The 57,671-nt window shown below is 28.6% G+C and carries 62 protein-coding genes (1 of these 62 only partly in view); 1 reads left to right on the forward strand and 61 read right to left on the reverse strand.

The window, feature by feature from the left end; all coding sequences use genetic code 11:
- Positions 1–135 precede the first annotated feature (135 nt).
- The 42 genes from D2A34_RS16095 to dapF all read right to left on the reverse strand — a co-directional run bounded on the left by D2A34_RS16095 (position 136) and on the right by dapF (position 37,220).
- Positions 136–1,200, reverse strand: a complete 1,065-nt coding sequence (locus D2A34_RS16095) for a metallophosphoesterase (RefSeq protein ID WP_243128354.1) — start codon at positions 1,198–1,200, stop codon at positions 136–138.
- Between the two features lie 150 nt (positions 1,201–1,350).
- Positions 1,351–3,981: an AAA family ATPase gene (locus D2A34_RS16100; RefSeq protein ID WP_119367323.1), complete on the reverse strand. Its 2,631-nt coding sequence runs from the start codon at positions 3,979–3,981 to the stop codon at positions 1,351–1,353.
- A 328-nt stretch (positions 3,982–4,309) separates the two neighbouring features.
- Positions 4,310–4,540, reverse strand: coding sequence for a hypothetical protein (locus tag D2A34_RS16105; protein WP_079439506.1), 231 nt, complete (start codon positions 4,538–4,540; stop codon positions 4,310–4,312).
- A gap of 789 nt (positions 4,541–5,329) precedes the next feature.
- On the reverse strand, positions 5,330–5,800 hold the full coding sequence (locus D2A34_RS16115) for a GNAT family N-acetyltransferase (RefSeq protein WP_079439508.1): 471 nt from the start codon (positions 5,798–5,800) through the stop codon (positions 5,330–5,332).
- Positions 5,801–5,886: 86 nt separating this feature from the next.
- Positions 5,887–6,516 carry a histidine phosphatase family protein gene (locus D2A34_RS16120; protein WP_079439509.1) on the reverse strand — a complete coding sequence of 210 codons (630 nt, stop codon included), beginning with the start codon at positions 6,514–6,516 and terminating at the stop codon, positions 5,887–5,889.
- Positions 6,517–6,529: 13 nt separating this feature from the next.
- A complete protein-coding gene (locus tag D2A34_RS16125) occupies positions 6,530–7,540 on the reverse strand; it encodes a type II toxin-antitoxin system antitoxin SocA domain-containing protein (protein WP_119367324.1) in 1,011 nt (336 codons plus the stop codon).
- Positions 7,541–7,577: 37 nt separating this feature from the next.
- Complete coding sequence (locus tag D2A34_RS16130; protein ID WP_079439511.1) at positions 7,578–7,979, reverse strand: hypothetical protein; 402 nt, start codon at positions 7,977–7,979, stop codon at positions 7,578–7,580.
- 193 nt (positions 7,980–8,172) lie between these two features.
- On the reverse strand, positions 8,173–9,465 hold the full coding sequence (gene uraA / locus D2A34_RS16135; RefSeq protein WP_079439512.1) for a uracil permease: 1,293 nt from the start codon (positions 9,463–9,465) through the stop codon (positions 8,173–8,175).
- 465 nt (positions 9,466–9,930) lie between these two features.
- Complete coding sequence (spo0A, locus tag D2A34_RS16140) at positions 9,931–10,746, reverse strand: sporulation transcription factor Spo0A (protein WP_079439513.1); 816 nt, start codon at positions 10,744–10,746, stop codon at positions 9,931–9,933.
- Between the two features lie 596 nt (positions 10,747–11,342).
- The gene (gene spoIVB / locus D2A34_RS16145) at positions 11,343–12,533 is read right to left on the reverse strand and encodes a SpoIVB peptidase (protein ID WP_079439514.1); all 1,191 of its coding nucleotides are present in this window, start codon (positions 12,531–12,533) and stop codon (positions 11,343–11,345) included.
- Positions 12,534–12,765: 232 nt separating this feature from the next.
- The gene (gene recN, locus D2A34_RS16150; RefSeq protein WP_079439515.1) at positions 12,766–14,451 is read right to left on the reverse strand and encodes a DNA repair protein RecN; all 1,686 of its coding nucleotides are present in this window, start codon (positions 14,449–14,451) and stop codon (positions 12,766–12,768) included.
- A gap of 18 nt (positions 14,452–14,469) precedes the next feature.
- A complete protein-coding gene (locus D2A34_RS16155; protein WP_079439516.1) occupies positions 14,470–14,922 on the reverse strand; it encodes an arginine repressor in 453 nt (150 codons plus the stop codon).
- On the reverse strand, positions 14,919–15,773 hold the full coding sequence (locus D2A34_RS16160) for an NAD(+)/NADH kinase (protein WP_079439517.1): 855 nt from the start codon (positions 15,771–15,773) through the stop codon (positions 14,919–14,921). The genes D2A34_RS16155 and D2A34_RS16160 overlap by 4 nt, the downstream gene beginning before the upstream one ends.
- Positions 15,774–15,789: 16 nt before the next feature.
- Positions 15,790–16,599, reverse strand: coding sequence for a TlyA family RNA methyltransferase (locus tag D2A34_RS16165; protein ID WP_079439518.1), 810 nt, complete (start codon positions 16,597–16,599; stop codon positions 15,790–15,792).
- Between the two features lie 12 nt (positions 16,600–16,611).
- A complete protein-coding gene (gene dxs, locus D2A34_RS16170) occupies positions 16,612–18,468 on the reverse strand; it encodes a 1-deoxy-D-xylulose-5-phosphate synthase (RefSeq protein ID WP_079439519.1) in 1,857 nt (618 codons plus the stop codon).
- Positions 18,469–18,485: 17 nt separating this feature from the next.
- Positions 18,486–19,355, reverse strand: a complete 870-nt coding sequence (locus D2A34_RS16175) for a polyprenyl synthetase family protein (RefSeq protein ID WP_079439520.1) — start codon at positions 19,353–19,355, stop codon at positions 18,486–18,488.
- Positions 19,342–19,566, reverse strand: coding sequence for an exodeoxyribonuclease VII small subunit (locus D2A34_RS16180; protein ID WP_079439521.1), 225 nt, complete (start codon positions 19,564–19,566; stop codon positions 19,342–19,344). The genes D2A34_RS16175 and D2A34_RS16180 overlap by 14 nt, the downstream gene beginning before the upstream one ends.
- Positions 19,567–19,716: 150 nt before the next feature.
- Entirely contained in the window at positions 19,717–20,925 is a 1,209-nt protein-coding gene (gene xseA, locus D2A34_RS16185; RefSeq protein ID WP_119367325.1) for an exodeoxyribonuclease VII large subunit, read from the reverse strand.
- Entirely contained in the window at positions 20,915–21,763 is an 849-nt protein-coding gene (locus tag D2A34_RS16190; protein WP_079439523.1) for a bifunctional methylenetetrahydrofolate dehydrogenase/methenyltetrahydrofolate cyclohydrolase, read from the reverse strand. The genes xseA and D2A34_RS16190 overlap by 11 nt, the downstream gene beginning before the upstream one ends.
- A 19-nt stretch (positions 21,764–21,782) precedes the next feature.
- Positions 21,783–22,184, reverse strand: a complete 402-nt coding sequence (nusB, locus tag D2A34_RS16195; RefSeq protein ID WP_079439524.1) for a transcription antitermination factor NusB — start codon at positions 22,182–22,184, stop codon at positions 21,783–21,785.
- Positions 22,185–22,340: 156 nt separating this feature from the next.
- Complete coding sequence (locus D2A34_RS16200) at positions 22,341–22,721, reverse strand: Asp23/Gls24 family envelope stress response protein (protein ID WP_079439525.1); 381 nt, start codon at positions 22,719–22,721, stop codon at positions 22,341–22,343.
- A gap of 101 nt (positions 22,722–22,822) precedes the next feature.
- Entirely contained in the window at positions 22,823–23,332 is a 510-nt protein-coding gene (locus D2A34_RS16205) for a SpoIIIAH-like family protein (protein WP_079439526.1), read from the reverse strand.
- Between the two features lie 39 nt (positions 23,333–23,371).
- On the reverse strand, positions 23,372–23,989 hold the full coding sequence (gene spoIIIAG / locus D2A34_RS16210) for a stage III sporulation protein AG (protein WP_079439527.1): 618 nt from the start codon (positions 23,987–23,989) through the stop codon (positions 23,372–23,374).
- Positions 23,990–24,001: 12 nt separating this feature from the next.
- Positions 24,002–24,607: a stage III sporulation protein AF gene (spoIIIAF, locus tag D2A34_RS16215; protein ID WP_119367326.1), complete on the reverse strand. Its 606-nt coding sequence runs from the start codon at positions 24,605–24,607 to the stop codon at positions 24,002–24,004.
- 7 nt (positions 24,608–24,614) lie between these two features.
- A complete protein-coding gene (gene spoIIIAE / locus D2A34_RS16220) occupies positions 24,615–25,901 on the reverse strand; it encodes a stage III sporulation protein AE (protein WP_119367327.1) in 1,287 nt (428 codons plus the stop codon).
- Positions 25,902–25,910: 9 nt separating this feature from the next.
- A complete protein-coding gene (gene spoIIIAD, locus D2A34_RS16225; protein WP_079439530.1) occupies positions 25,911–26,294 on the reverse strand; it encodes a stage III sporulation protein AD in 384 nt (127 codons plus the stop codon).
- A gap of 11 nt (positions 26,295–26,305) precedes the next feature.
- Entirely contained in the window at positions 26,306–26,503 is a 198-nt protein-coding gene (gene spoIIIAC, locus D2A34_RS16230; protein WP_079439531.1) for a stage III sporulation protein AC, read from the reverse strand.
- 56 nt (positions 26,504–26,559) lie between these two features.
- A complete protein-coding gene (gene spoIIIAB / locus D2A34_RS16235; RefSeq protein ID WP_079439532.1) occupies positions 26,560–27,078 on the reverse strand; it encodes a stage III sporulation protein SpoIIIAB in 519 nt (172 codons plus the stop codon).
- Positions 27,066–27,986 carry a stage III sporulation protein AA gene (gene spoIIIAA, locus D2A34_RS16240; RefSeq protein WP_079439533.1) on the reverse strand — a complete coding sequence of 307 codons (921 nt, stop codon included), beginning with the start codon at positions 27,984–27,986 and terminating at the stop codon, positions 27,066–27,068. The genes spoIIIAB and spoIIIAA overlap by 13 nt, the downstream gene beginning before the upstream one ends.
- 260 nt (positions 27,987–28,246) lie before the next feature.
- Positions 28,247–28,615, reverse strand: coding sequence for a CD1247 N-terminal domain-containing protein (locus D2A34_RS16245; RefSeq protein WP_079439534.1), 369 nt, complete (start codon positions 28,613–28,615; stop codon positions 28,247–28,249).
- 93 nt (positions 28,616–28,708) lie between these two features.
- Positions 28,709–29,266, reverse strand: a complete 558-nt coding sequence (efp, locus tag D2A34_RS16250; RefSeq protein WP_079439535.1) for an elongation factor P — start codon at positions 29,264–29,266, stop codon at positions 28,709–28,711.
- 165 nt (positions 29,267–29,431) lie between these two features.
- Complete coding sequence (locus D2A34_RS16255) at positions 29,432–29,800, reverse strand: hypothetical protein (protein ID WP_079439536.1); 369 nt, start codon at positions 29,798–29,800, stop codon at positions 29,432–29,434.
- Positions 29,793–30,209 (reverse strand): hypothetical protein, encoded by a 417-nt coding sequence (locus tag D2A34_RS16260; protein ID WP_119367328.1) that lies wholly within the window; start codon positions 30,207–30,209, stop codon positions 29,793–29,795. The genes D2A34_RS16255 and D2A34_RS16260 overlap by 8 nt, the downstream gene beginning before the upstream one ends.
- Positions 30,172–30,831 (reverse strand): hypothetical protein, encoded by a 660-nt coding sequence (locus tag D2A34_RS16265; protein WP_119367329.1) that lies wholly within the window; start codon positions 30,829–30,831, stop codon positions 30,172–30,174. The genes D2A34_RS16260 and D2A34_RS16265 overlap by 38 nt, the downstream gene beginning before the upstream one ends.
- Positions 30,832–30,887: 56 nt before the next feature.
- Positions 30,888–31,331 (reverse strand): hypothetical protein, encoded by a 444-nt coding sequence (locus D2A34_RS16270; RefSeq protein ID WP_079440055.1) that lies wholly within the window; start codon positions 31,329–31,331, stop codon positions 30,888–30,890.
- Positions 31,322–31,837, reverse strand: a complete 516-nt coding sequence (locus D2A34_RS16275) for a ComGF family competence protein (protein ID WP_242966022.1) — start codon at positions 31,835–31,837, stop codon at positions 31,322–31,324. Before D2A34_RS16275 ends, D2A34_RS16270 begins: the two co-directional genes overlap by 10 nt.
- Complete coding sequence (locus D2A34_RS16280) at positions 31,770–32,204, reverse strand: hypothetical protein (RefSeq protein WP_079440057.1); 435 nt, start codon at positions 32,202–32,204, stop codon at positions 31,770–31,772. Before D2A34_RS16280 ends, D2A34_RS16275 begins: the two co-directional genes overlap by 68 nt.
- A complete protein-coding gene (locus D2A34_RS16285) occupies positions 32,204–32,647 on the reverse strand; it encodes a prepilin-type N-terminal cleavage/methylation domain-containing protein (protein ID WP_119367330.1) in 444 nt (147 codons plus the stop codon). The genes D2A34_RS16280 and D2A34_RS16285 overlap by 1 nt, the downstream gene beginning before the upstream one ends.
- Positions 32,647–33,789, reverse strand: a complete 1,143-nt coding sequence (locus D2A34_RS16290) for a type II secretion system F family protein (RefSeq protein ID WP_079440059.1) — start codon at positions 33,787–33,789, stop codon at positions 32,647–32,649. The genes D2A34_RS16285 and D2A34_RS16290 overlap by 1 nt, the downstream gene beginning before the upstream one ends.
- Positions 33,782–35,113, reverse strand: a complete 1,332-nt coding sequence (locus D2A34_RS16295; protein ID WP_119367331.1) for a GspE/PulE family protein — start codon at positions 35,111–35,113, stop codon at positions 33,782–33,784. The genes D2A34_RS16290 and D2A34_RS16295 overlap by 8 nt, the downstream gene beginning before the upstream one ends.
- Before the next feature lie 244 nt (positions 35,114–35,357).
- Positions 35,358–36,368 (reverse strand): hypothetical protein, encoded by a 1,011-nt coding sequence (locus tag D2A34_RS16300; RefSeq protein WP_079440060.1) that lies wholly within the window; start codon positions 36,366–36,368, stop codon positions 35,358–35,360.
- A gap of 24 nt (positions 36,369–36,392) precedes the next feature.
- Positions 36,393–37,220, reverse strand: a complete 828-nt coding sequence (gene dapF / locus D2A34_RS16305; RefSeq protein WP_119367332.1) for a diaminopimelate epimerase — start codon at positions 37,218–37,220, stop codon at positions 36,393–36,395.
- 349 nt (positions 37,221–37,569) lie between these two features.
- Here dapF and D2A34_RS16310 point away from each other — a divergent pair, with 349 nt between their 5' ends.
- Entirely contained in the window at positions 37,570–39,303 is a 1,734-nt protein-coding gene (locus D2A34_RS16310) for an Rqc2 family fibronectin-binding protein (protein ID WP_119367333.1), read from the forward strand.
- Positions 39,304–39,436: 133 nt separating this feature from the next.
- Here the strand turns inward: D2A34_RS16310 and D2A34_RS16315 are convergent, their stop codons facing one another.
- From D2A34_RS16315 to D2A34_RS16405, 19 genes are all read right to left on the reverse strand, one after another.
- The gene (locus D2A34_RS16315) at positions 39,437–40,282 is read right to left on the reverse strand and encodes a MurR/RpiR family transcriptional regulator (RefSeq protein WP_079440063.1); all 846 of its coding nucleotides are present in this window, start codon (positions 40,280–40,282) and stop codon (positions 39,437–39,439) included.
- A 357-nt stretch (positions 40,283–40,639) separates the two neighbouring features.
- On the reverse strand, positions 40,640–41,800 hold the full coding sequence (locus D2A34_RS16320) for a THUMP domain-containing class I SAM-dependent RNA methyltransferase (RefSeq protein ID WP_079440064.1): 1,161 nt from the start codon (positions 41,798–41,800) through the stop codon (positions 40,640–40,642).
- 23 nt (positions 41,801–41,823) lie between these two features.
- Positions 41,824–42,363: a bifunctional pyr operon transcriptional regulator/uracil phosphoribosyltransferase PyrR gene (pyrR, locus tag D2A34_RS16325; protein WP_079440065.1), complete on the reverse strand. Its 540-nt coding sequence runs from the start codon at positions 42,361–42,363 to the stop codon at positions 41,824–41,826.
- 20 nt (positions 42,364–42,383) lie between these two features.
- Positions 42,384–43,301 (reverse strand): RluA family pseudouridine synthase, encoded by a 918-nt coding sequence (locus D2A34_RS16330; protein ID WP_079440066.1) that lies wholly within the window; start codon positions 43,299–43,301, stop codon positions 42,384–42,386.
- Positions 43,302–43,481: 180 nt separating this feature from the next.
- The gene (locus D2A34_RS16335; protein WP_079440067.1) at positions 43,482–44,120 is read right to left on the reverse strand and encodes a DivIVA domain-containing protein; all 639 of its coding nucleotides are present in this window, start codon (positions 44,118–44,120) and stop codon (positions 43,482–43,484) included.
- A gap of 13 nt (positions 44,121–44,133) precedes the next feature.
- A complete protein-coding gene (locus tag D2A34_RS16340) occupies positions 44,134–44,895 on the reverse strand; it encodes a YlmH family RNA-binding protein (RefSeq protein ID WP_079440109.1) in 762 nt (253 codons plus the stop codon).
- A 2-nt stretch (positions 44,896–44,897) separates the two neighbouring features.
- A complete protein-coding gene (locus tag D2A34_RS16345; RefSeq protein WP_079440068.1) occupies positions 44,898–45,152 on the reverse strand; it encodes a YggT family protein in 255 nt (84 codons plus the stop codon).
- A gap of 12 nt (positions 45,153–45,164) precedes the next feature.
- A complete protein-coding gene (locus D2A34_RS16350) occupies positions 45,165–45,617 on the reverse strand; it encodes a cell division protein SepF (RefSeq protein WP_079440069.1) in 453 nt (150 codons plus the stop codon).
- Positions 45,610–46,290, reverse strand: a complete 681-nt coding sequence (locus tag D2A34_RS16355) for a YggS family pyridoxal phosphate-dependent enzyme (protein WP_079440070.1) — start codon at positions 46,288–46,290, stop codon at positions 45,610–45,612. The genes D2A34_RS16350 and D2A34_RS16355 overlap by 8 nt, the downstream gene beginning before the upstream one ends.
- An 87-nt stretch (positions 46,291–46,377) precedes the next feature.
- Positions 46,378–47,112 (reverse strand): DUF881 domain-containing protein, encoded by a 735-nt coding sequence (locus D2A34_RS16360; protein ID WP_079440071.1) that lies wholly within the window; start codon positions 47,110–47,112, stop codon positions 46,378–46,380.
- A gap of 12 nt (positions 47,113–47,124) precedes the next feature.
- Positions 47,125–47,514 carry a small basic family protein gene (locus D2A34_RS16365; protein ID WP_079440072.1) on the reverse strand — a complete coding sequence of 130 codons (390 nt, stop codon included), beginning with the start codon at positions 47,512–47,514 and terminating at the stop codon, positions 47,125–47,127.
- 12 nt (positions 47,515–47,526) lie between these two features.
- A complete protein-coding gene (locus D2A34_RS16370; RefSeq protein WP_079440073.1) occupies positions 47,527–48,255 on the reverse strand; it encodes a DUF881 domain-containing protein in 729 nt (242 codons plus the stop codon).
- Between the two features lie 7 nt (positions 48,256–48,262).
- Positions 48,263–49,021: a cell division protein FtsQ/DivIB gene (locus D2A34_RS16375; RefSeq protein WP_079440074.1), complete on the reverse strand. Its 759-nt coding sequence runs from the start codon at positions 49,019–49,021 to the stop codon at positions 48,263–48,265.
- Positions 49,022–49,283: 262 nt separating this feature from the next.
- Positions 49,284–50,423, reverse strand: coding sequence for a stage V sporulation protein E (gene spoVE, locus D2A34_RS16380; protein ID WP_079440075.1), 1,140 nt, complete (start codon positions 50,421–50,423; stop codon positions 49,284–49,286).
- Between the two features lie 25 nt (positions 50,424–50,448).
- Entirely contained in the window at positions 50,449–51,429 is a 981-nt protein-coding gene (mraY, locus tag D2A34_RS16385; RefSeq protein WP_079440076.1) for a phospho-N-acetylmuramoyl-pentapeptide-transferase, read from the reverse strand.
- Between the two features lie 64 nt (positions 51,430–51,493).
- Complete coding sequence (locus D2A34_RS16390) at positions 51,494–52,852, reverse strand: UDP-N-acetylmuramoyl-tripeptide--D-alanyl-D-alanine ligase (RefSeq protein WP_079440077.1); 1,359 nt, start codon at positions 52,850–52,852, stop codon at positions 51,494–51,496.
- Between the two features lie 54 nt (positions 52,853–52,906).
- Complete coding sequence (locus D2A34_RS16395) at positions 52,907–54,370, reverse strand: UDP-N-acetylmuramoyl-L-alanyl-D-glutamate--2,6-diaminopimelate ligase (protein ID WP_079440078.1); 1,464 nt, start codon at positions 54,368–54,370, stop codon at positions 52,907–52,909.
- Positions 54,371–54,668: 298 nt separating this feature from the next.
- Positions 54,669–56,924 (reverse strand): stage V sporulation protein D, encoded by a 2,256-nt coding sequence (locus tag D2A34_RS16400; RefSeq protein ID WP_079440079.1) that lies wholly within the window; start codon positions 56,922–56,924, stop codon positions 54,669–54,671.
- 246 nt (positions 56,925–57,170) lie between these two features.
- On the reverse strand, positions 57,171–57,671 hold the final stretch of the coding sequence (locus tag D2A34_RS16405) for a stage V sporulation protein D (RefSeq protein ID WP_079440080.1). The gene runs 1,761 nt beyond the window's last position; the window shows 501 of its 2,262 coding nt (coding positions 1,762–2,262); the start codon falls outside the window, past its right edge; it ends in the stop codon at positions 57,171–57,173.

Below are 57,671 nucleotides of genomic sequence, written 5' to 3' on the forward strand. Positions count from 1 at the left end.
TAAACATACTATAACCTCTATAAATCTCTTAATACCACACTATATTTATTGATTAATATCTATTTTATCTAGTCTTATATATCTGAAAATTAATTTATTCGCATTTGAAATATCATAATATAAAGATACATTATCTTATAGAAATTGAATTTCTATATCTACAATTTCACTTTTACTGCCAATACGTATAGGCGGCCCCCAAGTTCTTGCTCCACTTGAAACTATAATTTGGAAGTTACCTATCTTTAAATATCCATAATCCTTTTTAAAAACTCTTTTTGTAATCAAATTAAATGGAAAGAACTGCCCTTTATGCGTATGACCAGATAACTGTAAATCAACTCCTGCCTTGATAGGCTCTTCTAAATTAGAGGGTTGATGATCTAGTACGATTGTAGGCAGGTTTTTATCAATCCCAGCCATTATCTCAAGTAAATCTTTGCGTTTTGCTCCATTGATTCTTTCATAAAACTTATCCTCACGTCCTATTATGTAAAAGCTTTTATCAATATTGATAACACTATCCCTTAATATATTAATTCCGGCTTTTTCGAAATTATCAATTCTATTTGTAGAATCACCGTTATGATCATAATCATGATTTCCTAGTGATGCATAAATTCCATATTTGCTTTTGACATTTTTAAAATGATTTTGCATGCTATCAAAATCATATATAGCCATATCTCGGTTAGCATCAATAATATCTCCTGCAAATAATACAATGTCAGGTTTTATTCCATTAATCTTTTCAACTAGTTTTTTCATCCCCTTATCTTTTAAATCACTTAGATGAATATCAGATAAAAGAACAATATGCACTCTTTTTAAAGAACCTGCTTGTTTTTCTATATTTAGCTTATATGACGTAACTCTTAAATTCTTAGCATTTATAGTCCCATATACAAGTAAAATCGATACTGTAATTAAAACTAATAGCCCTATTCTAAAAGAATCATTTCCTTTACTTAAAATCTGCAATGGCATTAAGTGAAACCATACTCCTAGCATGTTAATTAAATTTAATGAAGTAATACAAATCGTAAAATAAGTTAAAGCAGCCAGCCAATAGGAAGCCAATAAATATATTCTATGTTGTAAGAACTTTGGTAAATAGTGATTCAATATAACTCCAACAAAACTAAACAAAACAATTATAAATAAAATACTCCAGTATACTTCAATATTCATAAATGACATTACATACCCCATGTTATCCCAAAACCATGAGCCTATATAATAATTCAAACTGAAATATAATAACAAAATGATGCTGATTATCATGTAAAACATATCTTCCCTCTTTCATCCATTGTGTATAATATAAAAGTTAAAATCTCACTTTTTTATCTATTCTTTTATATCATCTATAATGATTTCAAGTAATTCTTCTTTATCTCTAATATCATCTTTTATAATTCTGCCTGCTTGTTTCATTTTTATTTTCTCAAAGTATTTTCTTACTAATCTTCCGTTACCAAAATTTTTATCTTTATTATTATATTGAATTTCAAACTCAGATACTAGTTCTTGTTTAGCTTCTTCTGTAAGAACGTAACTTTCTCTTATACATAGTCCTTCAAAGATTTCCATTAGTTCACCGGCATCGTAATCTGAAAACTCTACTACTAATTTTATTCTGCTTTCCATGCCTGGATTTAAATTCACTAAATCTTTCATTTCTTTTGTATATCCAGCCATTATTACAACTAACTTATCTCTATTATCTTCCATTTCTTTAATTAATGTAGCTATAGCTTCTTTTCCAAAATCATTCCCACCACTACCATTTAGGCTGTAAGCTTCATCAATAAACAATATTCCACCATAAGCTTCTTTGATTTTATTTAAAGTTTTTGGGGCAGTCTGCCCAACATATTCTCCAACTAAATCTGCTCTAGTCACCTCAATCATATGACCTTTTTTTAGCACACCTATAGTTTTTAATATTTTTCCTAGAATTCTTGCTACTGTAGTTTTTCCAGTCCCCGGATTTCCTGTAAATATCATATTTAATGAAATATCTTCAGACTCTATGCCTAGTTCCTTTTTTCTATGTTGTAATTCTAATGTATTTATTATGCCTTTTACAATATTTTTAACCTCACTTAGTCCAACTAAACTATCCAATTCTTCTTGCAATTCTTTCATCTTATCTCGTGCATTAAATTCCAAATTCACCCCAAAATCTTCAGAAGATAAAGTTAATAATTCTTCTTTAGTAACTTCGCTATCCCCGATTCTATAAGCCTTTTCTCTTATAGCTGATTCCAGGATATTTCTCGCTACTCTAGCATTAGCGAAATTTTCATCAACCTTTTCTATTTTTATTTTCTCTAAAAAGGCTCTTTCTCCATCTTTATTTAGCTGATAGTAATTTTCATTTGCCATACTTTTAGCAATTTCAACTAATTCATGATCTTTATAATCTTCAAATTCAATCTCTAAATTAATCCTGCTTTTTAATCCAGGATTTAGTTTCATTAAATTTCTCATTTCCTTTGTGTATCCTGCTAGAATCACTGTGAACTTATCTCTTTTATCCTCCATTTCCTTAATTAAAACTTCTATTGCTTCAGCTCCATAATCGTTGCTTCCTTCTCCACCCTTTGCTAGAGAATACGCCTCGTCGATGAATAAGATACCACCCATTGCATTATCGATCGCTTTTTTTGTGAGTTTTGCGGTTTCACCTATAAAACGACCTACAATTGAACTTCTATCAACTTCTACCAATTGCCCTTTTTCCAAGATTCCCAGATAATAAAAAATATCTGTAATCAATCTCGCCACTGTCGTCTTTCCAGTTCCTGGATTACCCAAAAATAAAAAATGATAACTTTGGCTGATATTCTTCTCTATTCCCAAAACATTTGCTCTATTATTCTCATACTTTATGAGTTGCACTATTCTTTTTATTTCTGTTTTAACGTTATTTAATCCTATTAAAGCTTCAAGCTTATCTAAAGCCTCTTCCAAAGAAGCTGAATTTCTATCTCCATTTTCTTTTGATTTCTCCTTATGCGTAAAATTATTTTGATTAACTATTTGTTTATTTGAAATATCTTCATTTTTCTTTGAATATTCTTCTTTTACTTTTTCCATTTTATCTTCGCTGGAACTTACTAAATCTTCATTTTTCAGTCCCAAATCCATGATATTATCAATCGAGGATTTTATCTTGTTCTCATTTATCTTAAACTCTTCATTTAGATTTAAATTATCGGAATTCTCTTTATCTTGTCTAAGTTCTAATTCTTGGTTCATTCTGGCTTTACTTAACATTACTTTTTCATATATCTTAGAAACATACATTGTTGCCTTTTGAGCAATATAGGAATCAGTGTTTTCAATTATACTCCTCTTGCATTCTTTTAAACATTCAAAATAGTTCCCATTTATGTATAAAAATTTAATTATATCAAAATCAAGATCATCATCATTACCTAATCTTCTAGCTTTTCTTAATATCTCCAAAGTTACGATTTCATCTTCACCTTTTGCAATATAGCATTTACTTAACAATCTTGTTGCTTTGAAATTTTTATCATCTATACCTACAGCTAAAGCAGCATATTGCAATGCTTCGTCATAATTGTTTCTGTAAAGTTCAATTTTTCCAAGAGTAATAATAGCATCTAAATTGTAATGGTCTAATTCATATGCTTTTTTAGAATAATTATAAGCGCTTTCAAAATCATTTATCTGAAAAAAACAACAGCCAATAAGCCCTAAGTACTTGTTGTTATTCTCATCGTAATAAATTGCTGTTTTTAAACAATCAGTTGCTTTTAAGTATTCCTTGCAATAATAATAAGTTAACGCTAAAAGATAGTGCAACCCTGGATGATCACCGAAACACTTTATAGCTTCTGAGAGTATTGTAGTGGATTTATTATAAAAACGATTATTATTATATTGTTGTATCTCACTTTGAAATCTATGAAATTGCATTTTATCATGTAAATCAGTGTAGTCCATATTTCCTCCTCTCAAAGCACATAAAGTTCTCAATATCTTATCTTTTCATATTTATATATATTCTTACTTTAAATTCTCTCATCTCCAAAATTATATCATAAGTCCAATTTTTTTCATATTACAACCTTTACATTCACAATTATTTAATTGTGAAATTATATAACCTTAAAAAGCCATAGAAAGGATTTTCTCCTTACTATGACCTTATTGCATTTTGCATATATTTACCTAGCTAAATGGATTTAAGAAAATAACTACAGCATTTGTGGCAAGCTCACCAATTTAGTATTAAAGGTCCTTGGTCTACTATTTTCCCAATCCCTTTCCATTATCCATTAATTATTTCAGCTTTAAGTAAACTGCTCTTAAAAAGTATAATTTGTTTATTCTCACTATTTAAACTCACAGATATTTCATCATCTTTTAACCATTCATACAACCTATTCATATCTTTACTACTAATTTGTATAGTCTCATGTAAAGAATCTACACTAAATTTCATAATTTTATCACTGGATATAAATTCAATTGCTATTTGTCTAGACATATTTTTATTCATAATTTACACTCATCACAATCCCTTGTACACATTGTAAAGCAGCAATTTTAATAAAAGATTATAAACTCAAACTTTTTTTGTTTCACCCCTAACATATCTTCTTAAGATTCATAATTCCATAAAATGTTTACTATGAAACTAATCTATTTATATTATAGTCTCATACTACATATGCATTATATTATAGTAAAATATTTTCTTATAATTCACCTTCTTTTTTAGAATTATTTAGACTTTTTTACTCCTAAATAATATCTTAATTATTAATTTGATTTAAAGTTGAAATTAAACATTATTAATTTGAATATAAATAATAATTATTATGTCATTATACAATAATAATTGTATTACGATTTTCTTTGCTAAATAATTCTTCATACATTATAATTTATCTATAAAAATCTGTAAATTTTAGCAAAAGGGGTGTTATTGTGGGATATATAGAAATATTAAGACTTAAGCAGAAGATATTCTTCAGAAAAACTTTGCTTAACTGCTTACTGCTTTTTTTTATTCCCAAAAATAAATTTATTATTTCATTATCGAAAAATTTGGACAAATATATTACTCTTTACCAAAGGCATTTAAATTATCAATATTATTTACAAAATAATAAAATATAATTCATTCAGATACATACAATAATACAATCAATTGTAATAATTTAGTTCGAAATTTTATATGAATTAAATAATAAAAAATACAGTCTGGTTTGACTGCATTTTCTATTAAATATGATTTAATGATTACAATTACAATAATTTTGTTATTATATCCCAAAACTCTACTCTATAAGGATTTTACATACCATACATCACATGCATAATGTTCAGTCTCTAATATAGGTTTATCGAGCTGAACAAATCCATTCTTCTGATAAAATTTATTCGCAGCGACCATGTTATTAAATGTTTCAAGATAACATTTATCATAATATTTTTTTGCAAAATCCAATGATATTTTCAATAATTCCTTTGCTATTCCAGTCCCTCTTGCCTCTTTTAGGGCATACATCTTCTGTAACTCACATATATTCTTAGTATTTTCTAATGGACCAATACCACATCCACCGATAATTTTATTGTCTTTTTCAACAACCCAATATTTTGACTTTTGATCTTGATAAACTTGATAAAAACAGCCTAAATTTGGATCAGACCAAGCGCATCCTGGTTTATTTGCACCAAATTCTATTAAACAAGTTCTTATTAGAGTTTCTACTTCTTTATTATCTTTTTCTTCTATTTCTCTTATTAACATAAATAAGTACCCCCGTAATTACGCTAAAAAATATCTTTCAACTCTTATAGCATACTTTGCATTTAATGATTGAATACACATAATAATTAAACTTTCTTTATTTTATCGCCAATATGATTAGTGTCATTTAATGATAGTATTGATGGCATCAATTCATCATTAAAGTTTATTGTATTTATGCATGTATTTCCAAGCAAAATTTTATGATACATTGTCATATCCCATTCAAATATTCCAATAAGCCCAGCTTTAATAATTCCACCATGCGCAACAATTATTATCTTCTTACCTTTATGTTTTGAAACAATATCAAGGATACACTTTGATGCTCTATTCGCAGCATTTCTAATACTTAAATCTCCACCTGAGATATAACTTTCTACTTTATCTGTTCTCCAAGCCTTAAATATTTCAGGATATTTTTCACTTATCTCATGTATCGTCAGCCCCTCCCATTCACCAAAATTTATTTCTCGTATTTCTGGAGCTGTTATGACCTCTTTATCCGTATCAGATGCTATTATATTTGCTGTTTTTAGTGCTCTACTAAGAGGGCTTGTATATATATAGTCAAAATTACCATTAAGACGTTTTTTCAATAATTCCGCCTGTTTAATTCCTTCTTCTGATAAATCAATATCAGTACATCCCTGAAATCTACCTTGTGTATTCCACTCTGTTTCACCATGCCTGATAAGTAATAATGTTGTCTTCATGTCTTTCCTCTTTCTACATCGATATTTTATTAAATAAATCAGTGCTGTATTTTTGAATATCTAATAGATTTAATATATTATATTTTTCTTTAACACTTATAACGTATTCTGAAATTAAACTTTTATCTATTATTATCCCAAAATCTTCTTCGTCTAAATCTGTAGAACATGTATTTTTTGTTCTAGATAATATCCAAGGTGCTTCATTTTGAGTCATTTGTTTTATAATTTTCCCACTATAACAACCATAAAACTTTATTACACTTTCTACAATATTTCTTTCAAAATCATCCAAAGTTAATTTGTCATTACTTAAAATCCCGCGATGAACCTCTTTATAACCAAATATTCTATATCTTTCACGTATACTTGCATAAACAGGCCCATCAATTGCAGCTTTACAATCCTCTTCAAAAATAAAAGTATTTGTAAACATGTAATAAAAACTCTGTACAAAGTATAATAATTTTTGTAGAGTTAAATCTGTAAAGTCCTCACCTCTAATTAAAATATATTTTATTACAGCCTCCATCTTCACTTCAATAATTTCTGCATTTAATAAATTTCTAACTGTCTGCCTACTTTTACTGTAACTAATTACATCTAATTTATCTCTGTTTGTTTGTAATACTATTGAATAATAATCTATGCTTTCATATATTTTTTTAAGCACATTGGAATGATCTTTTAGAGGCATATCTCCATTCAAATATCTTTTTAACGTATAACTCTTCCATCCTAGTAATAACGATAATTCCTCATTACTTATAGAATATTTAGTTAAGATATTCTTAATTTCCATAATACTAATAATATTATGTCTTATTTTATATTTTTCATATAATACATTCAAATTGTGATCGCAGATATCAGAAACAAAAATTTCGTTGCCACATGCTTCGCAAATAGCCTCTTTAGCCTCAAAACTTATTTCTTCATTATTCAAAACAGAAGTTTTTTTATTTCTTTGTAATTTATACTCTTTATTGCTCATACAACGTTCACAGTATGCTAAATTCTTCATATATATATCCCTCCTTTAAAGGTTGGAACTAATAATTCTATTTAAAAAGATATGTACTAGGTTTATTTCTCTTATGCATCGACACTATAATTCTATATTCTTCTAAATCGCTATGTATTATATTAAATTTCAAATATATATCAACCAATTCTTTAATTCCTTCAATATTATATAATTCTTCCTGAGAACAAAAGACATATAAATTATTTTGTTCTATACCCTCTTTCATATTTTGAAGTCCATAACAGAAATTTGTATACTTTAAATTGAATAATATATGGATACGTTTATTTTCGTTTATGTTATATTCCTGAATAAATTGAATATTTTCAAACTTGTTATCTTCAAAAGATATTGTATATCTACCTTCTAAAGCACAATCTCTTATAATTTCCACTAGATTTTTGATTTGATTCTCCGAGTAATCTTTTAATAACATTTTTTCACCACCTTAGCAAAATATAGATTATATTTTACATAACAAAAGCGTATCATCTAAAAGTATGTGTGTCAATAAAAGCTAAAAACAAGAACTTTGTTTATACTTAACGTAAAAAATAAGGGATAATAAAGATTCTTCTCCATTATCCCCTGTACATTATCATTTAAATTTCTTTATTTTCCGAGCAATTTTATTCTGCTTCGTTCATAATTCCTAGTTTATCGAAAATCATGAAACAAATACTTATTAACATTGCTACAATTGTAGCTAATCCCATTCCTTTTAGCTCGATAGTTCCTAGCGTTAGTTTTATACCACTTAATCCTACTATAAATACTACTGATGTAAGTATTAAATTTCTTGATTTAGCGAAATCAACTTTTTCTTCAATAAAAGTTCTTAAACCAGATGTTGCTATTGTTCCAAATAATAAGAAGCTAATACCTCCTATTACTGGAGTAGGAATTGTACTTATAAGTGCTGACATCTTTCCTGAAAATCCTAAAACTATAGATATTAATCCTGCTCCTACAATTACATATACACTATATACTTTAGTTAGTGCTAGAACACCAATATTTTCACCGTAAGTTGTTGTTGGCACAGAACCAAACATTCCTGAAATAATTGTTGATAATCCGTCACCTAATAAAGATCTGTGAAGTCCAGGATCTTTTGCTAGGTCCCTACCTACAATACTGCTTGTAACTTTTAAATGCCCAACATGTTCAGCTACTACAACAAAAGTTGCCGGTAGTATTGTTAATATTGCATTCATATTAAAATGAGCAACCTTTATGTTTGGTAATACAAAGAAGTTTGCATTATTTACAGTACCAAAATCTACTAGTCCCATACAAAATGCTGTAATATATCCTACAATTACCCCAATAAGTATTGGTATAACTTTTAAGAATCCTTTTAATAATACATTACATAAAATCACTGTACCCAACGTTACCATTGAAACTATTACCCATGTTACATTTAAAGTAGGTGAATTACTTAATCCTACTGGAAATCCTGCTTGATCAGCAGCATTACTAGCAAGTTCTAAACCTATAATTGTTATTATTGATCCCATAGCTGCTGGTGGGAATAATTTATTTATCCATCCCATTCCAGTATATCCTACAATAATTGCTATTACTGAAAACGCTATTCCAACAAATACAAATCCACCTTGTATAGTTTGGAAATCATAACCTTGGCTATATAAAAGTAAAACTGGCGAAATAAATGCGAAACTTGATCCTAGATAAGCTGGAATCCTCTTTTTAGTGATAAATGCATATAGTAATGTACCAATACCATTAAAAAATAGGACTGTAGTTGGATCAATTTTGAAAATAAGTGGCACTAAGACTGAAGCACCAAACATTGCGAATAAATGCTGGATACTTAATGGAATTGCCTTCTTTAAAGATAATTTCTCTGTTACGTCTACAAAATCTTTTTCATTTTTAATATTATTATTTGTCATATGTTCCCCCTTCTTAGTTTCTCTGAACTAAATTAAAAGTATGCTTTACAAAATGTAACACAAATATATGTATTTTGTCAATAACATTATAATATTTTCAGTTAATTATTTAAAAATTTCACAAATGTGAATTCATTAATTTACTTTTAAATGCCACAATGGTTTTGTAATCACTTTCAAGTATTGCCTTAATAATCTCTCTCATCTGCATTTCGCATTTTATTTTCTCCTTTGTTACATATCTATAATTCTTAATTCGCAACTTCTTTTTTTAATCTAACACTATTTTTATTATTTTTGTAATTCTCGGCAATAAAAAAACATCTTTTGTATATCAGTCTTAAAACCGAAGTACAAAAGATGTTTATCTAATAATTCAATTTAATCTTTATAGGTATAAAACGTTGAAATCCATAGTGATTTTTATAGATATTATTGCCATGACATTTCGCACAAAGAATCCTATTAAGACACTTTATTCTTAAGTCTTAATTTATCAGCTATAATCGCGATAAATTCACTATTTGTTGGCTTGCCTTTATCATTATGAACTGTATATCCAAATAATCTGTTTATAGCCTCTATTTGGCCTCTACCCCATGCAACTTCTATTGCATGTCTTATTGCTCTTTCAACTCTTGAAGCTGTTGTATTGTACTTCTTAGCTATTGAAGGATATAACTCTTTAGTTACTGCTGATAATAATTCCATATCGTTAACAACCATAGTTATTGCTTCTCTTAAATACATGTACCCTTTAATATGCGCAGGTACTCCAACTTCATGTATGATACTAGTAATTTCTGTTTCTAAATCTATAGGTGTCTTTGTTTTTGTTTCATTTGAAGAAATAATTGATGATTGATATGAAGTTCTAATACTTGTTTCTTGAAGTGTAGAAGAATTAAACATTTCTCTTATTCTTTTTGTAAATACTTCCATATCAAAAGGTTTTACAGTATAATAATCTGCTCCTAGTGTTATAGCCTGTTGAGTAATTTTATCCTGCCCAACTGCTGATAATATTATTATTCTTGGAACTTTCTCTAATTGCATTGTATTTAATTTTTCAAGTACACCTAACCCATCTAGATGAGGCATGATAATATCAAGAATTACCAAATCCGGTTTTCTTTCTACAATCAGCTCTAATGCCTCTCTCCCATCTTTTGCAATTCCTGTAACAATTATATCTCTCTGATTTAATAAATAATCATTTAAGATGCTACAAAATTCCTTATTATCGTCAGCAATAAGTACAGATATTTTTGAATCTTCCATATCTTTTTCTCTCCTTTTGTCCATTCTAAAATTATGTTTAACTTTTTATTTTATTTACCCATATAACCTTTCTTATTGAATAATGTCACTCTAAAATTTTTATAACATAAGGTTATTTCAACAAATTTTTGTAAGATTTCTTTTTATTATAGGGGTATGTACCTTTCTTATTGAATATCCATTAATATATTTAATCTTCGGTAAATATTTAATAGGTTTTATTGTTTTAATGTATTTATCTTCCACTATTTGTAAATTATACACTTTTTTTCTCAGAAAGTAAATAGTTTATATTAAAATACTTTTAGGTATTTTTATAAATAAACTTGTAACTATATATTTCCTTAATTCTCAATTATTTAGATAATATATATTTATTATATAATTATATTACTTTTTCTACAATGTATATTTATTATAGTAATAAAATTATACCAAATTTATTTAATTATGCTGAAAATTCCTAGACAAATCTATTTATTCTACTATTTTTCTTCAACAACACTTTTTAATGAAATTTTGATTATTTTAAATTCTGACTGTTACTATCATAAAATAATAAAATTAGGTGAAGCATTCTGCTTCACCTAATTTTATTATTTTATTATTCCTGCATCTTGCAGCATCCATTCAATATATATACCATACCCTGTATCTGGCTTATTTATAAGCACATGTGTTATAGCTCCTATAATCTTTCCATTTTGTATTATGGGACTTCCACTCATTCCTTGGACTATTCCTCCAGTTTTCTCTAGTAAGCGTGGATCAGTAATTTTAATTACCATACTTTTTGAACCTGCATTAGATTGATTTAATAATTTTTCAATTTCAATATCATATTCTTGAGGTCCAGTTTCATCAATTGTTGTTATTATTTTTGCTTTTCCTGTAGTTATTTCATCCCTAAATCCTACTTTAAGCGGTTTTATTTTTTTGTTTAGTGCTTCAGTATTTTTAATTTCTCCAAATATTCCACTTTGCGTGTTCTTATCGATGCTTCCAGTTGGATTTTCTTCATTTAAGAAAATTCCTTTTAATTCACCCGGTGAACCTCTTTCACCTTTTCTTACACTTATTATTGAAGATTCTAAAACATCTCCTTTTTTGATTAAGAAAGGTTCATTTGTATCACAATCTGTAATTGGGTGGCCTAACGCACCAAACTTTTTCGTTTTGGCATCAAAAAACGTCATTGTTCCTACTCCTGCTGTGGAATCTCTTATCCATAAACCGATTTTATAATCTTTATTATTTTCTTTTTTTAAATGTATTATTTTTGATAGATTTTCTCCATTTCTTAATATATCGACTTTTATATCTTCCTTATCACATTCCTTAATAGTTTTTAGTAAGTCAAGAGAATTTTCCATTTCTTCATCATTTATCTTTAAAATGACATCTCCAATTTCTAATCCTCCAACTTTACCAGGACTTTCTTCTTTTTTATTGTCAATCTCTATATCAGAATATCCTACAATCAGTACACCTTCACTATTTACTCTTACACCTATTGGATTTCCACCTGGATAAAGTTCTAATTCTTTTATTTTTTGAACTTGTAAAGATTTCAGTGGTATCATTCCTAAAAACTTTATTTCATACTCATCATCATTTTCACCAGATTTATTTATTGTATTTCCTATAGGTGCAATCGATAATACTGTTTTTTCATCTTTAGTGTAGATTTTATTTGGCAATTTCCTTATACTTATTGTGGTCATTAAAATTAGAATCAGGATTGGAGTCATAATTAAACTAGTTGTGCATAAAAGTTTTTTCTTCATATTTCTCTCCTCCTTCTACTTACTAATATTAATTTCCCCACTGCACTCAAGTCTTATCCTATAGGAACGTTGTTATTGTAGACAAAAAATTTAGCATCTACTAAATTTTAAGTATATATATTTTCATTTCTTTTACATCTTTTATTAAAAAATTCGAAAGCAATTTAAACAAAAAAATAAAACCACGCAATCGCATGGTTTTATTTTTACCAATTTTTATTTTGATATGTATTTATTTTTTAATTTCTAATTTTTTTGCTTCACTTAATCTTATCATTTCTTTGACATTATTTAATGTTGCCTCAGTAACATCATCACCTGCTAACATTTTACTTATCTCCAATTCTTTTTCTTCTTTTAATAATATTTTTATTTTAGTAAATGTCTTATTGTCCATTACTCTTTTCATTACAAAATAATGATAATCTGATAGAACTGCTATCTGTGGCAAATGTGTTATACATAAAATCTGATGTGTTTTAGATAACTGGTACATTTTTTCTCCTACTCTTTGCGCAACTGCTCCACTAATTCCTGTATCTATTTCATCAAAAATTAGTGTAGGAATTTCATCTTTTTCTGCAAAGACACATTTTAATGCTAACATTATTCTAGACAACTCGCCGCCAGATAACACCTTTTCTAATGGCATCAACGGTTCTCCTGGATTTGTTGATATTAAAAAACTTACATCATCAAATCCTCTTTCATTAAACTCTCCTTGTATCACGCTTATTTCCATTCTTGATTTTTCTAAGCCTACAAACGCAAGTTCTCTTAATATTTTTTCTTCAAGAAGCTTACTTTTATCTAATCTAAGATCATGAATAACTAAAGCAACTTCCTTCATTTTAGATAAGATTACCCTTTCCTTTTCCTTAAGGGCTTCTATTATCTTTTCTGAATTTACTATCTCATCATATTCCTTTTTTATTTTTTCATGATATTGTAAAATTTCCGGAATGGTCGGTGCATACTTTTTCTTATAAGTATTAATCTCATAAATTCTAGCATTTACTTTATCTAAAGCATCCTGATCATAAACTACATCTTCAGCCATATCTCTAATTTCATGGCTAGCTTCCTCAATAATATAAAATGCCTCTTCAATAGCCTCCTTATTCTTCTTAATTTTCTCAAAGTGGCTTTCTACATTTGATAGTTCTTGAATTACCTTTGAAATTGAGTCAATTACACTAAATTCTTCATTTCCATTTAAAATCCCAAATGATATAGCTAAACTATTATTTATTTTTTCAGCATTTGCTAAAATATTATACTCTTCTTTTAATGTTTCTTCTTCATTCTCTTTAAGTTTAGATTTTTCAATATCTTCAATTTGAAATTTTAAATAGTCAAGTAATTTCTCTCTATCTGTATTTCCAGAAATCCTTTTTATTTCTTCTTTAACATCAAATAGTTCTTCCCTCAAATTACTGAATTTATTTAAAGGATCTATTATTTCATTACCTATAAAGCCGTCCAAATATAATATATGAGTATTTCTTTGTAACAGATCCTGATTTTGATGTTGTCCATGAATGTCCAAAAGTCTTGCTCTAATCTTTCTTAACTGTGATGTAATTAAGCTTTTTCCGTTAACTTTGATTAAATTCTTTCCACTTATGTGACTTTCTCTAGAAATAATTAATATATCATCATTCTCAATATCTAGTTCTTCTAAAACAGTTAACACTTTTGAATTTTCTATTGAAAATAACGCTTCTACATAAGTTTTATCTTCACCAGTTCGTATTAAATTTTTGGAAAATTTACCACCAAGAACAAAGTCTATTGCATCAATCATAATAGACTTTCCAGCTCCCGTTTCTCCAGATAATATATTAAATCCTTCACTAAAATTAATTGTCAGTTCCTCTATTAAGGCAAAATTTTTAATATTTAATTGAATCAGCATTTCATCCCACCCTTAAATTTATGATGACATTCTTTTTCTTATCTTATCTACTAAATCCTCAGCACTTTCAATACTTCTAACTAAAATAAAAATTGTATTATCTCCAGCTACAGTACCTGCAATATCTGCACTTTCCAGATTATCAATAGCCTCAGCTGTAATTGGCGCTGAGCCAGTTATGGTTTTTATGACAACCATTTTATCTACATTTTCTACAGAAAGTACAGTATTTGCCAAAATGTTACTTAATCTATCTATGATGTTTTTTTGTTCCCCTGTTGACACTACATATTTAGACTTACCATTACCTGACTGCATCTTAATTAATTTCAAATTCTTTATATCTCTTGATACAGTAGCTTGTGTTACATCAAAACCTTCTTTTTTCAATACATCTGCTAATTCCTCTTGAGTTTCTATTTCTCTTGAACCTATGATTTCCAATATTTTTGTATGCCTTTTTGATTTCAAAGTTTCTCACCATCACATTCTTTAGAATTATTTAAAATCTTACTTCTTAATACTTTAAAATAATCATAATCATCAAAAACAAGTAATTTTACATTCTTTTTATTTTTGCTTAATTTCACTGAGGTTTCGTGATCAATTTTTATTGCTTTTTGGCCATCCACAGTTAAATATATTTTTTCTTCTTCATGATCTGCATATATTTCAATCAGACTATCACCCTTTAATACAATAGTTTGCATGCTTTTTGTGTGCGGACATATTGGTGTTATAGTTATTAGCTCCAAATCTGGATATATAAATGGACCTCCTGCCGAAAATGAATATGCTGTAGATCCAGTTGGTGTAGCTATTATTAGTCCATCACCTTTAAACGTCGAATATATTTTGCCATCTACGAATATCGTAAATTTAACCATCCTTGATAATGTTCCTCTAGCTAGTACTACATCATTCAACGCTTTTAGTTCTTCGTTATTTGTTGGTGATTCAACTTTACAATTAAGCATCATTCGATCAACAATTTTGTATTTGCCACCTTTTAATTTTTTCAATGCAATATCAATATCTGATATATCAACACTTGATAAAAAACCTAAATTGCCTATGTTTATTCCTAAAATAGGTGAATTAAAACTTTTATTTAGCGATCTAGCTATTCCTAAAAGAGTACCATCTCCGCCAAGAACAACAAGTAAATCAATACCACTCAAGTCCTGTTTTTCTATATCAAAAGAATTAAAAACTGCTACATCATTAACATTAAATTCTTCTCTAAATTTTTTAACAACCATATTTAATATTTTATCATCTTTGTCTTTTGACGGATTAATTGCAATCCCAATATTATTCATAGCTCCTCCAAAGAAGTTAAATTTCTACGTGTGATTCTTCTACTACTATATCTATATCTTCTAATCTAAAATCACTTTCTTTATTCTTATCTTTCGTAAAATAGACCAAATATTCCCTATTCCCCTCTGGTCCTTTAATTGGGGAATAACCTACTCCCAAAATATTTAATTCTTGTTGAATTAGAAAATTAACAATATCATGAACTACTTCTTTATGAGTACTTATTTCTCTTACAACACCTTTTTTACCAACCTTTTCACGACCTGCTTCAAATTGAGGTTTTATAAGTGCTACAACTTCACCGCTGCCTTTTAATAGATTCAAAGTTGCTGGCATTATCTTTTTTAATGATATAAAAGACACATCTATTGAAGCAAAATCCAAAGGCTCTCCTATATCCTCCAATTTAACATACCTAATGTTTGTTCTTTCCATGCAAACTACTCGATCATCAGTCCTTAACTTCCATGCAAACTGTCCATAACCAACATCTACAGAAAAAACTTTAGCAGCTCCATTTTGAAGCATACAGTCAGTAAAACCACCTGTAGATGCTCCTATATCCATACAAACTTTATTTTCTAATGAAATATCATATGAGTTCATAGCTTTTTCTAATTTAAGTCCGCCTCTACTAACATACTTAAGAGTTTCTCCTCTATATTCTATATCAGCACTAAAACTTACTTTTTCACCTGCTTTATCTACTTTTTGGCCATCAACATAAACTTTCCCCTCCATTATACATGCTTTCGCTTTTTCCCTAGAAGTAATTATGCCCTTTTCAACTAAAAGTAAATCAAGTCTTTCCTTTTTTTCTGCCATTTGTTTCTCCTTTTAATCATAAAGCTTTATAACAGCCTTACTTATGTTTTCGCAATCTAATTTGTATTCTTTATATAAAACATCTACATTTCCTTGAGGAATAAATTCATCATTATAACCAAGTGACCTAACAGTTCCTTTATAATCAATATCACTTAAGTAATTTTTTATTGCCGAACCTAATCCACCTTTTAAGATATTATCTTCTATTGTTAAAATATTATATCCTTCTTTTTTAATTTTTTCTAGTAAATCTTTATCAATTGGTTTGATGAATGTTGCATTTACTATTGTTGGATTTAATCCCTTTTCATATAATATATCCTTTGCAAGCATTGCGTGTTGAACCATTTTGCCAGTTGAAATAATACATACTTTAGAGCCTTCACTCAAGATCTCCCATTTACCTTCTACTACTTCTTTGATTGGAGAAAGTGTATTTATTATGTTTCCACCACGTGGATATCTAATAGCTACTGGTGCATTCCTATTTAACGCCCATTTTAACAATACTTCGACCTCTTCTAAGCACTTTGGAGTCACAATATGTATATTGGGAATCATTGATAAATATGATAAGTCATTAATACCTTGATGTGTTTCACCGTCTTCCCCAACTATTCCTGCTCTATCTATTGCAAACACAACTGGAAGATTTTGAATGCAAACATCGTGAAGTACTTGATCAAACGCCCTTTGTAAGAAAGTTGAATATACAGCAAAAACAGGCTTTAATCCATTGCTAGCCATTCCTGCCGCTAAAGTTACAGCATGCTCTTCTGCTATACCTACATCAAAAAATCTATCTTTATACTTTTGTGAAAAACATCTAAGTCCTGTTCCTTCTGGCATTGCCGCAGTAATAGCTACTATTTTTTCGTCTTCCGCCCCAAGGTTTGTTAATGCTTTACCAAACGCTTTTGAGTAACTATTTTGAGGAGATACGTTTAATTCCCCACTTTCTAGATCAAACTTACCAACTGCATGATACTTACTAGGACTTTCCTCGGCTAAAGCATAACCTTTTCCTTTTTGAGTTAGAACATGTATTATTACTGGTCCACTAACTTCTTTAGCTTTTATAAAAACTTCAGTCATTACATTTATATCATGGCCATCAATTGGACCAATATATTTCACTCCCATATTTTCAAAAAGCATTGAGGGTACTACTAATTGCTTTATGCTATCTTTAACTCTAGATATTTTTCCTGCTATATTTTTTCCTAAATCTGAATTTTCTAAGGATGCGTGAATATCAGTTTTTAGCTTATTATATCGAGGTGCTATTCTGAGTTTATTTAAATACCTAGAAAGACCTCCTACATTTCGTGAAATTGACATTTGGTTATCATTTAGAATTATGATTAAATTTGTTTTTCTAAATCCTACATCATTTAAAGCCTCAAGGGCCATTCCTCCTGTTAGGGCACCATCACCTATTACAGAAATTACACTATATTTTTCTTTATTCAAATCTCTCGCTCTTGCAATCCCTAAAGCTGCTGAAATAGATGTACTACTATGTCCTGTATCAAAATAATCATATTTACTTTCATTTCTCTTAGGAAATCCACTGAGTCCATTATGCTGTCTAAGTTTTTTGAACCCATCTTTTCTCCCAGTTAAAATCTTATAAATATAACTTTGATGACCTACATCCCAAACAATTTTATCTTCATCAAAGTTAAAAGCCTTAAATAAACTTAATGTTAATTCTACCACACCTAAGTTGGACGCTAAATGTCCTCCTGTTTTAGAAACACTATCTATTAAGAATTCTCTAATTTCATCACTTAAAACTTTAAAATCATTTTCATTAAGCTTTTTTAAATCTTCTGGGAAGTTTAATTTATCTAACAACTTCATAATAATCAGTCCCTTTATTAATTTTCTCTATTTAAAAGAGTATATGTCAATTCAACCAAGCATTCAGCATTAACGCTTAAGTTTTTGAGTATATTTATACAGTCTTCCGTTAATGATTTACATAGTTCGATACACTTTTCTAACCCAAAAACTGATATGAAATTTGTTTTATTACGTTCTTCATCAGCATGTGTATTTTTGCCTAACACATTTTTATCTCCAACAACATCCAAAATATCATCTTTAATTTGGAATACCATCCCTAATTTACTTCCATATTCCTCTAACGATCTTAAATCCTTTGCAGGTGCATTAGCTAAAATACCTCCCGCAAGAATTGATGCTTTAATAAGCTCACCAGTTTTTTTTGAATGCATGTATTCTAATTGATCTTTTGATATTTCTTCACCTTCTGATATTATGTCAACAACTTGACCTCCTATCATCCCTTCAGCTCCAGCCGCGACAGCTATTTCATAAGCTGCTCTTAGTGAATTTCCACTATTACCCAATGCATAATTCATCATAAGTATCATGGCTTCATTTAGTAATGCATCTCCTGCGAGAACGGCAATATTTTCTTTAAATTTAACATGATTTGTGGGCTGACCTCTTCTTAAATCATCATTATCCATGCAAGGCAGGTCATCATGAATTAAAGAGTATGTATGTATCATTTCGATAGCAGCCGCCATAGGCATTATCTTTTTATAGTCTTCCTTATATATATAATAAGTTAAAGCTAATAATATGGGACGAATCCTTTTCCCTCCGATATTTAAGCTATAACTACATGAATCATATATGATTTTATTGTATGTTCCTTTATTCTTAAAATAATTTTCTAAATATTCATTAATTTCTTTTTTTAGATTATCTATCTTCATTATTTTCACTAAACTCCACTTCATTCTCTTCCTTGATTATCGAAATTTTTGCTTCATATGAATTGAGAACTTTGTAAATTTTATTTATAAGTTTAACTCCATCTTCATAAGATTTCATTGATTCTTCCAAATTCAAATCATCTGTCTCTAAATTACTAAGTATATCTTGAAGTTTAGTTAACATTTCCTCATAACTTTCTTTTTTAGCCATATCTTAAACTCCTTGTTTTAAATAAATTGAAAAATGTTAATTAATTTCTTTACATCATATTCAATAAGATACTAAATTGTCATATAATTATTAAATAAAAATAATTACTCAATTTAAATTAAATCATTAATCTTAATTTAAATCTTTTTTTCACTTAATATCATTTGATGGTATAAAATCACCTTTCACTTTCCCATCCTTAAGAATAATATTTAAATTCACTGTTTCTTTCAATTGTTCCTTCGATGTAATTATATTTTTTTCATCATCCTCTATTATAGCATATCCTTTAGAAATAACTTTAATTGGATTATGGGCAAGAAGTAAATTATTTAGACTTTCAATTTTATTTTTTTCTCTAATCATTTTTGTTTTAATCACATAATTTAATCTTACATGAAGTTTATCTAATTCCAAGTATGAATTAGATATTTTAGTTATTGGAGAATGAATTTTTAAAAGCCTTTCAGCTCCCAGCAATTCCCTTTTATATCTATTAAAATTATCATTTATCTTTTTATCTAAAATTCTTGATGCATCATAAAGCCTCTTCCTTATATCTTCGCTTAATGGAACTGCAATTTCTGCACCTTGAGATGGAGTTGCAGCTCTAATATCTGCAACAAAGTCACAAATTGTAAAATCTATTTCATGTCCCACTGCAGAAATTATAGGTATTTTCGAATTAAAAATAACTTTTGCTAATTCCTCTTCATTGAAATTCCATAATTCTTCGATAGATCCACCACCTCTACCTACAATTATTACATCTACTGACTTTTGCTTATTAAAATAATTAATTCCATTTATTATTTCTTTGTATGCACCTATTCCTTGAACTTTTGCTGGATAGAGCACCAGATCAACGAGACTGCTTCTTCTAGTTGCAACATTGATAATATCTCTAATAGCTGCACCTGTTGGAGATGTAACTATTCCTATTCTTTCAGGATTCTTCGGCAATGTTTTTTTATGATCCTCATCAAAATATCCCGCTTTAGACAACTTCTCTTTAAGCTTTTCAAATTTAATAAATAATTCTCCTAATCCTTCTTTTCTTATTTCATCACAATAAAGTTGGAAACTCCCAGTTGCAGGATATATAGATGCTCTTCCTTTGATGATTATTTCCATTCCTTCTTCAAGAGAAAAGTCCAACAAGACTGCATTACTTTTAAACATCACACAATTTATTCTTCCATTATTATCTTTCAGTGTGAAATAAATATGACCACTGCTGTGATATTTTAAATTAGAAATCTCCCCTTTTACAGAGAGATTACTTAAAATAAAATCATTGTCTAACATTCTTTTGATATAGTTTGTAACTTCGGATACCGTTAAAGTTTTAATATTCATTTTCCTTTAAAGCCTCACATGCATTCTTTATTAAAAGTGTTGTTGTTAGTGCTCCTACTCCACCAGGAACAGGGGTTAATAACTTGCATTTTTCAATTACTTTATCAAAATCTACATCTCCAGTTATTTTCCCTTCAAAAGATGATGTTCCAACGTCTATTACTATGGTATTTTCGTTAACATAAGATTCATCAATAAATTTAGGTTTACCAATAGCTACAACTAAAATATCTGCACCTTTACAAACTTCTTTAAGATTCTTAGTTTTTGAATGACATATTGTAACCGTCGCATTTTCATTTAATAAAAGTTGCGCTACAGGTTTCCCAACTATATTACTTCTTCCAAGAACCACCACATTCTTACCCACAATATCTATATTTAAACTTTTAATTAATGTTACCACAGAATTTGGGGTGCATGGTAAAAATTTAGGTTCCCCCATATATAACTTTCCTTGACTTTCAAATGTAAGACAATCAATATCTTTATTAGGAGATATTTCCCTAATTATTTTCTTTTCATTAAATTTTACTGGAAGGGGTAATTGAAGAATAATTCCTTGCACACCATCATCTTCATTTAGTTTATGAATCTCAGATATCACATCTATATCATCACATACCTCAGGTAAAGTTACTTTAACAAATTCAACTCCAAGAGAATTAGCTACTTTTTCCTGACTATTCATATAATAAATAGAACCACCATCATTACCAACTAAAATTGATGCTATTTTAGGTATTTTAAGTTTTTTTTCTTTTCTATCATCAACAAAACTTTTTATATCTTCTTTTACTTTTAATGCCACTTCTTTACCGTTTATAATTTGCCCCATTTTAAACACCTGCCATAAATTAATTTTCTTTAATCTTATCTAATACTCCGTTTATAAACGCTACGCTTTTTTCATCTGAATATCTTCTAGTAATTTCTAACGCTTCGTTAATTGCAACTCCTCTAGGAACAGATTCATCATATAATAATTCATATGTAGCTAATCTCAATATGCTTAAATTAACTTTAGATATTCTTTCTATCTTCCAATTATGTAAATTACTCTCAATTATTTTATCAATTTCTTCTTTATGATTATCAAACCCTATTAAGGCTTGTTTTACATATGTCAAATCTATTTCTTTTATATCACCTTCATAATTTTCCACAAATGACTCTATTGCCTCTTCAATTGTATCCTTACTTAAAGTTATGCCAAATAATAACTCCATAGTTTTTTCCCTTGATAATTTTCTATTCATATAGTCCTCCTAAATATGTATCATAGTTAATTATGTACATTTATAATTATACACATTTTTGTTTTGTTTTAAACCTTAGTATTATTAAAGTATAAATCTATTTGCTTATATTCACATAGAAACACCCTCTGAAAGTTTCAGAGGGTGAAAATCAAACTAGATAGATTCACTTTCTTCCTTTTTAGGCAAATATACATTTTGAACATAAATGTTAACTGCTTCAACATATAATCCTGTCATAGCTTCAACGGTTTTCTTAACATTATCTTGCACCTGTGCTACTACATCCATTATTTTTTTTCCATATTCAACGGATACATTCATATCTATAATTGCTCTATCTTCTTCTAGTGTTACTTTACTAGCTTTAGCAGTACTTTTCTTACCTTTAAATATATTTGTTAAGTTGCTAGCAACTCCCATTTGACCATCTAAAATTCCATCAATTTCTTGAGCAGCAATACCAGCAATAACACTTACTACTTCATCTGAAATTTTAACTACTCCAATATTGTCTTCTCTTATTAAATCTTCCATGTTACTTTAACCTCCTAGGTTTTGTAATAACAAAACATGCTAATCTTGTGTTTATTATATCAAATATAATTTAACATTACAAATATAATATGGCTTTTATGTTATTTTTCCACTTGTATTATTACATCTTTTATTTTTGATACATTTTGAACTATTTCTTGAATAGCTACAGTTTCACTTTCTTGTAAACTATTTTGTGACTTAACAATTACTGTTGCCTTATTTCCTTGTAACATACATAAAGCATCTTCATATCCTTTATTTTTAATACTTAGTTCTATTCTGCCTTCATTATCTTTCGCAATTGTTTTTTGAGTTAATTCTTTTGTAGCTTCATCCTTCTTTTCCTTTGATATATTTGCATCTGAAATGATTGAATTTAAAGTTTGAATTGTTACTGAATCTTGTTGCTCTCTTTCACTTCTAGATTGATAGAAATAATTTTGTTGATTTAATGCCTCAGTATCTTGTTCGTTTTTATCTGCTGATAAGACTTGACTTAAATCTGTTGGATCATTTAATCCCCCATTGTTAAGTTTTGCTGCTAGCATCCCTACACATAATATTAATGCTAATAATGTAAATATAATCCCACATTGTTTCTTTGTCATAATAATCTTCCTCCCATTCTTTATCTATAAAATTATATGCTACTTACTCATGCTATATACATTAACCTTATCTAAACTTAAGTTATATAATTTAGATACCGCTTGTTCAATTTCATATTTTATTTTGCTATTTTCAGCTCCTTCTGCAAGTATTATTACTCCAATAACTTTAGGCCTATATGTCTTTAATATAAATGGTTCATTATTACCATCTGTAGTCGACATAACAATTTTGGATGTATCTGTATCTTGATTATTTATTCTTTTTCCTCCTTCATTATCGGTTTCTTCTGTGGTTGATTTCTGAGTATTCTTATCATATGCTGGAACCTTTTCTTCTCCATTTTCAAAAGACATCATTACTTCAACGTCACCAACTCCATTCATTTTTTTCAATATATTTTTTAAATCCGTCTTTTGTTTTTCTTCATAATCCTTTGCCTCTACCTGATTGACAGTTGTAGCCTTATCCACATTTTCTTGACTAGTTGTAGTTTGTGATAGCTTAGTACTGACTAAACTTTTACCGCTGCTTGGTGATAAAACATTCATGGCAAGTAGAATAAATGCTAAAACCAAGCATACAGCCATTAAATTCTTTAATGGTTTTTGACCTAATATTTTATTGAGCTCGTTTTTTAGCTTATCTTTATCCATAATTTATACCTCCTATTCATCTAATTGATACACTTCGATTTTTTCCTTTGGAATATCTAACTCATTACTTAAGTAATCTTTTACTTCAATGTACTCTTCATCATCTTCATTCATATTTACATTAACATCTTTGTTTATTACTATCTTTTTTATCTTTTTGACCCTACTGTCGTTTACACCTATCTTTAGCTTTTTAACATTTAAAGTTACGTCAGTAAAATTAATATCACAATCAACTTCACTTTTAAAATTCATATCTTTAAATTTGCTTTTGAGTAAATTATCACAATTTTTATTGAAATTATTTATAAATGCTTTTTTTCTGTTATCACCCATATTTTGATTATTATTAATTTCATCTGAGTTATTTACTTCAAGATTATTCTCATTTTTTGAAAATACCTCCTCATATTTTTTAATGCTTTCTAAAACTGATTTATCTCCATTGGATACAAATTGTAGTATTGGATTTAAAATTACAGTTATTAGTATTAATCCTAGGACAAATCTAATATATTTTTTCATTTTATTACTGGGCGATATAAGCTCCACCGCACTTATAAAGATAAGAACAGTCACTAATGTTGTAACAATACTTTTTAGATTTTCTATAAACATAATTTTTTTATCCTCCAACTATAAACCTTCCAGAAGATGCCATTATACCAATTAATATAAAAAACATTAAAGTCACAGTTAAAACACATGACATAATAAGTACCATAGAAGTTCCAGCCGCCTCTAATGATTTAGTTATTCTTGGGTCGCTTATCGGTTCAACTATTGCTGCGGATAATTTATATATGAAAGTAATTAATACAAGCTTAATAAGCGGATGAATGAGTATCAATATTATTACAACCAATCCTATAGAGCTTATTGCATTTTTTATTATTAATGAATATCCTGCAACAGATGCAATTGCATCTGAAAAGGCTTTTCCAACTATAGGAATAAAATTATCCACTGCAAATTTTGCTGTCTTTAGTGTGACTGCATCTATAGTTGTCGATGTAATCCCACGAATAGTTAAAAGACCTATAAAAATTGTAACTATTATCCCTTGAAACCATATGGTAACTTGTTTAAACAACTTACACAAATTAGTTATTTTATGTTGAGACGATATATTGTTTGCAAATTCTAGAACAAATCCCATTAGTATCATTGGAATTATAATATTTGAATATAGCTTTGGTATAAACACAACTGCTCCAAGAACAATTGGATCTAATGTAGTAGCCTGTGTAATTCCCCCAGCAAGAGTAATCATAGTTACTAATACCGGCAAAAGAGCGCTCATAAAATCCGAAATGTTTGCTATTACATCTTTCGCAACCGAAATTGATATTATGAAACTCTTTGATAATACTATTATTATTAAAGCATAACAGGCGTAAAAGGCGACTTGGGATATACTCTCATCTGAAAATGCATCTTGAAGATTTTTCAAAAGTGAACATATTATTGCTATTGTAACTATAGACACCACAAGTTTTAAAACACTTTTTACCTCTTTAAATATCATGCTTATTACTGCATTTAAAAGAGCATCAATTGAAAGATTTCCCTTTCCCTCTTTTAGATATGCTTTAATATATTCAACTGGATCTAATTTATCCATTAACTCCACATCGGTTTTCATTTTACTAATATATTCATATAAAGAATCTATTTCTTTTTTAGCACTCCCACCTAATTCATCTATACTTAATTTATCTTCCGTATGTTGATCCCTTGATTCATTATTAATATTTATTTTTCCAATTGCTCCCTCATTATTTTTATCTTGATTCTCTATTGCATAAACCTTATCAAATAATAAGTTTCTACAACTTGGAACTATAGTAATTAATAAATTAAATACTAGACTCATTGTTAATACTAAAGTAACTCTTTTTATCATCTTCATACTAAACACCTACATTATTTGCAATATTGAATTTAATACTGCCATAAGTATTGGAATAGCTAGCACTAAAATCATTATTTTGCCTGATAGATCAATTTGCGCTGCCAAGCTATCGGCATTCGCATCCTTACATAAAGCACTTGAGAAAGATGCTATATAAGCAATTGCTAGAATTTTTAATACTATTCCAATGTAAATTGTATCAATATTTGCTCTCTCTGTAATATCTCTAATAAAATCAATCACTTCTTTTAATGGCTCTATCATAATTAATAGGATTAAAGTTCCTGCAGCTAAACCTATAAACGTAGGCAGACTTGAATTAAGATGGCGAAATATCAAAATCAAGAATAATGCAATGAAGGCCAATCCTACAATTTTAATTATTAACATAACTAAAGCACCTACATTATAAACATTGTTTTCACAGTACTAAATAAATCTCCAATAATCGAAACTATCATAAGAAGAATTATTACTACTCCTGCAATATTAGTGATAGCAGCTATTTCACCTTTCCCACTGCTTGTTAATACCTTGTCTAATACCACTAGAAGTATGCCAGCTCCACCAATTTTAAAAAGAATACTTATATCATGCATTCATCTTCCTCCAATCTATAAAAATACTATTTACATTCTTAAATTGTTTTCCATAACTAAATTAAAAAAATTATTATCATAGTTCCAAGGCATATTCCAAGATACCTATAAAGCTTTATATTTTTTTTAGCATTATCATCTGCATCATTTAAATTCATCTTTATCCCTTCAATTGCTAAAAAAAATATTTTTTCTTGTCCATAAACCCCTGACTCTCCAAGAGATTTAAAAAAATCTCCAATAATCTTTTTATCATCATCACATAAATAAAATTCATTTCGTAATACTTCAAATTCCTCTATAGCTCCTTCGTATACACTTTCAACATCACCTTTAGTAAGCCTATCACTTATTGCACTAATAAATTTATTCAAAGGTTCACTAACCTTGCAAGAAAGATTTCCTAATGCTTCTGGAAGCGGTGTCGTTCCATACACAATTTCATTTTCAAGAATTGTTAACGCTTTTAAAATCTCTTTAAGTTGATTTTGCCTTTTTCTAAACGTTTCTCCATATGCAAAGCCCAAATAAGTGCTTACAAGAAATATTAAAATTCCAAATATCAACTTAAGCACATATATTCACCTCCTTTTAGGCTATACACATTTTCTATAGTTCCAACACCATTTCTACTGCTTAAAATTATCACTCTTTCTAGAATATAATTATCAAGCAAATCACAAAAAACTTTTCTTTTGTATAGATCCTCAATTGTAAATCCATGAATCGTTGTTATTATATTAACTCCAGAATTAAAAGCCATCATGAGAGCTTCTATATCTCCTTTAGTTGCAATTTCATCACAAATTAAAACCTCTGGTGATAGACTTCTAATTGCCATGATAAGACCTTCCCTTTTTAAACAATTATCCAATACATCTGTTCTTATACCTAAATCACTCTGAGGAATACCAAAGTAACATGCTCCTATTTCACTTCTTTCATCAACTACAACTACTTTTTTCCCATATACCCCCAATGATGAGATTCCATTAGAAATATTTCTGGCGATATCTCTTAAAATTGTCGTTTTCCCACACTTAGGTGGTGAAATAATTATTGTGTTATATATTCTATGATTTGATGTTATATATTTCATAACTTTATCTGAACATCCTATAATTTCTCTACATATTCGTATGTTTACAGATGATATGTTTCGTATAGTCTTTACCTCTCCTTTTTCCATAACACATTCACCTGCTATTCCTATTCTATGTCCACCTTTTATAGTTATGAAGCCTTGACGAATATCTTCTTCATAAGCATATAATGAGTAATTTGATATCTTTTGCATTACACTTTTCATATCTTCTTTGGTTGGAATATAATTTATAATACTTTCTCCACTCTTTGAATAAACTAAAATTGGCTTTCCAACCTTTATTCTAAGTTCATAAATTTGTTCTTTATAAAGTCTATCCTTAAGTATATTGCTTATTTTAAGTGGAAAGATCCCTATGATCTCTTCTTCATCTTTCAAAACTCTCACTGCCTCCTCTATCGTTCTCTTATTTAATTAATATTTATCATGTAGCTGAAATATTACTGATAATTATAAAAATATGTAAAATAAAAAAGACTATCTTAAATTTAATTTAGGATAGTCTTTTTAAAAAATTAGTTATTCACAGCACTATATGTTAGGCTGATTATTGATTATATACTCAGGAGATAAACTTTTTCTATTATTTTCAAACTACAAATAACCTATTCACAATATTTTTATAAATAAATAATAAATTATTTTTCCTTAATGTTCTTATGACAATATGGACATGGAATTTCATCATTATTGCTTAGTGTAGATTGCTCAATAAAAATTGGTTTACTACAATGAGAGCAATTTATCTCGGTATATTCATCTTCCATGTCATTTAATTCATCAATAGATAATTCTTCAAATAATTCATCTTGAATATTAGTTAAATCATCATCCATAAATCTAATATTTTCTTCAATTGTTTCTTGATTTATAGTTAATTCCTCTATCTTTTGATTCATAATTTCTAATACAGCGAACACATTACTAAAACATTCTTTATATTCGCCACTTTCTATTTTAGATAAATTATTCTTTAGATTTTCAATCTCTTTTCTAAGCTCTTCCATATCTCTTCACTTCCTTTTCTTTCTTTAAAAAATTATTGAATTTAAATATAAATAAAGTTGCTAAGCTTTATGCTTAGCAACCTATGTATTGTCCTAAACTCTTTCCATATAATCGCCAGTTCTAGTGTCTACTCTTATAACGTCACCTTCATTAACAAACATAGGAACATTTACTATTGCACCTGTTTCAAGTGTAGCTGGCTTCATTGCATTAGTTGTAGTATTTCCTTTAACACCTGGTTCAGATTCTGTGATTAATAATTCAACAAAGTTTGGAGCCTCTACTGAGAAAGCATCTCCTTTGAAGAATTTAATTGTTGCAAACATGTTTTCTTTTAAGAACTTTATTGCATCTTCAACTTTTTCATAATTTAAAGGAATTTGCTCATATGTTTCTTGATCCATGAAGTAATATAACTCTCCATCTGAATAAAGATATTGCATTTCCTTTCTTTCAATTACTGCTTCTTGTAATTTTGTAGTTGGGTTAAATGTTGTATCTGTAACTCCACCTGAAATTACATTTCTAAGTTTAGTTCTAACGAATGCTGCACCTTTTCCTGGTTTAACATGTAAAAATTCTACTACTGTAAATACTTGTCCATCCGATTCAAAAGTTGTTCCTTTTCTTATATCTCCTGCTGTTATCATTAAATATCCCTCCAAATTTATAAAAATAATTACACCGTAACTTATCTTCAAACATTAAGCAATTTCACTTAATCGTTGACATAACACTCATATTTTATCAAAAGACTATAATAATTGCAATTATTTCTGATTACTTTCCAGTAAATTTTATATTTTTCTTATGTATTATATGCTTTCTTTAGCACTAATTTCTAGTACAATATTGCATTTATCTTCTTTCTTACTTATCTCATAGTCACTAATATCATAATTTCTTAATTTTGATATATCATTCAATAACTCTTCTTTATTGCCACTTATTTTTATTTTTAAATACCATACGTTATCTCGTTTATTTGCAGCGATAATATCCTTTTCTTCTATACAACTTAATTCTTCATAAAGTTCATTTAAAGCCTTATGTTTTTGAGTATTATCTAGTGTATTATATACTTTAATATTCTTCTCATTTTTCTTTATATTTATGCAATAAATTTGTACAAAAACTACAGCACCCAAAATAAATGCTACAATATTTTTTAATATTTTACTCATCAAGGCTTACTCCTAGCTTATATCTGTTATCGCTATTTAAGTTTATATCATTAATTCTAATCAGTTTATTAGAGCTTAATTTATTAATTTCATCAAAATTATCAACTAATATTTCCCCTTCATTCATTGTTATATATGCTTCTTTAATGTCACTCTCAATCACACACTCTATCCACGTATTAATATTATCTATACTAGTTATTTTCTGTTTTATATTTTTAGTCTCAACTATATTTGCGTTATTTTTTTTGTGAATATTCATCATACTTTCTGAAGTAAAAGGAAAAAAACATAAATTTATAATTGTTAATATAGCTATCATATTTCTTTCATTTCTATTTATACTTAATTCATTTACTTTATAAAAATCCTCAGGAATAAAATCTTTGTTTTTCAAATATTTTTTCATTTATCAATTCCTTTATATTTATTTTAAATGGATTTATTTTATTTTCAGAAGATATAATATTTACTGATTCTTCATCTACATACATATCCCCATATTCATTACAAATCAGTATTTTATCTAAAACCAAGCTTTGCGTTATCTCTACGAACCCATAATTGAATAAACCTTCTTTAAATGAAATATAATAATACACTTCATTATATTTCATCAAAATCTTAGCAGTGAAATTCTTATTTTTTAAAATACTAACCAAAATTTCCTTTATTAAAAATTGAATAGGTTTTATTTCAATATTTTTTGCACCTTCCACTAATTTACCAATTCTTTTAGCACCTCGTATAGAATATATAGAAATGACCTTATTCTTCTTAGTCAGCATATAGTCGTATAATAGATCACCATTCTGTGGAAAATCACTAGCAATTTTTAAAATTATGAAATCGTATATTTTACGTTTCCTAATTTTATAAATAAACTGCTTCACACAAAGCTCCTCCTCAAGTACTATTATTTTGATATTATTTTTTATAATACATTTAATTTCATTAATTTTATCAAAATTATACTCCTCTCCCTCCAATATAAATGAATTTCTTTTAATAAGAACTATAGATTTTTTCATTCAAAACTTTCCCCTCGAAGCGAAATATATTTATATAATCACCACATTTGATAACTTTATTCATTACTATCTTGAAAGCTATATGTTGGAATTAATATTGCTGTATCATTCTCAAAATTATATATAATCTCTCTTGTTCTAATAACATTGTTTAAATTCTTTGTGATTAGAAATAATTTATTATTACTTTTATAGTATTTTAGTGTACTGTTATCAATTTTTCTTTCAAAATCTTCCGAAAATAATTCTATGCTGTTACTTTCTCCATCAATGGAATCTTTCACATTTTCTTTTATTTCCCTATTTATATTTTTCATGTAATTGAAAAGAATTTCTTCTTCACTCTTACTTATATCGTAAATATCTTTATCGAATGAGTATAAATTACATAACTCAACATTATTTCGTATCATATTATACATAAAACTTCCTAGAAGGCTCATTAACGATAAAATTACTATAGCACTAATCAAAACGGTGCCTTCCTTTTTTATATGCATCTAATGAATTCCTTCCCATCTTTATCATATATTCTAAAATATATTAAATTTCCCTTTTTCCTTATTTCAAGTCTATCAATATCTTCTAGCATGGTATTTATTGTTTGAGTAACATTATTTCTTGTATATTTAACAAGAATCTTACCATCATAAGACTTAATAGTTTTATCTAAATTATTAGATTTATTATCATTTGAAAATGTAACATAATTTTTATCTACAATTATTTTTTGAAGCCCACCTTCTGAAATAATGTTATCAAGGTTTATAAAAAAATTTTGATAGTTATTGTACTTAATAGTCAATTGAGTTATTTCTATATAATTCTTATACATTGATACAAATATATCAATTCCTTCAAGTAAAATTACAGTTGTCAAAAAAATATATACTAAAGATTCTATAATAGTGAATGCTTTCGTTTTTCTATTTTTATTATTATCTTTGTATTTCATCCATCCACCAACTTTTAGTAAATTCTTTCTCAATGCTTGTTTCAATCTCATCGTTTCTAATATTAGCAACTATTTTTAATTTTAGACCAATTTCCTCATCACTAACTTTACTTATCCAAATCTCCTCTCCATTTTCGAGATTTTCTACATTACTACTAAGTAACTTTGTCGAAAAATCTCTATTATACCTAAATCCTATTTGTCCATTCTCTAACATTTTCTCTATTTCCTCAGATGATATATTATATTTAAATTCATTTATTAAATTAGCTACGGCTCTATTCGCTTCTTCACAAAGAATCCTCTCTTTTAAAATCTTGGAGTTTTGCATACAAGCACTAACAATAAATGTTGTAGTTAATGATAAAATCATGATTGAAGCTATAGCTTCAACAATTATACTGCCTTGTTTCTTCATCAAATCGCACCATTCTTAATAACAATAAAATCAACTCCGACACCAATTGTTATATCTTGTCTATCACCATTCTTATCTTTAATTTTTATTGTACAACCTTTGGATATCTTACCTTCAGGAGTAACCAGCACACTAATATCCTCACTAATTATCTGAATACCTTCAGGTAGATTAATAATCTTTTCTATTGCATCCCATCCTTCGATAAAGCGAATTTCATTTTTATTTGCTTTTATAGTAACTTTACCATACTTATTTTTTTCTCTACAAATAGCTTTTCCATATGACAGTAAATTTTGTATTTCATAAGTATACTCTGTGTAATTTATACCAAGATATAAATTACTACTCCATTTACTTAATGATATTCCTATACCAAATAATATAATTAAAATAAATATACATATTATTGTTTCTAACAAAGTAAAGCCTCTTTTTTTCATTATCTAATTCCACTTTTCAAGCTACCAAATAACGGTAAAATAAAATCTGCAAGAAAAAATGCAATAAAACTAGCCATTATTATTACAAAGGTAGGACTAATAAGTCTTAGGTATTTTTTTATTTGTTCATTCAAATTATATTCTAAATTATTTGATAATTCCTTAAATCCTTCTTCAATTGTTCCGCTCTCCTCCCTTAATCTCACTATCGCTATAGTATATTTAGAAAAAATACCTGTTTTCTCTAACGATTCTGTTAATGTACTCCCTCCCAAAATGCATGTATTAATTTCTTTTATTTTACTTTTTAAAAAATTGATATTTATACTTTTCTCACAATACTCAAGTGAATATGAAATATTTATTCCTGTACTTGTTATTATAGAGAAAAGTAGGATCATGATATATTCAAAAACTAATTTTACAATCTTTATTTTAATAAATTTCTCTGCATTTAATTGTTTTAAAAAACACTTTAAGAAAATAATTATTGCTATTATCCAAGAGATTGCTGATATTGATATAAATATCAAATTGCTTTTTACTATATTATAAATACCATATACAAATTTGCAGTTTGCTGGCAATTCAATATTCATCGATTTATATATCTCGCAAAAGTTTGGAACAATTATACTTATCAGAAATATTCCAAGAACTATCATTGATAAGAGAATGAATAGTGGGTAAGCACTTGCATTCCTAATTTCCCTTTTAATAAAAGTAGATTTATCATAATAAACCTTCAAACCTATTAATACCTCATATAATTTCCCCGTATTTTCGCCGATAGAAATTATCCCCGTAAAAAACTCAGGATATAATTCCTTGTATTCTGCAAATGCCTGTGATAGGGATTTTCCTTTTTTTACACTATCCAGTATGTTTACTAAGCTGCTTTTATATATTTTATTGGACAAGACATCAGCAACTAATTCTATTGCAGAAGTTATAGATATTCCATCTTTATAAATCTGAGCTAAACTTCCTGCCACTAATGATAACTGTCTCTCATCGACCTTATTTTTAATTAAAAATCCTATTCTTAAACCACTGTTCTTTTTATTTTTAAAACTGTCATAAGAATTTGTATAACGTTCATATTCTTTATCTTGACTTTGCCCATTTCTTTTATTATGCATTTAGCCCTTCTCCCTCAATAAATTCTTCAAAATCAATTTGAGATATTTTTCCTTCACATAATAGTCGCTCTAAATCATATTTCATATTAATGTTTGACAAATAATTTCTATCCATATACAACTCATCAATCTTCTTTTTTTCTTCCTCTTGCAAAAAGTAAACTGCACTTACTATTTCCCTACTTGAATACCCAGAATAATTGCATGCTTTACATCCACATTTCCTATATACTATTTTAGTATTTACAGTGTTCTCGTAATCTACAGTTTTACATTTATCACATAATATCTTTACCAATCTTTGTGAGATAATGCCAACTAAAGCATCACTTATAAGATAGGGTTTTATTCCCATGTTTTCTAGTCTTATATACGCTTCCCTAGCAGATTTACAATGAATTGTACTATATACCTTATGACCTGTAATCGATGCGCGAACTGCCATGTTTGCGGTCTCTTCATCTCTAATCTCTCCAATCATAATTACATCCGGATCTTGTCTTAATATACTCCTGAGCCCATTTGAAAAATCTATATTCAACTTTTTATTTAAGCTCATTTGGTTAATATTAGGCATTACGATTTCAACTGGGTCTTCAAGAGTCGTAATATTTAGAGATTTTGAATCTATCTCATTTAAAATTGTATAGAGCGTTGTACTTTTTCCAGATCCAGTCGGCCCACAAGTTAAAATCAATCCATTCTTCAAAGATATTATTTTTCTTATTATCTTAATTTGACCTTCAGAAAACCCCAAATCTTCTAATCTATAACTAAGATTTTCACAATATAGAATTCTTATTACTAATTTTTCACCATATACTACTGGTATAGATGATATCCTTAAATCATATTTCAAATCATTATAGTCAACTATTATTTTTCCATCTTGAGGTCTCCTCTTTTCAGTTATGTCCATATTGGCTTTAATCTTTATCCTTGATACTAAGCTTGTATATTCATTGAAATCAATTTTATGAACTACAACTAAACTCCCATTAATCCTATATCTAACATAAATACAATTTCCTTGAGGCTCAAAATGAATATCACTCGCTTTCTTATCAATTGCATTAAAAATTATTACATCTTGTAAATCTCTATTTTCTTCACCAAAAATTATGTTCTTCAAATGTTCGTAATTACTTTCTTCAATTTTTACAACTCTTACATTTTTATTGTAAATAAATTTTAAATAATCATTTGCTTCTTGAGAATCCTCGATGGACAAAACAATTATGCTGTTAGCATCCTCCCCAATAGGAACAATCTTGTACTTTTCACATATTTCTCTTTTCAAGCTTTTAGCTATCTTTAAATCCACATCTTCAATCTTGTACTCTTTAATTTTAGGATCACCTCTTAATATAGAAATTTGTTTATAGAAAAAGTCTAGACGTAAAAACTAATATTTATTCATGTACAGTAAACTTTTTCACTTTTTAGTAATTTAGTACTTGAAATCCCTTAATACAAAATTCAAAAAAATATATAACCGTTTAACTTTATTAACATAAACCCAAAAGAGGATAATCATGCATTAACTACATGATTATCCTCTTCTTTAATTAAGTATTGTATTCTATGAATACATAATCTGTTGAATTTTTTGTAACTAAACTTATACTTCCATCTTTTGAATATGTATATATTTGTTCCTGTTTATCATTTAAACTATTAGTTCCTATAAATAAAATATTATTATTTTCATCTATAGCAATGCCCTTTTCAATTTTAACAATTGCCGGAAAATCAAACACTAACCTTTTGGGTTTGTTATCTCTAAGTTCGTATAATGAATTTACATTACCTGAAACTCTTCCAGTAAAATATATTTTTTCGTCACTTACTATTATGTCAGATAATTCTTCTATACTATCACTTAAAAATTTTACATCTTTTTTCTTCTTATCTATTGCCATTAACTTTTTGTTGTTCTCTAAAGTCAATTGTATGAACATTACATTATTATCTGTTCCTTTTAGGAATGCTAAATATCCTTCTTTTATATTGTATAATAATTCTTCCTTATTTTCCTTTATATTGTAAGTAAATAATCCATTTATCCCATCATCACTAATACCATAATACACTAAAGTATCAGAGTCATACCAATCATAAAGCGTGCCGGATATAGATACATTCGACTTCATCTCTATTTGTTTATTTTCTTTTGTTGTATCGAATATCTTCAACTTAAGTCCATTGTCATCAATAAAATACGATATATACTCTCCACCTTTTGATAATTTAAGTTCACTATGATTTTTATCTTTTATTTCATTCTTATATCCATTATGAACTACGAAATTATTTCCTTCTTCCACATATACGTAACTTGATGTATCTTTATCATAATCTAGTATCACAACATTATCTTTTGTACTTTCATATTTACCATTTTCATAATTATATAATTTATAATTTCCATCTTCATTTTTAAGTACTGCCCCTGAATTTAATTTTATCTCCTCTGCTATACTAGGCTCTTTTCCTTTTTCAGATGAACACCCTAATATGAACAGAGGCAAGACAATGAAAGCTAAAATTCCCCACGACTTTCTTTTAGATAGTTTCATTATTCTTCCCTCTTCTATGATTATTTACAAAGATAATTTCCCCTCAAAGACCACTTCTGCTGGTCCTTTCATAAACACATCGTCTCCTAATACTTCTATTACTAATTCTCCGCCTGGTGACTTAACAAAAATTTCTTTATCTTTATGTACTAATCCAAGTTTTTTTGCTACCACAACTGAGGCACTACATCCAGTTCCACATGCAAGTGTTGCGCCCGCTCCACGTTCCCATGTATCTACTTTTATATGAGTTTCATCAATGATTTTAACAAAATTGACGTTACTACCTTCTCGAAATAAGTCAATCTTTTCTATTTTTGATCCATCTAAAATTACGTCATACTCTTTATCATTCTCAAAAATGATAGTGTGAGGCACTCCTAATAGTACAGTCGTCATATTATACGTTTTATCATCAACTGTAATGTCAGTCTTTATAATGCTTTCCATATTATTCAAAGGTATATCACGTCCATCATATGATGGTTTACCCATATATACTCTAACATATCTGACTTTTTCATTAGCAAGGATAATTTCAATATCCTTAACTCCATCTCCAGTTTCTACGGAAAATCTATCTCCATTGGCTATATTATGTTCATAAACATATTTACCAAAACATCTTATTGCATTTCCACACATATTTGCTCTTGATCCATCAGCATTTATTATTACCATTTTTGCATTAGCTAACTCTGATTTCCTTACAATAACTAATCCATCAGCCCCAATTCCAAAATGTCTATCACAGAGTTTCTTTGCAAGTAAACACTCATCCTCTATCTCATTATTAAAATCTTCAATAAATACAAAATCATTTCCTGCCCCTTGCATTTTATAAAAATTCATTTCTATTCCTCCTACTTAGTTTAATAGTAAAACTTTTATTTTGTATATTTATAAGTACAGCATACCTTGGGCTTTATTTTCTTATTCATTAATAATAATATCACCAAGTTTAAATTATAACTTATTTAATCCATTTTCCATATATATTTTTTATATTTTTTTATATTTTTTAGTAATTTTTTATGCATATCTTCCCATCATATTAAAAACCTTAGTATCTTCTTCTATAAAATTATTTTTTTCACTAAAACTTCCAGTAATTTATTTCTTCATATTTGGCTAACAATTGATAATTCTATAATTATGATGTTATACTATTGTTAGTTACACTAAGAAAGGATGGCATAACATGGCATTAGATGGTATATACTTACACAGTTTAGTTAGTAATTTACAAGAATCAATTGTAGATTCAAAAATAGATAAAATAAATCAACCAGAAAAAGATGAAATAATTTTAACTTTAAGAAAAGAACGTAAAAACATTAAACTTTTAATTTCTGCATCTCCACGGTTTGCTAGAATACATTTAACAAGTAGTGTTAAGGAAAATCCAATAAAGGCTCCAATGTACTTGATGGTTTTAAGAAAATATATACTTGGCGGCCGAATTACAAACGTAATTCAAAAAGATACTGATAGGATTTTAATTATTGAAATCGAGAATAGAGATGAACTTGGTTTTGATAGCATGTATTCTTTAATAATAGAACTCATGGGAAGACATTCCAATATTACCTTACTTAGAAATAGAGATAATAAAGTTATGGAATCAATAAAACACATTACTCCAGATATAAATAGTTATAGAGTATTGTATCCTGGTGTTAATTTTGTTTATCCTCCTTCATCTACTAAATTAGATCCTTTTTCTGTTTCTTATGAAGAATTATCTTCTTTTATAAGTAATAACTCTGTAGTTTTCGATCAAAAATTTTATTCTAATTGTTTTACCGGAATAAGTATGCTATTGTCTAATGAATTATATTATAACATTACAAAGGACAACAGCTCCCCAACTCAAGAAGAAATTTATGAAAACATCAAAGATTTTAACAGTAACTTACACAACAATATGTCATTTAATATCTATACAACTCAAACTGGTATCGTAAAGGATTTTTACTCTGTAAAATTACAAACCCTCGAAAAAGAGTATGTTTCAATTCCTTATGAAGATCCTAATATTTTAATGGACGCTTTTTTTGAAAGAAAAGATAAACAAGATAGGTTACAAAATAAATCAACTGATTTACAAAAATTAATTAATACTAACATTGAAAGGTGTAATAAGAAAGTAAAAATATTAAACGAAACTCTTAAAGACTGTGCTGAAAAGGAATCTTTTAAAATAAAAGGTGATCTTTTAACATCCTATATTTACACAATAAAAAAAGGTGATAGCGAATGTACCTTATTAAATTTTTACAACGAAAGTGAAGAGGAATATATAAAAGTTTCCTTAGATACAGCTAAAACACCATCTGAGAATATTCAATATTATTATAAAAAATATAATAAACTTAAGATATCAGAAGAATACGCAAAGGTTCAATTAGAAAAAGCTTCTGATGAAATTAATTATTTAAATTCTGTTTTTACTAACATACTTAATGCTGAGAGCTATAATGAAATAGATGAGATAAAAAATGAATTGACTGAAACTGGATACATACGATTTAGAAAGAATACTAAAAACACTAACAAAATAAAAGCTTCTAAACCACATCATTTTGTTTCTAGTGATGGAATTGATATATATGTTGGGAAAAATAACTTACAAAATGATTACTTAAGTTTAAAATTCGCTAATAAAAACCATCTTTGGTTACACGCAAAAGATATTCCAGGATCCCATGTAATAGTTTGTGCATTTGATGTTCCAGATAAAACACTTGAGGAAGCAGCGATAATTGCAGGTTATTATAGTAAGGGAAAAAATTCATCAAAATTGCCTGTAGATTATACAAAAGTAAAGGAATTAAAAAAACCAAATGGATCAAAGCCAGGTATGGTCATTTATCATACCAATAAAACTCTTATAATTAATCCAAATGATTTTAGTAATATTCTTAATAATTAATTTAATTAATAAATTCTTTACTTGTTTGAATTTTCACTAGAAATAAAAAATTATATTAATAATCTTTAACTAAAAATTGAGGTTCAACTGTATGTTGATACCTCTTTTGTTTTATTTGAATACTTATTAAAAACTAAATAAATAGATCGAATTTTCTCCAAGCTTCTTCTAATAGCTGAACATTATTTGTAAAGAAATCTTTCTTTTCTTTTTCAATAGATATTATTAAGGCATTGATTAAGCTTAATGGTGCTGCGAATGATTCTATATCTTTTGACCCCTTACTTACAGCCGTTAATGCTACATCTGAATATGGTACAAGTGGAGATAACATATTATCAGTTAATGCTATAGTAGTGGCTCCCATTCTCTTTAAATGAGTGAAGATTTCTACTGTACTTCTAGCATACTTCTCAAAAGCGATTCCGATAACTACATCTTCATCATCTATTTCACTAATTTGCTTTGGTATTTGTTCAATATTATCAATTAAATTAACATTAATAAACATTAAATCAAGATAATATTTCAGAAATGCTCCAAGTACGGAAGAACTCCTCCTTGAAACTATAAAAATCCTCTTTGCTTTAAGCAATAGCTCGACCGCTTTTTTTAGTTCATATACATTGAGGTCATCCATAGTTGATTTAATATTATTTAAATCCTCTTCAAATATTTTATAAATTTCACTTTCTTCACTAAATTCTTTTTCCGAATCCATTTTCATTCTTTCTGCTTTAGACACTTGTTGCTGCATTGACTCTTGAGTATCTTTCAAGAATTCAGGGTAGCCTTTGTATCCTAGGAATATAACAAATCGAGTAACTGTTGCAATACTAACTCCTGATAGCTTTGCCAGTTTTTCAACAGTTAAAAATGGTGTACTATTCGGATGTGATAATATATATTTTGCTATTTTTTCTTGAGCCTTGCTCATGTTAGGTATTTTTTCGGCCATCTTTTGATATACTTCTGCCATTTTCTAACTCCTCCCTATCATTATTAAAATCTCATAATTTACACCCTATATTTTTTATTCTAAATCGTTTTTTAATGACTCATTTATAGCACTCTTAAATATAGAAAATAGTTCTTTACAATTAGCTTACCCTAAATCTTTGGTCATAAAATTTTGAACAAAAAAAGTGCTAACAATTATAACAAATTGTTAGCACCGTTGCTACCATATTTTACTTTAATTCATTTTATCATGCACATCGAGCCTTGTAAATATATTTTCACTGTTCTTATTACTAATCTTTCATTAATTAACTATTTGATTCATTTTCTTTAATTAATTAACTTTTCATGTGTTAATATTTAATTTATTAACATACTAATCCATTAATTGATTTATCAACAAATCACCCATGTTTTTAATTTTATCATTATTAAGATATTGATAATAGTAACATTTAATTTTGCCATTATATAACTTTCTATTTTTAGTTGACTTTATTCCAAATGTTTTTTCAAACAATTCAAATGAAGTTAATATATTAAAATCCCAAGTCTCTAATTTTTTCTTCATATTTCCCATGTGCTTATATAGAGAAGGTAATATTTCTTTTTCTCCAATTCTTTCTCCATATGGTGGGTTTGAAATTATAAATCCATATTTTCTTGAGGTTGAAAATTCCATGAAATCTCTTTTTTGAAATTGTATATATTTATCAACTCTAGCTTTTTTCGCATTTTCCATTGCAACTTTTATAACCTTATAATCTATATCATATCCTATTAGTTTAATGTCTTTATTTTTTTCAGATTTTCTAGCGCCATCTCTTACGATATCAAATGTATTTCCACTCATTGATGGCCACGTTTCACATACGAAATTTCTATCTATTCCTGGCGCTATATTCTGAGCTATCATAGCAGCTTCAATTAATATGGTTCCAGAACCACAAAACGGGTCAATAAGTTCAAATTCATCATTCCATCGTGAGATTAATAACATTGATGCTGCCAAAGTTTCTTTTAGTGGTGCCGCCCCAGCAAGCTCTCTATAACCTCTCTTATGTAAGCCAGGTCCCGTTGTATCTATTGTAAGGGTAACGACATCTTTCAAAATTGCTACCTCTATTTTGTATACAGGACCAGTCTCACTAAAAGTATCTATACCATAACTTTCACTCATACTTTTTATTACAGCTTTTTTTACTATAGATTGGCAATCTGGAACACTATAAAGTGTTGATTTAACACTTTTACCAACTACATGCATAATTCCATCCTTTGGAATTATCTTACTCCACTCTACTTTTTTTGTTCCTTGAAATAATTCTTCAAACGATTTTGCCTCAAATTCAGCCATTTTAATTAGTACTCTATCAGCTGTTCTTAAATGAATATTGCAAATTGCAATATCCATTTCATCGCCTTCAAAAGTCACTTTTCCATTTTCAATTTTTAAGTCTTCATATCCTAATGCTTTGAGCTCTTTTGCAGTTATACTTTCTATTCCAAACGTACTTGTTGCGATTAAGTCGTACATACTTCTGTATTCTCCCTTATTTGTTACTCTTTATCATATATTTTAACTGAATCTTCTCCATCAATTTCTTTCAGCGAAACTGCTATCACCTCATTTTTAGAAGTAGGAATATTTTTACCAACATAATCTGCTCTTATTGGTAATTCTTTATGTCCTCTATCTATTAATACTGCTAATTGAATTCCCGTAGGCCTATTAACATCTATTACAGCATCAATTGCTGCTCTTGCCGTTCTGCATGTGTATAGAACATCATCCACTATAACTATTTTTTTATCCTTTATTTCAAGACCTAAGTCCAGATTTCTAATTTCCAAATCTTCACTTATTTTAGTCAGGTCATCTCTATATAATGTTATATCTACAGATCCAACCGGAACCTCCTTGCCTTCAATCCCCTTTATGTAATTTGCAATTCTCTTAGCAAGAGGATATCCCCTTGTCTTAATCCCTAGCAAAACTAAGTCTTCAATACCTTTATTTCTTTCTATTATCTCATGAGCAATCCTTATTAATGTTCTATTTACAGCTTTTTCATCCAATAAAACTGCTTTTACTTTCATATTATGCCCTCCAACTCTTATTATTTTAATTCATTTCTTAGTTTATTTAATATTTCTTCAAAGTATTGTGGCAATTCTGTTGTAAACTCCATATACTCATTTTTACTTGGATGAATAAATCCTAAAGTCTTGGCATGCAGCATTTGCCCTTTTAATTTAAATTTTTGTTTTTTAAATCCATACAGAGGATCACCAACTAAAGGAAAACCGATTGATGACATATGCACCCTTATTTGATGGGTCCTTCCTGTTTCTAATATGCACTTTATCAAAGTATAACCATTATATCTCTCTAAGACTTCATAATGTGTTATTGCATTTTTACCGCCTTCTACAACAGCTATCTTAAGCCTATCCTTTTTATTTCTTGCCAAAGGTTTATTTATCGTTCCATTGTCATTCTTTATTCTTCCTTCGACTAAAGCATAATATTCCCTCTTCATTGAATGATCTTTCAATTGTTCCGAAAGTTTATTATGAGCTTCATCATTTTTAGCAATTACTAAAACACCCGATGTATCTTTATCAATTCTATGGACTATTCCTGGTCTTATTACCCCATTTATACTTGATAAATCTTTACAATGAAAAAGTAATGCATTTACTAAAGTTCCATTGTAATTACCCGGCGCCGGATGTACAACCATGCCTTGTTCCTTATTAACAACTACTATATCTTTATCTCCATATAATATAGTTAGCGGTATATCCTCTGGGTCAACTTTTAGAATTTCAGGTTCACTAAGCAATACTTCAATCTCATCATAAGGCTTTAATTTATAATTGCTTTTTTGAATTTTATTATTAACTTTAATACTCTCTTTTTCGATAAGTCCCTGAATGAAAGATCTTGATTTATCATCAAATACTTCAGATAAATATTTATCAATTCTAATACCTTTATCTTTTTCATCAACTATAAAAATATTTTTTTCCATAAATCAGTAGCCCTTCCTCTTTAGCATATTCTTTCAACATTATAATATAATAACCTACACTTTACAATTGAAAACTTAATATTAAACAATAAATTTAATAACTCAGAAACTATAAAGGAATGAATTAAGAAATAAAAAAAGAACCGTAAATAAACGGTTCTTTTTTATATTTCTTACATCTTATTCACTTTGAACAAAAAAGCTTTTGATTTCATTTAACTCATCGTTTAATGAACCATACTCATTTAATTGTGAGGATTCCTCTGATTTCTTTTCATTTTCATTATTCTCACTACTAATTTCTTTTTCTATTATATCTTCTTTAATTTCATCATCATCTATTGGATCTGAAACATTATAATTTTTTATAAAATCCTTTTCTAAATCATCAAAGGTTTCTAACTGTGTATTCATAAAATTTCTATATTTTGCTCTAAATTTTATAAACTCTTGTTTTACTTTTTCATACTCATCATTAATTTGTATAACATCATTATGTGCTTTATCCAAAATCTTTTGAGCTGTTTCGTTTGCATTTTTTAATAATAATTCAGCCTCTTTCTGAGCAGAATTTTTTGCTTGTTCTGCAGCATTTTGTGCAAGTAACAATGTATTTTGTATAGTTGTTTCAATTTTCGAATAGTGATCAACCTTCTCATTAAGATTAGATAACTTTTCCTTCAAGTTTGCATTTTCTTTATACAATTCTTCATAATTATCAACAACTTCATCTAAGAATTCATCAACCTCATCTGAATTATAACCTCTCAAAGCTTTCTTAAATTCTTTATTGTTTATATCCATTGGTGTTAATTTCATACTTTCACCTCAACTATGTATATTTTTTAATAATAATTTTATTTCTTCCGCTTTTGCTATTCCCAATAGAATTACCCAAAATAAATTTTCCAAAACCTCTTATAGTAATTCTTTCTTCACCTTTTAGTTCATAACTTTTGTCTTTTATTTTAACATAATTAACGAGCACTAAACCTTGCTCAATCATTGACTGAGCCTTAGATCTAGATATATTTATAATTTTAGAAACTACCCCATCAATCCTTAAAGAAGAAACTAAAATAATTTCTTCTTTAAAAACTGTCTGGGGTAGAGTTCCAAAATCATCGACTATTTCTATATTACAGATAACCTTAGAAATTTTCTCTAAATTATATAAAATAAAATTTTCTATTTCTTCGTGTATGGGTACAAAGCACGTATTATTATCTACTTGCAAATCCCCAATTTTGCTTCTCTCTATCCCAAGTGACAAAATTCCACCTAAAAAATCTCTATGAGTAAGATTTGAAAATTTTGAAGTGCTCTGAATTTTTATTAATTTCATTGGATATGGAATCTCATAAATATTATTAAAAGAAATCATTCTTCTCTCAGAATCTTCGAATAATCCATAGCTATTAATTTTGACATCATTGCCTAAGTTTTTTTCAAACCAAGTCCATATATTGGGAGTATAAAAGTTTTTTCCAAATACACATATACCTTTATCTCTAGACAATATATATTTCTCATATAAATTTAATACGTCGTTCTTTTCATCATCCGAGAAGTTATTAATTATTTTATCTTTTATATTCAAAGTATAAGACCTCTTAGTAAATTTATAACTAGAAGAGCAATTATAGGCGAAAAATCCATTGGTATTCCTGAAATTAGTCTATCTTGAAGCCTCCTAAATGGCTCTAAAATAGGATAAACAAAATTGTGTATTAAATTTAAAAATTTATTTCCCTGAAGTTGAGGAATCCATGAAGCTATGCACTCTATGATTATAGCTAGTTCCAAAATATTAAAGAACATATCTAGAACCATATAAACACTATTAATCATAATTTTAACCTCCTATTTTGACCAATTGAATAACGCTTTCGAACTAAGTTCATTCTTTAATTCATTTGTAACTTCAACATTTGAAGGCGAAAGAATATATACACCTTTTTCTATTTGTTGCAATTCTCCACCTAATGCATAACAAGAACCGCTAATAAAATCTAATAATCTTTGAGCTATCTTTAATTCTAACACTGTTGTGTTAACTAATACTATTCTTCTATTTTTTAATGCTTCACAAATCTCTGTCGCTTCTTCGTAATCAACTGGCTTAGTTATAGTTACTTTTGTAGTAGAAGATGTGTGTATGTTTACTACCTTACTATTTTTCTTATTAGTAATAACTGGTTCTATTGTATCATCATCTTTAGAATCATCTTCGAATTCATCTTCAATATAGTCCTCATAATCCTCATAATCCTCAAACCCTAATAAAGATTTAACTTTTGATATAACATTACTCATTACTTTCGCCTCCTAAATTATAATTTCTTTCTCCAAATATTCCTGTCCCCACTCTAACTAAGTTTGAACCTTCTTCTATTGCTGTCATAAAATCATGAGTCATTCCCATAGATAATATGTTCATATTGATATTCTTATATTCTTTTTCCTTAAGCTCATCAAAAATCTTTCTAGTTTTTCTAAAATACTTTCTGTTACTTTCTTCATCTCCTATTGGAATAATTACCATTATACCTTTTACAGAAACAAAATTACATTTTTCAATTGCTTCTATAAGTTCATATAAATTTTCTTCTAAAATTCCACTTTTGCTTTCTTCTCTTCCAATATTAATCTGAATTAGTGTGTTCGCAATCTTATTCGCTTTACCAAAGCTTTTTTCAATTTCATTTAGTAAGCTGATACTTGATAGCGAGTGTATTAGGTGAACATTATCAACCAAATACTTAACTTTGTTACTTTGAAGATGTCCTATAAAATGCCACCTGACATCATCATGAAAACTTTCTGCTTTTTTTGCCATTTCTTGAACTTTATTTTCTCCAAAATCTCTCATTCCAGCCTTATATGCTTCTTCTAAATATTCTAATGGCTTCGTTTTGGAAACAGCTAAAAGCGTTACTTCTGATGGAATTTTAGATTTTAGTTCTTCAATATTTTGCTTAATTCCCATAATAAACACCTATAAAACTATCCCTTTCCTTTACATAATAATTATTCTATATTAAATTTAAAATTCCTGCAAAATTATAAATTTATTTTATTTCTTACTTTCATCTCTACTCATGTATTTAACATTTGAGTTGGCACTTGTTGGAGGCATAATAATTTTATCCACTTCTTTAATATCCACATCAAGTTTTCTAAACATAAGTTGTTTAATATGACTTCCATCCTCCAATAGAGCCGCTTTTAACTTTTCAGAATCCCCTATTACATAGATATTAAAAGGAGCATATTCCATTCCCCCATCATCAAATCCTATAAAAGCCCAATTGCATATAACTCCTGACCATGGCACAATTCTATGGTTATTAACACTAATAGCTTCTGCACCTGCAACTCGAAGTTCATTTAGAACCAAGGCCATATCATTATCATGCAAAAGCTTATTATTAATTTCGTCTGTATTTTCTTCCATTGCATTAGTTTTCCCATCATTTATCCTTAATATTATCCCTGGCCCTTCAATTTTACTTAATCCAATAAACATTTCATAATCATTAATCTGAGCTTTCATATCCTCAAGAATCTTATCATCTTTTTTGTCATTATTAACATAATTCCTAATTTTATCTATTTTCTCAATATTATCTTCTTTCAAATTACCTATTTCTCTATACAAGGCTGCTCTTTCTTCAACTGCATTTTGATACTGGGATGAATTTAGTTGACTGTAAGATTGAATTCCTTTGAAATTAAAATTTATAGATATTAAAAATCCTAATATTATTGTTGCAATGAAAACAAAGAGAAAGTCTTTATTATTTTTCATCACATCACCTCATCATTTAATCTCATCTTGTTCATTTACCGAATTATTTTTCAATTTATTTTTTCTCCAAATCTTAAATTGCTCTAATAACAACCTTCTTATGATTGCGAAATTATCAAAGATTCTTCCTCCAAATACAATTACCGCCGCCATATATATGGGTATCCCTAGTTTATCTCCTAAATATGCAAGACACGCTGCTAGTAAAGCATTTCCAAAAAATCCCGATATAAATATATCAGGTTGAAAATTTTTGGAAAGGTTACCTCTAATTGCCCCAAAAACTGAATCTAAACATGCAAGAATAGCCACAGACATATATGGTGAAAACTTATCAGATATATTAACATCTAATACAAATCCAAGTATTACTCCAATTAGTAGTCCTATTACTGCTATCAAATCTACTCTCTCCTATTCTTTTACTGATTTAATAAAATCACTTTTTAATGATTGTGTTGTTTTTCCTATAAATATATCCTCTTCTGTTTTCACTTCATTATTATAGTTAGGAAGAGCAAGATATTCTAAAGAACCTGGAAAGGATATTCCCACATTAAGTCTGCCCTTCTCTCCAATTGCCTTAATTACAATCTTATCTTTAGGATATACTTTTCCGGTCGATCCTATAGCAATTCCGTTCCCAGCCGTTTTAATTCCTGTCTGAGGAGTTATTCTAATATCATTTATAGATATAGCTTCTGCTCCTGAATACCAAAGTAAATTTACTATATGCACCAATTCATCTTCTCCTAGATTTCTACCGTTATCACTTGGGTTAGAACCAAATATAGATGTTTTCGGTGTTATTGTTAGTACAATACCTGGTCCTTTTACATCAACCACCCCTAAATGCATTCTTGCATTATCAAGCTGATTCTTTATATCTTTACCTAGGTCACCATCTTTTGCTGCTGTTTCTTCCATTTGCTTAAGTTCATCAGATAATTTTGTATTTGTCTTTGTCAATTCATCTTTTTCCTTTTTAAGTGCTTCTACTTCAGAAATTATATCATTCTTTTCATAATTACTAATATTGGATTCCATATTTTTATTAGATAATACTTTAAATTGATATGCTAATAAAAAACCTAAAAGTCCACAAACAAGTGCTATAAATAATTGCGATCTAGATAACTTCATTATTATCTTACCTTTCTTTATAATATACAGGTGCTCCATTAAATCCTACGTCAACATAACCTTTACTAATACCTATATTAGGATTTTCAATTATATGTAACAACTTATTCATCTTATCCGGTATGTTCTCATCATTGCCTAATCTTCCTTCTACTTGACCAACACAAACTTTTATATTCATAAGATCACTTATGTCAATATAATTTATATTATAATTAGTAGGATTTTTATTTATTATCTGAAAAAAAATATCTAAAATTTTTATTGTTCTATCATCATCAATTGTCTTTTTTCCAGGCTCTACGTCTTTTAAATTCATTCCTATTATGTTAACCAAATTTCTATTTTCAATATTATCTGTTTTCTCAAGAAGATTACACTCACTATCTAAAATATAATAGTACCCATCCTTCTCCACATAGTACAATCCTTGCTTTTCTAAAACTTTAATATTAACTTGTTTCGGGTATGTTTTACTAATCTCAATATTTTGTACATATGGATTTTTCTTTGCTTCATTTGTAATATTTTGCTTATTAATAAATAAAATATTCTGTCCAATTAAATTTTCCGTTCTCTTCTTTACATCCTCTCCGCTCATAATAGGATTACCTACGATAGATACTTTCTTAATGATAAAGAAATCCGATTTTGTTGCAAAAACAATTCCTCCAATCATCAAAATTATACTGATCATTATTATTTTTTTTACTCGCCTTTTTTTTTGAGCCTTTAAAATCAATTTATTATTTCTTTGTTTTATCATATCCATCCCTATTCTTTGTACTACTTGTATAATAGCATGAGTTTACATATATAATAATACCACTTTAACAAAATATTTTCATTAAATTTTCCTATTGATTTTATATATTTCTCAGTTAAATGTTTTCACAATTATATTAATTGTGAAAATTATATTTTATTATTCAAACATTCAATTCTAAATACATCCATGTGAGTAAAAAAATAAAGAGTAAGGAACTATATCATAATTCTTTACGCTTTATTTTATTAGAACATTTTCTTTAATTTCCTTTACTCTCTTCTTTTCCTTCAATTTGCCGCGATATATTTAAAAGTATTCCGACAGCCGTCATATTTATTAAGAGTGCCGTTCCTCCATAACTTATAAATGGTAAAGGTACTCCTGTTACTGGCATTGATCCAGTTACAACTGCAATATTAATTAAAGATTGTACTGCTATAACAGATGTTATACCTATTGCAAGAAGTGTACCATAGGTATCTCTAGCCTTCATTGCTACACTTATTCCTCTCCAAATAAATATTATAAATAATGTTATTATACATATACACCCAATCAATCCCAATTCTTCTCCAATTATAGAGAAAATAAAATCATTATGTGGCTCTGGCATATATAAGGTCTTTTGTCTCGATTGACCAAGCCCTAATCCAGTTACTCCACCTGCTCCTAATGCATAAAATGATTGTATTAACTGATATCCATCACCTATCGGATCATTCCAAGGATTCGTAAAACTCATTAATCTCTTCATTCTATAAGGTTCTAATACTGTAAATGCAACTGCAGCTGCAAACATTACAGGAGCAACTATCCCAAATAGATGCTTTAACTTGCCGCCAGCAGCAAAAAGAGTAATAAATGTTACAATCATTATTACTGACGCTATACTTAAGTTCTTTTGCGATAATACCAAAGCTGCATAAAATCCTGAAACACCTAGGTAGGGTAGTATCCCAGTCGAAAATTGCTTTACCCCCTCACCCTTAACTTCTAGGCTTCTAGCCAAAAACAGCACCACCACATACTTTGCTAATTCTGATGGCTGTAGACTACCAAAAGGTCCAAGAGGTATCCATCTTTGCGCTCCATTAACACTCGGGAAAAGAAATACTACTAATAATAAAGGAACACATCCTATCATTATCATCGCAGTATATTTCTTTAACTTATGATAATCCATACTCATTGTAAATGCCATTGCAACAACCCCAACAAGTGCTGCGATTCCCTGCTTTTTCAAATAATACATACTATCTCCCGATCTAAACATAGCATAATATGAACTTGCAGAATAAACCATAATTACACCAATAGAAAGCAGCAAAACTACAGTGTAAAATATACCATAATCAATTTCACCCATTTTATTTTTTCTTTTGGACCTAATGATCTTCATACATAAATCCTCCAAATCTAATTAACTAAAGTGCTATAAAACCTATTATACACAAAACTGCTGTAATACTTGAAAATACTGTTACTATTTTCACTTCACTCCACCCTAGGTGTTCAAAATGATGATGTATAGGAGACATTTTAAATACCCTTTTACCAGTTAACTTAAATGAAGTAACTTGAATTATAACAGATAAAGTTTCGATTACATACATACCCCCAACTATAACCACAAATAACTCCATTTTTAGCATTAATGCAATTGTCCCTATAGCTCCACCAAGAGCTAAAGATCCTGTATCTCCCATAAATATTTTTGCTGGGAAAGCATTATATTTTAGGAATCCAAGTAACGCTCCTGCTAATGCTAGTGCAAAAACTGCCACTTCATGATTTTGTGTTCTAAAGCCCACTATAGCAAAGAATGTCAATACGATAACAGTAACTGAAGTTGCAAGTCCATCAATCCCATCTGTTAAATTAACTGCATTGGTTACAGCCGCATAATAGACAATTATAAATGGTATATATAGTATACCTAAATCCATTCTATAGTCCTTGCTTGCAAAAGGCCATATTATATCTGTACCAATATATCTATATCCATACCATGCTAATGCTAATGAAAATAATAATAATAATATCATCTTTTGTCCCGCTTTTAGACCTAAATTATCCTTATGTATTATCTTTAAAATATCATCCAAAAATCCGATGAACCCAAATGCTAGAAATGAGTATAAAATAATCATTTCTTTACTCATTGGTTTTTGCCCCATAATTAATATAGCTGTGGCAGTAGAAATGAAAAATATCAATCCCCCCATTGTAGGAGTTCCTGATTTTTTCTGATGACTTTTAGGTCCATCTTTTCTTATATTCTGGCCAAATTTTAGTTTGTGTAATATTGGTATAAATATAGGCCCAAGTATTATTGAAAATATAAACCCTATTACTAACGGCCCCAATATTCTCCAATTTATCAATGAATTTATTACTTCCCCCATCCAGTGTTGCCTAAGGCATCAAAATAAATGCCTAATTAAGGCAAGTCACCTCCTTCGTTTTATTTTATTTTTCTATATATTTTATTATTTCTTCGAATTTTTCACTTCTAGATGCCTTAACCAAAATAATATCATCTTTATTTATTATATTTACTAATTCTTCCATTAATTCTTGTTTGCTCTTAAATATTATTGTATTTTCTTTAAAACCTTCTTTATAACAATCTTTGAATTCACCTGTAGTTAATAAAATATCGGCTTTTCCCCTCGCATATTTTCCAACTTCAGTATGTGCCTCTTTTGCATAATCTCCAAGTTCTCCCATAGTTCCTAATACTGCAATCTTTTTATTTCCATTATAATTTTTAAGAACTTCGAGAGCCGCCTTCATCGAATCAGGATTAGCGTTATATGAATCATTTATAATTGTAAAATTATCTTTTTTAATAAATTCAAGCCTCATCGATGTTGCATTAAAATTTTGTAATCCCTTTTCCATTTCATCAAAAGTCAACCCGAAATCTGCTGCTACTTGTATTCCCAAGAGTGCATTTAAAACATTATGCTCTCCAATCATACTTAATTTAAATCTATGGCTTTTGTTTTCTTTTGTTATTGCATCAAAAGAGGTATACTCAGAAGTTAATTTTATATTCTTAGCGTGAATATCATAATCTTCATTATAACCTATCTTCTCTAAACTATATTTATCACTTTTATTTACTAACTTTAACATATCATTTTCACAGTTTATAATTAAAGAATTCTTTGCTTCAAAATAATCAGCTATTGACATCTTCTCTTTAAGTATATTTTCACGTGTTTTCAAATATTCTATATGTGCTACGCCAACATTAGTTATTGCTGCTATATCGGGAAGAGCAATACTTGCAAGTTTATTAATTTCTCCAAAATTACTCATTCCCATTTCAAGCACAGCAATATCATAGTCCTTTGAAAGTTCAAATATCATTAACGGTAATCCAATTTCATTATTAAAATTACCTTGTGTTTTAAACACCTTATATTTCCCACTTAAGAATGCGGCAACTAAATCTTTTGTAGATGTTTTTCCTGTAGATCCTGTTATTCCGACCACTTTTATTCCAAGCTTTTTCCTATAGAATCTAGCCAGATCACCTAATGCTGTTTTAGTATTGTCAACCTTAATGATAGTTCCTTTATTTTTCAAATCTTTCAACTTAAATTTCACTTCATCAACTATTACTATAGACGCGCCTTTTTCAATAGCTTGAATTGTATAGTCGTTACCATTGAACTTTTCTCCTTTTAGCGCAATAAATAAATCATATTCATCTATTTTTCTTGTGTCAGTAGAAATCTTTTTAAAAACCCCTTCATTATTTTTAACTAATATCTCTCCATTGACTGCTTCAATTATTTCCTTTAAATTCAAATCCAAATCATCCACTCCTTTTTATCAGTATATGTTAAAGCAAAACTCTATAATTCATTATTAATGATTTCTTTCTCTGTCAAGTATTTCTTTAACGACCTCTCTTTCATCAAAATGAATTGTTTTATCTTTCAGAATTTGATATGTTTCATGACCTTTACCTGCTATAACTATTACATCACCTTTAGTTGCAATATCAATCGCTCTTTTTATAGCTTCTTTTCTATTTTCAATGATAATATACTTTTCCTTATCAAGACCAACTTCAATATCTTTTATAATGCTCATTGGATCCTCACTTCTTGGATTATCAGATGTTATTATTGATATATCTGCTATATCTGTTGAAATCTTACCCATCTGAGGTCTCTTCACTTTATCTCTATCTCCGCCACAACCAAATACAGATATTAGCTTGCCTTCAGTAAAGGCTTTTGAAGTGTTTAATATATTTTCAAGACCATCTGGCGTATGGGCATAATCAATTATAATTTCATAAGGTAAATTATACTCTCTAGCTACTCTTTCGCACCTTCCTAAAACAACTACGTTTTCTATGCCTCTTTTAATTGCCTCAACTGGAACCCCTGATTTAAAGCATGATATTATTGCTCCTAGTGCATTATATATATTATATTCCCCAGGTATATTTAAAATAAATTGTTCTTCTTCTTTTATATTAAGTTTAAATTTAATTTCTCTACTTCCCATTTCTTCATTAAATGCTTTATAGTCAGAATCCCCTTTTACTGAAAATGAATAAACATCGTCACTATTTAAAGCATATAAGTCACTCACTACTTGTCTTCCATAATTATCGTCAATATTAATAATTTTTATTCTTGATCTTTCAAATAACTTAAACTTTGCTTTGTAATAATTTTCAAAAGTCTTATGAAAATCTAAATGATCTCTTGTCAAATTTGTAAAAATCCCCACTTCAAAATTAACACCGTAAACTCTATCCAATTCAAGCGAGTGCGATGATACCTCCATAACACAATACTCCACACCTTTACTAACCATCTCAGAAAATAATTCTTGTAACTCTAAAGATTCAGGAGTAGTTCTTTCTGTATGGAGCCTTTCACTACCAATATAATTTGCTATAGTTCCAATTAATCCAACTTTTTTATTATACGCTTCAAGAATATCTTTAATCATAAATGCAGTAGTTGTTTTCCCATTTGTCCCAGTAATACCAATTATCTTCATCTTCTCGCTTGGATTATCATAGTAGTTTGCTCCCATTAAAGCCAAAGCTTTTCTTGTATCTGCACATTTAATGACTGTAATGCTATTATCATCTATCTCTATATCATCTTGAATAACAACTATCTTAGCTCCATTTTCAATTGCTTTATCAATATATCTGTGCCCATCAGTTGCATAGCCTTTTATACAAACAAAAATATCAAGATTTTTAACTTTTCTACTATCATAATTTATTTTATTGATTTCTACATCAATATCACCTTTAACAACTTTAAAATCTATTCCATCTAAAATACTTTTCAAATTCATATTAAATCTCTCCTAACTAATTTGCCTTATGCTACAAACTATAATAATTATTATCTTTAAATAAATACATAATTCATATTGTCTATTAGAATTAATAATTAAGGTCAAAATCCCCACAAAAGTTCCAAATTATCCGTTCCAATAAACAGTTATGAATTTCTTTAGAATTTGTGAATTAAAAAAATATAGCATGCGAGCATTCCCACATGCTAGTATTTTATCCTTAGTCTGATTCACTCTAAATTCTCTACATAATTTCATTTAATCTCATACTGGTTTATTATTTTTTGATTGTTCCTTAATCTTTATAATCTACACTCAATGTTAATTTAACAGTTGTTCCTTTAGTAATAATTTCTCCTTCAGAAATATCCTGTGTTGAAACAGTTCCATTTCCATCAAAAGTGACTGTAATTCCAAGCTTTTTTAATAAAGTATCTGCATCTTCTTTTGAATATCCCCTAACATTTGGCATTACAACATTATTATTATAAGTCGCATCACCACTTGTGTAAAGTGTTATTTTTGAACCTTCCCTTACTGAATTCCCTGGATATGGAGTCATATTTACTATTGTTTCTCCATCCCCATCTATAAGACAATCTAGTCCTATATTTTTCAATACTTCTTTAGCATCTTGAGGCTTCATATTTCTAACTTCTGGAATAACAACATCTTTACTAATTTTTTCTTTATCATCAGAATCTTTACTATTTAGATAGTTAAAAACATCCGTAAATAATAGTTTAGCATATGGTACAGCTACTTGTGCTGCATAATACGCACCATTACTAGGTTCATCAACGGTTATCATAATAGTAATTTTAGGATCATCGACTGGAGCCATTCCAACAAATGAAGAGATATACTTACCTTCTCCATATTTTCTACCAATAACCTTTTGGGCTGTACCAGTTTTACCACCAATGTGATACCCATCAATAAAAGTAGCTGTAGCTGATCCTCCTTTCACAACACCTTCAAGGTAAGTTCTAAGTTCTGCTGTCTTTTCTGGACTTGCGACTGTAGAACTTTTTGGCTTAAAAGTATCATCTACAATTTTAACATTATTTTCATCATTATGAGTTACTTCTTTCATTACATGAGGCTGAATTAGCGTACCTCCATTTGCTATTGCATTAAATGCTGCCATATATTGAACCGAATTTACTGTGTTAGTTTGACCAAATGATATTGTAGCAAGGTCTGCTTCTGAAACTTGATCAACTTTTTTTACAATTCCAGATGCTTCACCCGGCAAGTCAATTCCACTTACTTTTCCGAATCCAAATTTATCAATAGATTCACATAACTTTTCTTTACCAATCATTTGTCCTAATTTTACATATCCAACATTAGAAGAGTTTTTAAGAATTTCGGGTAAATTTTGAAATCTATTCAGTTGTTCAGCATTTCTTACAGTAATACCTCCTACTGATATTGATCCATTATCTACAAATTGTGTATCTTTATTAGCAACATTATTTTCTAAACCTGATATAGTAGTGATTACTTTAAATATGGATCCAGGTTCAAAAGTATCATTAACTAACCTATTTCTCCACATTTGCTGCACTTTGTCATTAATATTAGCACCATCAAATTTATCCGCCCCGCTATATGGATTATTTGGATCAAAATCTGGTTTATTAACCATACCTAAAACTTCACCTGTTTTAGGGTCCATAACTAATATTGAAACTGCTTTAGCTTTATTTTCATCATAGCACTGTTTCGCTATCTTCTCAGCAAAACTTTGAATATTTTCATCAATAGTTAAAGTAACATCTTTGCCCTTTATAGGCGCCGTATAATCAGGAACAGTATAAGGCAAGTCTGTATTATTTTTATCAAACTCTGCAATCTTCATTCCAGGAATTCCTGTCAAATAAGAATTATATTGAAATTCAACTCCTGTTAGTCCTTTGCCATCTGGATCAGTAATTCCTAAAACATGTGATAGAAAGTTATTATTAGGGTAATATCTTTTTGTATCTTGTGAAACTATAATTCCATTTATATTAAGTTCCTTGACTTTATCAGCCACACTTTTTTCTATTTTCCGTACTACAGTAACAGATCCCGCATCAGCACCACTTGGAAGCTTCTTTTCTAAGTCAGCTTTTATTTCTGATTCATCCATATTCAATGCCTTTGCAATCACAGGCGCAATATCATTATAATTTAATCCAGCGTTTCCTGTAGGTACAGGAATACCTACGCTTTTCATATGATCCAGTTCCTTGTTTGGAATAGATGTCAATTGTCTTTTTAAGTATGATCTCATAGAATTTAAATCAAAATCTACCCTGTAGACATTAGCAGATACGACGAGTTCATTTCCACTTCTATCCAGTATTCTTCCCCTTTGGGCATCCATCTTCACTTCGCTTGTCCACTGTTCTTCTGCTCTTCCAGAATAATCCGCACCATTAACCACCATTATATAAGATAATCGAATTAATAATAGCGCAAAAACTATTGTTAATGATAAAGCTATATACAGCGATCTTTGGCGCATTTTTCCTTTATTTATGTATCTTATCTTTTTCAACGACGTTCCTCCGTTTATTCTTACGAATTAAATCAGCTAACCTTTTTATAATTACTGTTAAATTACAATTAGTAAAATTTTCAAAAAATCTATTTAAGGCTTAATAAAATTGCTATTAAAAAATATTAGTATGTGAGCAATCTCTCACATACTAATACTTTTTTATTTTCAACTCTACCACAAACACTTCACAAACTCATAAACATTTAAGATTAAAAACCTTAATATTAACCCTGTTATACCTTTTTAATCTTTATAATCTGAGCTTAAAGTAAGTTTAACTGTTGTTCCTTTAGCTATTACTTCTCCTTGTGAAATATCTTGATCCGATACCGCTCCGCTTCCATCAAAAGCAGGCACTATTCCAAGGCCCTTTAACAAAGTAGTAGCATCCTCCTTAGAATATCCTCTAACATCTGGCATTACAACATTATTATTATAAGTCGCATCACTACCTGTGTAAAGATTAATTTTTGAACCTTCTTTTACTGAGTAGCCTGGATATGGTGTCATGTTTAATACCGATTCACCATCTCCATCTATATTAAAATCTAATTTTGCATCTTTCAATACTTTTTTAGCATCAGCAATCTTCATATTTCTAACTTCAGGAATTACTATATCTCTAGTAATTTGCACATTATTTTCATCTGAGAATTTACTATTTAAATAATTAAAAATATCTGTAAATAGTGTTTTAGCTGGTGGAACAGCAACTTGAGCCGCGTAGTATACCCCATTGCTTGG

It is taken from the genome of Clostridium chromiireducens, from assembly GCF_003575225.1.
Classification (GTDB): domain Bacteria; phylum Bacillota; class Clostridia; order Clostridiales; family Clostridiaceae; genus Clostridium; species Clostridium chromiireducens.

What these genes read in the sequence shown, in the direction of transcription:
- D2A34_RS16105 (WP_079439506.1), bottom strand. Translation starts at nt 4,540, where the DNA reads ATGAATAAAAATATGTCTAGACAAATAGCAATTGAATTTATATCCAGT.
- D2A34_RS16300 (WP_079440060.1), bottom strand. Translation starts at nt 36,368, where the DNA reads ATGAAACTATCTAAAAGAAAGTCGTGGGGAATTTTAGCTTTCATTGTC.
- D2A34_RS16265 (WP_119367329.1), bottom strand. Translation starts at nt 30,831, where the DNA reads ATGAAAAAATCTATAGTTCTTATTAAAAGAAATTCATTTATATTGGAG.
- D2A34_RS16160 (WP_079439517.1), bottom strand. Translation starts at nt 15,773, where the DNA reads ATGAATAATATTGGGATTGCAATTAATCCGTCAAAAGACAAAGATGAT.
- spoIIIAC (WP_079439531.1), bottom strand. Translation starts at nt 26,503, where the DNA reads ATGCATGATATAAGTATTCTTTTTAAAATTGGTGGAGCTGGCATACTT.
- D2A34_RS16275 (WP_242966022.1), bottom strand. Translation starts at nt 31,837, where the DNA reads ATGAGATTGAAACAAGCATTGAGAAAGAATTTACTAAAAGTTGGTGGA.
- spoVE (WP_079440075.1), bottom strand. Translation starts at nt 50,423, where the DNA reads ATGAAGATCATTAGGTCCAAAAGAAAAAATAAAATGGGTGAAATTGAT.
- spoIIIAE (WP_119367327.1), bottom strand. Translation starts at nt 25,901, where the DNA reads ATGAAGATGATAAAAAGAGTTACTTTAGTATTAACAATGAGTCTAGTA.
- D2A34_RS16260 (WP_119367328.1), bottom strand. Translation starts at nt 30,209, where the DNA reads ATGAAAAAATATTTGAAAAACAAAGATTTTATTCCTGAGGATTTTTAT.
- D2A34_RS16180 (WP_079439521.1), bottom strand. Translation starts at nt 19,566, where the DNA reads ATGGCTAAAAAAGAAAGTTATGAGGAAATGTTAACTAAACTTCAAGAT.
- D2A34_RS16165 (WP_079439518.1), bottom strand. Translation starts at nt 16,599, where the DNA reads ATGGCAGAAAAAAAGGAAAGACTTGATTTACTTTTAGTTGAAAAGGGC.
- D2A34_RS16095 (WP_243128354.1), bottom strand. Translation starts at nt 1,200, where the DNA reads ATGTCATTTATGAATATTGAAGTATACTGGAGTATTTTATTTATAATT.
- efp (WP_079439535.1), bottom strand. Translation starts at nt 29,266, where the DNA reads ATGATAACAGCAGGAGATATAAGAAAAGGAACAACTTTTGAATCGGAT.
- dapF (WP_119367332.1), bottom strand. Translation starts at nt 37,220, where the DNA reads ATGAATTTTTATAAAATGCAAGGGGCAGGAAATGATTTTGTATTTATT.
- dxs (WP_079439519.1), bottom strand. Translation starts at nt 18,468, where the DNA reads ATGAAGTTGTTAGATAAATTAAACTTCCCAGAAGATTTAAAAAAGCTT.
- D2A34_RS16255 (WP_079439536.1), bottom strand. Translation starts at nt 29,800, where the DNA reads ATGAGTAAAATATTAAAAAATATTGTAGCATTTATTTTGGGTGCTGTA.
- spoIIIAF (WP_119367326.1), bottom strand. Translation starts at nt 24,607, where the DNA reads ATGTTTATAGAAAATCTAAAAAGTATTGTTACAACATTAGTGACTGTT.
- D2A34_RS16285 (WP_119367330.1), bottom strand. Translation starts at nt 32,647, where the DNA reads ATGAAAAAAAGAGGCTTTACTTTGTTAGAAACAATAATATGTATATTT.
- nusB (WP_079439524.1), bottom strand. Translation starts at nt 22,184, where the DNA reads ATGAATAGAAAATTATCAAGGGAAAAAACTATGGAGTTATTATTTGGC.
- pyrR (WP_079440065.1), bottom strand. Translation starts at nt 42,363, where the DNA reads ATGAAAGTAAAAGCAGTTTTATTGGATGAAAAAGCTGTAAATAGAACA.
- D2A34_RS16395 (WP_079440078.1), bottom strand. Translation starts at nt 54,370, where the DNA reads ATGAATTTGAAAAGTATTTTAGATGGAATAGATTTTAAAGTTGTTAAA.
- spo0A (WP_079439513.1), bottom strand. Translation starts at nt 10,746, where the DNA reads ATGGAAGATTCAAAAATATCTGTACTTATTGCTGACGATAATAAGGAA.
- D2A34_RS16190 (WP_079439523.1), bottom strand. Translation starts at nt 21,763, where the DNA reads ATGGGGCAAATTATAAACGGTAAAGAAGTGGCATTAAAAGTAAAAGAA.
- spoIIIAG (WP_079439527.1), bottom strand. Translation starts at nt 23,989, where the DNA reads ATGGATAAAGATAAGCTAAAAAACGAGCTCAATAAAATATTAGGTCAA.
- D2A34_RS16355 (WP_079440070.1), bottom strand. Translation starts at nt 46,290, where the DNA reads ATGGGAATTAAGCAAAATATTGAAGAACTAAAATCTAAAATTCCATCA.
- D2A34_RS16115 (WP_079439508.1), bottom strand. Translation starts at nt 5,800, where the DNA reads ATGTTAATAAGAGAAATAGAAGAAAAAGATAATAAAGAAGTAGAAACT.
- D2A34_RS16100 (WP_119367323.1), bottom strand. Translation starts at nt 3,981, where the DNA reads ATGGACTACACTGATTTACATGATAAAATGCAATTTCATAGATTTCAA.
- D2A34_RS16125 (WP_119367324.1), bottom strand. Translation starts at nt 7,540, where the DNA reads ATGAAGAATTTAGCATACTGTGAACGTTGTATGAGCAATAAAGAGTAT.
- spoIVB (WP_079439514.1), bottom strand. Translation starts at nt 12,533, where the DNA reads ATGAAGAAAAAACTTTTATGCACAACTAGTTTAATTATGACTCCAATC.
- D2A34_RS16330 (WP_079440066.1), bottom strand. Translation starts at nt 43,301, where the DNA reads ATGGAAAAAAATATTTTTATAGTTGATGAAAAAGATAAAGGTATTAGA.
- recN (WP_079439515.1), bottom strand. Translation starts at nt 14,451, where the DNA reads ATGCTGATTCAATTAAATATTAAAAATTTTGCCTTAATAGAGGAACTG.
- spoIIIAD (WP_079439530.1), bottom strand. Translation starts at nt 26,294, where the DNA reads ATGTTAATAATTAAAATTGTAGGATTGGCCTTCATTGCATTATTCTTG.
- D2A34_RS16350 (WP_079440069.1), bottom strand. Translation starts at nt 45,617, where the DNA reads ATGAGTAATGTTATATCAAAAGTTAAATCTTTATTAGGGTTTGAGGAT.
- mraY (WP_079440076.1), bottom strand. Translation starts at nt 51,429, where the DNA reads ATGGGGGAAGTAATAAATTCATTGATAAATTGGAGAATATTGGGGCCG.
- D2A34_RS16290 (WP_079440059.1), bottom strand. Translation starts at nt 33,789, where the DNA reads ATGCATAATAAAAGAAATGGGCAAAGTCAAGATAAAGAATATGAACGT.
- D2A34_RS16200 (WP_079439525.1), bottom strand. Translation starts at nt 22,721, where the DNA reads ATGGAAGATTTAATAAGAGAAGACAATATTGGAGTAGTTAAAATTTCA.
- D2A34_RS16175 (WP_079439520.1), bottom strand. Translation starts at nt 19,355, where the DNA reads ATGAAGATAGATAATCTAAAAAAAGAAATTAATGAATATTTAGAAAAT.
- D2A34_RS16280 (WP_079440057.1), bottom strand. Translation starts at nt 32,204, where the DNA reads ATGAAGAAACAAGGCAGTATAATTGTTGAAGCTATAGCTTCAATCATG.
- xseA (WP_119367325.1), bottom strand. Translation starts at nt 20,925, where the DNA reads ATGAATATTAAAACTTTAACGGTATCCGAAGTTACAAACTATATCAAA.
- D2A34_RS16205 (WP_079439526.1), bottom strand. Translation starts at nt 23,332, where the DNA reads ATGACAAAGAAACAATGTGGGATTATATTTACATTATTAGCATTAATA.
- uraA (WP_079439512.1), bottom strand. Translation starts at nt 9,465, where the DNA reads ATGACAAATAATAATATTAAAAATGAAAAAGATTTTGTAGACGTAACA.
- D2A34_RS16370 (WP_079440073.1), bottom strand. Translation starts at nt 48,255, where the DNA reads ATGAAGTTATCTAGATCGCAATTATTTATAGCACTTGTTTGTGGACTT.
- D2A34_RS16345 (WP_079440068.1), bottom strand. Translation starts at nt 45,152, where the DNA reads ATGATTAATAGTGTTTATATGGTTCTAGATATGTTCTTTAATATTTTG.
- D2A34_RS16375 (WP_079440074.1), bottom strand. Translation starts at nt 49,021, where the DNA reads ATGATAAAACAAAGAAATAATAAATTGATTTTAAAGGCTCAAAAAAAA.
- D2A34_RS16360 (WP_079440071.1), bottom strand. Translation starts at nt 47,112, where the DNA reads ATGAAAAATAATAAAGACTTTCTCTTTGTTTTCATTGCAACAATAATA.
- D2A34_RS16320 (WP_079440064.1), bottom strand. Translation starts at nt 41,800, where the DNA reads ATGTACGACTTAATCGCAACAAGTACGTTTGGAATAGAAAGTATAACT.
- D2A34_RS16335 (WP_079440067.1), bottom strand. Translation starts at nt 44,120, where the DNA reads ATGAAATTAACACCAATGGATATAAACAATAAAGAATTTAAGAAAGCT.
- D2A34_RS16245 (WP_079439534.1), bottom strand. Translation starts at nt 28,615, where the DNA reads ATGGAAGAGCTTAGAAAAGAGATTGAAAATCTAAAGAATAATTTATCT.
- D2A34_RS16120 (WP_079439509.1), bottom strand. Translation starts at nt 6,516, where the DNA reads ATGAAGACAACATTATTACTTATCAGGCATGGTGAAACAGAGTGGAAT.
- D2A34_RS16310 (WP_119367333.1), top strand. Translation starts at nt 37,570, where the DNA reads ATGGCATTAGATGGTATATACTTACACAGTTTAGTTAGTAATTTACAA.
- D2A34_RS16315 (WP_079440063.1), bottom strand. Translation starts at nt 40,282, where the DNA reads ATGGCAGAAGTATATCAAAAGATGGCCGAAAAAATACCTAACATGAGC.
- D2A34_RS16270 (WP_079440055.1), bottom strand. Translation starts at nt 31,331, where the DNA reads ATGCATATAAAAAAGGAAGGCACCGTTTTGATTAGTGCTATAGTAATT.
- D2A34_RS16130 (WP_079439511.1), bottom strand. Translation starts at nt 7,979, where the DNA reads ATGTTATTAAAAGATTACTCGGAGAATCAAATCAAAAATCTAGTGGAA.